Genomic DNA, 56,046 nt, shown 5'->3' with positions numbered 1-56,046 from the left:
GTCCTTGTCTCCGCTGCTGCTCTTCTCTGTTCAACCTCCACTTCTTCCTTCAGCGACCGCGTCTCCCGCAGGTCTTCCAACAAAGCAGGATCGATCGAGAGAGCTAGTGCTCACTGACCTTTCCGCGGCACTCAGTCGCCGCCGCGCTCACCAGGGAGTTGTCGGGGAGCCAGGCTGACTGCGCGGGATTCACTCCCTCGCTGGTTTGTTCGCTCGCTCGCTGGCAGGCAGGGCAGAGTGGACAGTCAGCAGGCGAGGCGCAGAGCACAGGCCCGGGGCACGAGGCCCTGTCTCCTTATCGTCCTCGCCGCCTACTACTCTCACATCGGCAGCGCCACGGCAGAGGTACCGGGCTGGAAAATGGGCGCCACCACAAAATAGGCCATCGGCAGGAAGCAGAGAATCGTGATGATCATCACTACCGCAAACATGATCCCCTGGTAGCGAGCACCCCGTGGCCAGAAATCGATTAAAATAATGCGCACGCCGTTGAAGGCATGGTAGAGCACGGAGGCAATCAGCCCGAGCGAGATGACGCGCACAATGCCAGTGCTAAAGAGGGCAATGCCTTCGTTGTAGACATCGGGGCCAAAGGAGAGCAATCCAATATCGACAATGTGCACAAGCAGGAAGAGAAGAACCGCCAGTCCTGTCACGCGATGCAGCAGCCAGGACCACATTCCAGATTGTCCTTTATACATGCCGCTCCTCGATTCTCATCAGGCGGAGGCGGGGGAAAAGCGCTGCACGGACGGGCCGGGAGATATTGAAGTCGTTGAAGCCGGGAGCTGTCTCTTCTTTTCCCTTCCTCTTTCCCCCCATCTCGCTTGCATGGCGTACCAGGCGCGGCCCCGCGCTTCACTATCCCCTAGCCTCGGGATGTCTAGCAACGTCGTACCTGCTTGCTGATCTTTGATAGGAAGGCCATCCAGGACAACCTCTTCGAGTGCACTCACCCACCGCTCCCGCCTCTGATGTAGTCGTAATGTTGTGCTGTTGCTTTGCTTGCTTTGCTTCTGTTGCTAGCGCTGAACGAGACGCACCGCTCAGCACTCAGTCAGACAGCCAGGGTGTGTCGTTTTCGCTCTCTGCCTGTCGATACCTCCCCGGTCAGCCCGGAGAGAGCGCACGGGAGGATCAGGCGCGCATCCCTGGCGCTTCGGTGGCCCAGCAAGCCAATCAGTTGGCGTTCTCTTGCTTGCTTTGCCTGGCCGCCTCTCCTCATGACGCGCTTTCCTTCGCGCCGCAGTGCTCCCCGCGGCGCTCCTCACTGGGTGGGGGCGCCGACGCTCCTGCTGCATTGCCTATTATACTGCAGTTGCCATCGCCACGCAAACCTGGCGCTCCTCAGCTTCCGCTACTCGCTCGCTCGCTTTGACCCAGGGGAACCCCGCCCCTCCTCTCTCTCCCTCCTTCCCTCTCTCTTTCTTTTCTTATCTTACTGTAACCCGCTGACGTAATAGGTAGGTGGCTATCTGAGATAGACTGTAACTGATCGACGTAGCTGTTGGGCCTCGGCCTGTGCGCAGGCAGGGCGAGGAGGGCCAATGTGAATATCGCACGCCAGAGCAAACAGGAGCGAAACCTTGCAACAGGACAGGATGCCGTGGATGTGCAAGCATTTCAACGCTTCTATGAGGATAATCTTCATCTCATCTATCGCTATGTCTACAGCAAAGTTGGCAATCGTGAAGAGGCCGAGGACCTGACCTCGCAGATCTTCATGAAAGCCGTGCGCCTGCTCAGCAGCGAGCGCGGCGCTGGCAGCGCGAGCTGGCAGCGCTGGCTCTTCCAGGTCGCCAGGACCACTCTGGCCGACTATTGGCGCAGTCATTATCGCTTTCCTCTTGATTCTCTTGAGGAGCTGCTCGATGCCGGCTGGCAGGGGCCAAGCGAGGAAGTGTCGCTCTCCTGCCCTGACGAGCGACCAGCCGAGCGCGTCCAGCGTATCCTGCAGGCCCTTCCCGCCCATTACCGCGAGGTGTTGATCTGCCGTTTTCTTTTGAACCTCTCGATCAAGGAGACCGCCCTCCGTCTAGGGTTGAGCGAGGCCAATGTGAAGGTCCTTCAATTCCGGGCGCTCAAGCGCGCCGCCGAATTGGAGAGCGTTGTGACAGGCTAACGAGAATGGAGGCATCCGGTGAAGGTAACGGACCGGAAGGGAGGCGAGGTTTATGCCCGAGGGAGACCAGGAACGCTTTGAGGACTATCTGGAGCTAGAGCGCTATCTTGCAGCGTTGCAGGAGGACCGCAAGCCGCCGCTGTCCGCGGAGCTGACGCCAGCGCAGGCGCGTCTCTATCGCCTGGCAGCTCTCTTGCGCGCAGCGGCTCCCGGCGCCGCGGAGCCTCGCCCGGAGTTTGTGGCCGAGCTGCGTGCGCGCCTGGAGCGTGAGCTGGCCACCCAGAAAGAAGACCTGAGCGAGTCGGCGGAGGCCGTCGGGTCAAGTACGGCGAGCGCATCCTCCACCGTGGAACCGCTGATCTCGCCCGCCGCTTCTCCTCCCGCCACCTCCCCACCGCCCTCCGCCGAGAGACGTTCTCGGCTCTCGCGCCGTCGTCTGCTGGCAGGTAGCGCGGTGGCCGCCGCCTCGCTGGTGGCCGGCGCCGGGCTTGATCGCGCCCTCCAAGAGGCCAGTGGCCGGCCTCACGGGGGGGCAGGCCCGGCCACTCCAGGTTCTACGCCGACGAGCACGGGGCCAGGTGCTCCTCCGGCCTACCCAGCCCTGATTGGGGCCAATGTGCCTTCGCGCTGGCACTTTGTCACTGAGGTCTCGGCCCTGGGTCAGCAGCCGGTGCGCTTTGTCACCGAGACAATCGCTGGCTATGTGATCCGTCAGGAGCACAGCCCTAGCACCAGTAGCGAGCATGGATCAGGGGCCTGGTCTGGTGGCAATGAGTCTGCGACTGCGACCTCTGGTGAGGAGATCATCGCTTTTTCAGCGGCCTGCACACATATGGGATGCCTGGTCGAGTGGCAGGAGAGCGATGGCAAGTTCCATTGCCCCTGCCACGGCGGCGTCTTCACCGCCAGCGGAGCGGCAGATCCGACCGCCGGACGCCTGCGCTACCTGGCTCCCCTGCCGCGGCTTGACATCCGCATCGAGGATGGTAAGATCTACGTGAGGATTCCCGCCACCACATCATCTTCTTAAGAGCAAAAACAGAATGAGACGCAATCTACTCGTTATTCTGCTCGGCCTGCTCTTTCTGGCACTGCTGACCTGGCTGGGGGGCCTGGTGGCCAACCTACCACCAGTCTCCTCGGAGTCAGGACAACGGCAGGTACGCGCCGGCCCCTATGAGGTCACCCTCCAGCTGAGTCCCGACCCGCCTCTCAGCACACAACCCGCCACCGTCATGTTACGCATTGCCGAGGCCGCCAGCGGTACGCTGATCAACGATGCACACGTTCAGGTAGAAAGCACAATGCCAGAGATGGATATGGACCTGCCCACGGTCTCCGCCCTCCCCAGCAGCGACGGTCTCTATCGCGCCCGGGTGCAATTCGTCATGGCCGGCCTCTGGCAACTGCATGTGACCATCCGGCGCGCCGCCCACCCCGATACGTCGCTTCTTTTTCAGGTCACTGCTCACTAATGCTCGGAGCCTCTCCGCCTGCTCTGCCCGTCAGCTCCTTGCTCTCTCTTTCCTACCTCCTTGCCCTTGGGACCCCACCAGCGTAGAATAGGAAAGCATCTTTACGATGCTTCTCTCTGTAGTCTAAAAATTTTGACTTGCATATCCTTATGTAAAGATGTGCCATTCTGCAACGGAGAGGCCCTCTATGTCTACCTTCACTAGAAGATGCTGCTGCTCTCTTGCTCTCTCACTTATGATGCTGCTCCTGCTGGTAGCCTGCAACAGTGGTCAGGCCCAGCAGCAGACACCAGCCAGCACCAGCGGTGCTAATGCTCAACATCTGTTACAGCAAAGCGAGCAGCAACTGACGGCAGCACGGACACTGCACGCGGTGGTAACCATTCAAATTGACGGCGAAACCTATCAGGGAGCATTAACAAGTGAGATCTGGAAAGCGGCCCCTGCCAGAAGCCGCAGTCTGATTCTGCGCTCGACCCTGAGTGACTTTCCCGTTGGCGAGCTGACGGTCAGCAACGGGGAGAAGCTCTGGATCTATAATCCCACGCGGCACATTGTCTACACCGGAAGCATCAACAGCCAGGACGGCTCGGCGCTTTTCGGCAGCAGCTCCAACCCGGTCAATCAGTTGACGCTCAACCTGATCGATCCCATCTTCAGCCAGAGCCAGGCCACGCTGACCTCGCAGACGACGACTGTCGACGGCCACAGTGCCACCGTCGTCCATGTCACCTCTCAGCAATCCGCCGCCTCCGGTCCCGACTATAGCGGCGATGTTTACCTGGATCGCAGCAACGATCTGCCCATCAAGCTGGTTCTCAATCTACAGGGTTTTGCCCAGGTGACCCTGCAGCTGCCCACGCTGGAGCTGAATCGCTCTCTGGCCGACAGTCTCTTTAGCTTCACTCCACCCGCCAATGCCCAGGTGGCCCCGCTGCTGCAAGCCAGCGCCACACCCACCAGCGGCACGCTGACCCTTGGCCAGGCGGAGCAGCTGGCCGGCTACCATCTGCTGAGCATCCCCTCCTCGCAGAGCGATTACCAGCTTGAGGGTGTCGATGTGCTCTCGACCGCCAGTGGACAGGTCTTTGTACTCCACTATCTGAAAGGCGACCAGAGCTTTTCGATCCTCGAAGGCAAGGCTCTGGCCAACGAGCCGCTGCCCAGCGGCACGACGCTCACCCTGCGCGGCACTGCCGCGACCTATTCAACAGGCAGCGATAACCCCACCCTGGCCTGGAAGGAGCACGGTCTGGGCATTCGCATCAGCGGCGATCTCGATGAGCAGGAGGCCATTGCCATCGCCAACCAGCTCAGTTGAATGGGCTGAGCACGATGATCCTGGCCCCTCCCTCCACTCAGGCTTTGACAGCGACGAGCAGGTCGCGCTTTTTGATGACACGATCCACCGTGTGCGCAAATTGCGTGTACGGTGGATCGTTGCGCGGCTGCAGACCGCTGTAGCGCTCAACAAGGGTGCAGATGTCCTGGCGTGGGAGACGCGTGGCGTTCCAGGCGAGGGCCAGCGTCCCCCCAGGCAGCAGCAGCTCGCTCCAGGCCGGGAGGGCCTGCTGCAGGAGTGCACCGATCTCGCCGAGATGCTGAATGCCATAGGGGAGATCGCCGACAATGGCATGAACACGCGGTCCTCCGGGAATGTTACGCAGATGTAGCGGGGCCTCGCTGCTATCGCCATGCACCAGAACCAGCAGGCGCCCCTCGCCGCTCTTGCCCGCCGGCCTGACCTCAAACTGGTAACGCTTGCCGCTGCGACGACGCTCGCAGATCTCTTTAAAGGCAATCCCCTCGCCAGTGAGGTACTGGCGCAGAAAGACCGCCGTCGTCTCGACATCCTGACGCTTCTGCTCGATGCCGAAGGCGTCGTGGCCAGCGGCCAGGGCCACAAAGAGGGTTGTCCCTCCGCCGGCCAGGGGATCAAGGATGCGCAGGCGCTCGCGGCTGCTAGCATAGGCTCCGGCGAAGAGGGCCACGTTCAGCAGGACGCGGGTGAAGATTTCGTTGGTCTTGCCCTTGTAACGCCGTACTTCAGCGATCTCCGGCGAGATGAACGGCTGCCAGGGCCAGGCAAGGGGACGAAGAAAGGGACCCTCGACGCCGCCGACCTCGGCAAAGTATTCGTACACCTCGCTAATGGTTCCCAGGTGAGCCAGCAGACGTAAACACTCCTCACGGTCGAGCCGCCCCTCCTCTATCCTCGCCAGCAGATAGCTTTGCCCACCCAGTACGATGCGCTGCAGCTCCTCGATGACCGGGCCGAGGGGACTGGCGCGTAGCTCTGGCTCGGCGAGGGTCTCGACCATGTTGCTGTATTGATTGCTTCGCTGCGGCCTGATCTTGAGTGCCAGTCTCATGGAGTGGAGTATAGCAGGTCAGGTGGCCTTTGTCGCGCCTCTTTGAGTCGTATTATTAGCTGTCTCTCTCTGCCTTGCCGGCCTATCCTCACAAGGAAGCCCCCTGAGTTGGCGTGACAGGGCCAGTGCCACCATGTAGAATAAAGAACAGAAAGCAGGGAGAGGAGAACTATGCATATCGTTGACGTTGCCCGCATGCGCGAACTGGAGATGCGGGCGGATCAAGAATACGGGCTGAACACCTCCATCTTAATGGAGAACGCCGGTCGCAGCGCCGCCGAGCTGCTGGCCCGCTATATTCGTGAGCGACAGCGGCGTGCGCTGAGCGAGTGCGAGTTACTCTTTCTGATTGGTCCTGGTAACAACGGCGGCGATGGCCAGGTCATGGCCCGGCACCTGGAGGCCGAGGGAGCGCGCATCAATCTCTACCGCTGGAAGGAGCGGCGGCTGATACGCGAGGGCCGTGAAGTGGCAGCAGAGCAGGTGGAGGAAGAGCTAAATGCCCTGCTCCAGCGTGTCGGCTATGTCGTCGATGCCTTGCTGGGCACCGGGCGCTCGCGTCCCCTGCCCGAGGACATGCGCGCTCTTCTGGCCCGCGTTGAGCAGGAGCGAGCCCGCCGTCCCGGCGAGCTGCTCGTTGTGGCAATCGATCTGCCGACCGGCGTCAACGCCGACACTGGCGAAGTCGATCCCGGCAGCATCCGCGCCGACCTCACCATCACCCTGGCCTGTCCCAAACAGGGCTTTTTCTTCTTTCCCGCTCGCGCCTACCTTGGCGAGCTGTTCGTTGGCAGTATTGGCCTGCCCGAGGAGCTGGAGCGCGACCTCAGCGATGAGATGCTGGATGCCACACTGGCACGGACGCTGCTGCCGCCACGTCCTCTAGAAAGCAACAAAGGCACCTTTGGACGGGTCATGCTCTTCTGCGGCTCGCCCCCCTATCCAGGCTCGGCCTATCTGGCCGGCAGCGCCGTCCTGCGGGTCGGAGCTGGCTTAGTCACGCTGGCCGTTACGCCCGATCTGCTGCCCATCTACGCCTCCTCGCTGCACGAGGCCACCTACGTTCTGCTGCCAGCTGGCGAGTCGAGCGAACAACGCGGCCAGGAGCAGGCTCGGACGCTCTTAGAGCACCTGAGCGGCTACCGGGTGCTGCTGATTGGTCCAGGCCTTGGTCGAGCACCAGCCACGCGCAGCGCCATCCTGGCCTTGCTCGACGCCCTGCGCAACCTGCCCGAGGACGAGCGCCCGGCGCTAGTCATCGATGCCGACGGCCTCAATAACCTGGCCGACGTTGAAAACTGGTGGCAACGGCTGCCGCCGGGCACCGTTATCACCCCTCACCCAGGCGAGATGAGCCGCTTGCTGGGAGAAGGCAGGGTCTCGGGCGGTGGTATCGATCGGCTGCAGGTGGCACGCCATTGCGCCCAGGCCTGGAACGTCATCCTTGTCCTCAAGGGGGCCTGTACGCTGATCAGCGAACCAGCGGGACGGCTGCGCATCAACTGGGAAAGCAACCCGGCCCTTGCCAGCGCCGGTACGGGCGATGTCCTGGCAGGTATGATCGCGGGCTACCTGGCGCAACGCCTCACCCCCTTTGACGCTGCCAGCCTGGCCGTCTACCTACATGTGGCCGCCTCCAAGCTGGTCAGTCAGCACTGCGGCGACGCTGGTCTGCTGGCCTCAGATCTGCTGCCACAGATCCCCGCCGCTCGCCTGCGACTGCTCCAGCCTACCTGAGCGCCCCACATAGCGCATCGTGGGTCGCCACGGCGGGCCAGCCCTCAGCTCTGCTCAGGGCTGGCTCTCACCTCGCTGCGCCGATTCGTAGGCTTCTTTGAGCAGGGGCACCGTCTGATAGCGCTCCAGCTCAGCCGGAGGAATCCAGCGCATGGTCACTGCCTCCCAATCGGTCCGAATAGCCTCGGGGGCCAAGACCTCAAAGAGGAAGGGGTGAATAATCCAATGGCGGCCCAGCTCCTGATCACGATGCTCAACAACCGCGCCACGTTTGAGCAGGCGCACCTGCTGCGGCCCTAAACCAGTCTCTTCGCGGATCTCCGTGTAGGCCTGCTCCTCGGGACTGACCCCCGGTTCGATAAAGCCGCTGATGCCGGCCCAACGTCCTTGATAGCTGCCAACCCGCTGGCTGCGCTGGACGATCAGCAGCTGGGGGCCCCCAGGCTGGTCGAAACGCAGGAGGAAGCTGGTGACAACGGGCGTGGGACGCAGGGGAGCAGTGGACTCCGCTGGTTGCTGTGTCATGATGTGACTCCCGTAGAGATTGATTGCAGCAAACTAGAAAAGGCTGCGAACCTGCTAGAGAAACAATCGATCTTCTCAATTGAGCGTTCTTGACAGCCCCTCAACGCTCTTATATAGTATGCTTGGCGTACTATACGCCTTCTATATAGTATACTTAGCATATACCGTCTCTCGATACGATGGAACACAGCACTCGGTCATCACAAGCTCGGCGGGCGGGTCTGTTTGCCCTTTTATCACTCTGGAGGTAGGCTAACGTGACGCCGACCATCATCGCCATCCTCGCAGCGGGCATTATCCTGGCGGCGCTCCTTGGAGCCGGGATCGCACTTGTCATCGGATACCGCTTAGGGGAGGCCCGAAATAAAAGCAAGTTTGAGGAGCGTCTCCGTCTTGAAAAAGAGGCCAGCGAGCGTCTTCTTCTGGAAATGCAGCAGCAACAGCGTGAGGCTCTGCATGAGGCGCGTGAAGAGACAGCGCGCTTCCGTGCCACTATTGAGAGAGAAAACGCTGAGCGGCGTGCTGAGCTGCAGCGTCAAGAGCGTCGACTGCAGCAGAAGGAAGAGAGCCTGGAGCGGAAGATCGAAGCCCTGGAGCAACGTGAGCGTCGGCTACAGGCACGCGAGCGGGCTGTTGAGGAGCTGCGTCAGGAAGTCGAAGAGCTGAAGCGCCAGCAGCAGACCGAGCTAGAACGCATCTCCCACCTGAGCGAAGAGGAGGCGCGCGAGCTGCTCTTGAGTCGCATGGAGGCCCTGGTCCGGACCGAAGCCTCGCGGCGGGCGCGCATCATCGAGGAGGAAGCGCGTGAGCAGGCTGAGGCGAGGGCGCGTGAGATCATCACGCTGGCTATCCAGCGCTGCGCCTCCGACCAGGTCTCTGAGGCTGTCGTCTCAGTCGTCCCCCTGCCCAATGAGGAGATGAAAGGTCGCATCATTGGGCGGGAAGGTCGCAATATTCGTGCATTGGAGGCCGCGACCGGTGTTGACCTCATCATCGACGACACACCGGAAGCGGTCATTCTTTCGGGTTTTGACCCAGTGCGTCGCGAAGTGGCGCGTCTGGCCCTCAACCGCTTGATTCTTGATGGGCGTATCCACCCCACGCGCATTGAAGACGTGGTAGCCAAGGCCCAGCAGGAGGTCGACAGCATCATCCGTGAGGCCGGAGAGCGGGCGGCGATGGAGGCCAATGTCCACGGCCTGCAGCCCGAGCTGCTCAAGATCCTGGGGCGGCTCCATTTCCGCACCAGTTACGGTCAGAATGTGCTGGCTCACTCTGTCGAAGTTGCTATTCTCGCGGGCACCATCGCCCATGAGCTGGGAGCCGATGTGAACGTCTGCAAGACCGCCGCCTTGCTGCATGACATCGGCAAGGCCATTGATCAGGAGGTCGAGGGGCCACATGCCGTCGTTGGCGGCGAGATTGCGCGTCGTTTTGGCAAGTCGCCCAAGATTATTCATGCGATGGTAGCCCATCACGCCAGCGAGATGGAACCGCAGAGCCTGGAGGCCGCCATCGTCCAGGCCGCCGATGCCATCTCTGCTGCCCGGCCTGGGGCGCGGCGCGAGACTATCGATCTCTATCTCAAGCGCCTCGAAGCCCTGGAGAGCATCGCCAACTCTTTCCCCGGCGTCGAGAAGTCCTTTGCCATTCAGGCTGGGCGCGAGGTGCGGATCATCGTCAAGCCCGATGAGATCGATGAGTACGGCGCCAATCGCCTGGCCAGCGAGATCGCCCACAAGATCGAGGAGAGCCTTGACTACCCCGGCCAGATCAAGGTCTGTGTGGTGCGCGAGACGCGCGCCGTTGACTATGCCAGGTAAGAGGCCTGGCTCGCGCAGAACCAGGAGACAGGAGAAAGGAACGCGCCTGATGTGGCCAGCAGTGGGCGAAATCACAGCCATAGCCCGCTCACTGCCTCAATCCATCCCATCGATCACGCCGGGTCAATCAGGCTGGAGGAGATATGACCGATTACGCCATTGATCTGCACACGCACTCGACCGCCTCGGACGGCCTCTATGCGCCGCAGATTCTGGTCCAGAAAGCCTACGAGGCGGGGGTGCGTGTGCTGGCCCTTACCGATCACGACAGCACCGAAGGAGTAGCGGAGGCCGCTGAGGCCGCCACTCGGCTAGGCATCGATTTTATCCCAGGCATCGAGATCAACACCGAGACCTCCGCTGGCGAAGTGCACATGCTTGGCTATTTTCTACACTACCAGCAGGAGGCTTTTCAGCAGGCTCTGCGTACACTGCGCGACGCACGTCAGCGCCGCGGCCAGCGGATGGTCGAGCTGCTCAACGAGCAGGGCATCGCCATCAGGTGGGAGCGCGTGCGCGAGCTGGCTCAGGGAGCAGTGGGACGGCCTCATGTGGCTCAGGCCCTGGTCGAGGCCGGCTATGCGCAGAGCATCGAGGAGGCCTTTGCGCGCTACCTGAACAAAGGGTGCCCAGCCTACGTACCGCGTTACAAGCTCTCGCCCCAGGACGCGGTGCGTCTCATTGTTAGCGCCAGGGGCCTGCCAGTGATCGCCCACCCTCTGGAATTACCAGGCCCTGAGATTCTGCGGCAGTGGCTCCCTGAGCTATGTGCCCTGGGACTGGTGGGCTTGGAGGTCTACTATGGTCCTTATACCGCTGAGCAGGAGACGCTGCTGCTCTCCCTGGCGCGCCAGTTCGACCTCATCCCCACGGGCGGCAGCGACTATCATGGTCCTGGTATCCATCCGACGCCCTTGGGGGGCCACCCTGTTCCGGCTGAGAGCGTGAGGCGTTTGCAAGAAGCAGCGGCGGCTCGCAGCCATCAGACACCGCCTCCATTCACGCTTCCAGAGCCGGCTGCCGAGTAAGTAAGCTCAGCTGTCGACATGCCAACACCGCCGCTAGAGATCGCTCTTTATGAGCGGGCTAAGGAAGAAGGGGCCTCCATCGGCAATGCTTCTTCCAAGAGACCGTCGAGCACTGACCCTAAGATAGAATAGGAGGCAAGGCAAGGGTTTTGAGCGCGAAACCAGAGAAAGAGGAGAGGGGCCACCGGCTCCTGCGTGACATCCTGGAAACGGTGGCATTGACGCTACTGTTGCTCCTCGTGGTACGCCTGACAGTCCAGCATTACTATATCGATGGGCCAAGCATGGAGCCGACGCTGCACAACCAGGAATATATCCTTGTCGATCGGCTCGCTTACCTTTTTCATCCGCCACAGCGCGGTGATATTATTGTCTTCCACTATCCACGCGACCCGAGTGTAGACTATGTGAAGCGCATTATTGCTGTTCCCGGTGACACCATCACCGTCATCGGCCAAACGGTCATTGTCGATGGGGTCACCCTGCATGAACCGTATACCAATCCCGACGACCCAGCCAGCCTGGCCGTCTACCCGCCGATCCGCAACCTGGTTATCGGCCCTGATCAATACTTTGTGATGGGCGATAATCGCGGCGACAGCTCTGATTCGCGTCAATGGGGGACTGTTCCCAAACAAGATATCGTCGGCAAGGCCACCCTGGTCTACTGGCCGCTGGGAGCCAATAACTTTGGCCTGCTACCCGACGAGAGCAGCGTTTTCGCCGGTATTAAATGATCGCTACCCAAGAGGCAGCAGGCCAGGATAGGCCCGCAGGCAGAGGAGTGAGCGAGTTCTGCCCCCACTGGCAGCAGGGCTTGCTCTCCTCTGCCGTTTGCTTCCCTGACGATCAACTGGCCCCCCTCCTCTGCTCCCTTCAGGACAGACCACAGCGAGCATGAGAAGAATCTAGCCAGCTGTTAGCTAGATAGAAACATGACATCATAGATCAGCAAAAGAGACACGGATGCCAGAGGCGCAAGAGCTTGCCAGAAGGAAGGAGAGACCGCCAGCAGCCGCCAGCTCAGAGAGCACCCTATGAGGGGAGGGCGCTTGCTGGAAGCGCCCTTTTCGGCTATCGTTAATACAGTGTAGCGCAGGCAGTGATTCGCCCACCTCTGCCGCCGGCGGAGTGGTGTGGAGCGGAGCAGTGCGGCAGAGCCTTATTGCTTCTTACCCCCAGCTGTCCGCGCCACGCATCTAGGAAAAAGAGGGTACTCTCTCACAAGAGAGTTTCAAAATCGCCCAGGGTGGAGTACACTACCTTGGGAGTCTTTTGTCAGGTTGTTCCAGGTCTCATTGACGTTTGCCCATACATCAACAACAGGCTGGCAACGGCAAGGTCCATTCCTTTAAGCAATACAGATCATTGCGTACCTTCTTAGAGGGGGCGAGAGCTGTCATGAGAGCAATTACGCGAATGCCTATTTTCCTCCGGCTCTTCCTGGCCTTCGCGCTGGCTGCGATTATTCCCGCCATCGTGATTATTGTGCTGGGAACCTTCTTTCTGAACACGCTGACCGTCCACGGCCAGGCAATGCAAGTAGCCAACCAGGCGACGACGACCTCCATGCAGGCCATGTCTGATCTCGAACGCATGAACGCACTGCTGGGCGAGTACCACTCGACGCTCTATGCCAACGATGGCCCCTACGGCCTCAACAGTAGTGCTATGACTCGCATGGCCACCTCTGCCGAGACGGAGATCCTCGACCTGGAGCACAGCTTCGGCAACGAGTTGAGCACCTACCAGCAAAATTTCCTGCTGGGATCGTCCCCAAATATGGACAGTGTGCGCCGGAGCCTCCCGGGAGATATCAATAGCCTGGCCACCAATCAGGCCCAGATCTTCCGCACGGCCAGTCAGCAGTGGTCGGATTATAAGCAGGCCCAGGACGCTGAGCTGACAGCGCTGAAGGCCAATCTCCCGCACAGCCAAACCCATAGCCTCCTCGAACAGGCCAACACCAAGTACGCCTCGCTCCTCACCAGCTGGCAGCAGCTTGTAACTACGACCCAAACGATCAGTAACGAGGTGACCACCATCGGCTCTAACCAGATCGGCATGATCACCCTCGGCACGGTCATCGCCATCCTGGCTACAGCAATGGTGGTGATCACCATTGGCTATATCATTAACCTGACCATCACCCGCCCCTTGCGCCAGCTCGCCAATCTGACCAAGCGCATCAGCAAGGGCGATACGACAGCCCGTGTCAAGATCAACAGCCGCGATGAGATCTACATCGTGGCGAACTCGATGAACAATATGCTCGATAATATCGTGCGCTTGATTCAGGAGACCCAGGCGCAGCGCGATAACCTGCAGGCCCAGGTAGAGAAGTTGGTGAGCGAGGTCAGCGGCGTCGGTGAGGGCGACCTGCGCGTGCAGGCTGAGGTGACAGCTGATGCCCTCGGTGTGCTCGCGGACTCCTTTAACTACATGGTCGAGGAGCTGGGGAATCTGGTGATCCGCGTGAAGACGGTGGCCCGCGAGGTGGAGCAGACCACAAGCCAGCTGATCGATGGCATGACCCAATTGGTGGAAGAGGACGACATGCAGATCCGCCAGATCAGCGAGGCCGCGGTCGAGGTCGAGCAGATGGCCGAGGCCAGCCGCCGCGTGGCTGAGCGTGCTCAGCTGCTGCACAACGTGGCCGTCGAGGCGCGCAAAGATGCGCAAGGGGGCCGCGAGGCTGTGGAGATGGCCGTCGCCGGGATGGGCCGCATCCATGAGAACGTGCAAGCGACTGCTAAGAAGGTCCAGGTGCTCGGCGACCGCTCGCGTGAGATCAATAATATCGTAGAGGCGATCTCCAGCATCGCTCATCAGACCAACCGCCTGGCTCTCGACGCCGCTATCCAGGCCGCGATGGCCGGTGAGCATGGCAAGGGCTTCGGCGCCGTCGCCGCCGATATTCGCCGCCTGGCCGAGCGTGCCAAGGAGCAGGCCAGCAACGTGACGCGCATTGTCCGCAGCGTACGCGAGGACATCGGTGCCGTGGCTGTGGCTATGCAGGATACGGAGCGCGAGACGGAGGCTGGAGCACGCTTGACCCAGGAGGCCGGTAGCGCTCTGGAGACGGTCTTTGCGGTGATCGAGCAACAGGCCCACGAGATCGAAACGATCAACCAAATGGCTAACCAACAGCTGGAGTCATCCAGCTCTGTGGTGCAGATTATGCACAGCGTCTCAGAGGCGACCCAGCGCAGCAGTACGACGACACGCGAGGCCGCCCAGGCTATGGGTCGCCTGGCTCGCCTGGTGGAGCGCTTGCGCGCTTCGGTAGAGGCGTTCAAGCTGAATGAGGATCAGAGCTACCTGTCGACGACGGGCTTCACCGATGCGCTGACGGTCCAAGACGGCGTGGAGGGTCAGCAGTCCCTGAGTGGCGCTTTCCGTACAGTCACGGCCACCGCTCAGGCCCAGCCGACACCAACCCACGCTGGCATGTATAATGCTCTCCCCCCGGCCCGCCAGCCAGGCGCTGGTCCAAGTCCCGAGGGCTTCTCGCCCTTCCAGCCGCTCTCGCCCTCTCCCTCCTCCACCGGTAACAGCGAGTGGAGTCAGCCGCTTCCTTCAATGCCAGCAGGAGGCAGTGGCCCGCAGCCGGGCTGGCCTTACTCACCACCACCGACTGGCTTCCCCGCTACGCCTACTCCCAAGGCGGCACCCTTCGAGCAGTCTCCGTATGACCCCTGGAATCCCGGGATGCCTGGCAATGGCAGCGGCTTCCCATAAAGGCCGCTCGCCAGGCCAACGACTCCCAATTTAATGGAGCAACCAGGCTGGGCAGGCTAGCAGACGGATGCATGGAAGGCCGGACGCATAGGTAAACCGACAGAGAGCGGGAGCCACTCCCCTCAGAGCTGCGCCTCGGGGGATTGGTCCCCGCTCTTTTCGCGAAGGCCAGCTGGCTCCTGCCAGCCAACGCAGTGGAGGGTTCTTCTTCGCTTGACCCGGCCACCTGGTGCCACCCTCCGGACTCCTTCCCCACCATAACCTTTTTGTTATAGATAGTATCTGCAACCTCTATCTTGTTTCATAGACAAGCGTCTAATTCCTCTGTTAGACTGATGGTGTAGGTTATAGTTAGCGAGAGCCGGCAGACTGCCGACCACCTCTTGCAGACTACTTCTTCTCTGGCTAACGACACTGCCCCCTCTTACCCGCAGAAGCGGCAGGGCCTACGACGAGCGTCGGCGCCGTAGGTCCTGCCGTCTCTGTTATCTCTCTGGTCGTCATTTCTTCTCAGTGGAACGACGCTGGCGCTGCTGGCGCACGGCCTCGTAGAGCAGGATGCCAGTAGCCATCGCCGCATTGAGCGACTCAACCCCGTTGGCGAGGGGAATGCTCAACTGGCTGGTGGCCAGGGCGCGAGCCGCCGCTGAGGGGCCGTGAGCCTCATTGCCAATAATGAGGGCGAACGGCTGACAGAGGTCCTGCTCGTAATAAAGCTGCGGCGCCCCTGCCTCAGCCAGAAAGACCCGCAGCTGCGGACCACAGTGCTCTCTCACCCGGCGCGCAATTTCGTCCCACTGCTGTTCTTCAGCGAGCGGCAAGGCTAGATGGGCCCCGGCAGCCGCCCGCACGACCTTGGGACTAAAGGCGTCCACACAGCCCGGCGTCAGCAGAACCGCGGCGACATCCGCCGCCAGGGCCGTGCGCAGGATTGTGCCAAGGTTGCCCGGATCAGCCAGCCGATCGAGGATCAGCAGAGTGGGGCGCAAAGCTGGAGGCCGGCGCGCCGCTACCTCCTCATAGCTGAAGGCCGCGAGCGGCAGTACGGCCACTACCCCCTGTGAAGCCTGCACGTCGCCTAAAGCCTCTATGACACGCACACTGACCTGAATCAGCGCCCGCTTTGCCACGGCCCCAGTGAGTAGCCGCTCTAAGAGCGCTTGTCCCTCAGCCGTGCGCGCCAACAAGTCGGGCTGATAGTAGACTTCGAGCGGCAAGACAGCCCGGTCGAGCAGCTCCTTGAGCAAATGCGGCCCTTCCATCAGAAAGAGACCGTGCTTCTTACGTCCGCGCGGCGTGTGCAACTCACGCAGGAGCGCGACTCGGGGATTGAGCGGACTGCTAATTACCGGCATGGGAGAGTCACCTCCCTTGAACAGGCAGAAGGGGCGACCGCCGGAGCAGTCGCCCCTTCCATTGCTTCTGCACTGCACTGTCCCGCCTGGCAAAATGAGAGGCAACCTCAGCTTTGCCAGATAGATAGGACAGCCCGAGCAGAATACCAGCCTTGTTGCTAGCCTTGAGGCTGATTCTGACTCTGCGCCGCGGCCAGGGCCGTTTTGACCAGCTCGGCAAAGGCAGGCCGATCGTTGACCGCCATCTCGGCCAGAATCTTGCGATCGACACTGATGTTGGCCACGCGAATCGCATGCATCAACTGGCTGTAGGTCACACCGAACATGCGAGCGGCAGCGTTGATGCGAGTGATCCAGAGCCGACGCATATCGCGCTTGCGGTTACGCCGATCACGATAGGCATAGGCCAGGGCGTGCATCATGGACTCACGCGCCCTCTTGATCAGACGGCGGCGTGTGCCACGGTGGCCCTCCACAAACTGCAATACCTTTTTATGCTTCTGACGCGCCGTAACGCCTCGCTTCACTCTTGGCATAGCGTCTTTGTCCTTCCCTCTTCTTCTTCTTCTTTCTGCTTACGAAGTTGACGAAAGCGTGCGATCAGGACGCCCACCTCGCTCAGAGCCGACCAGCCGGCAGCAAGGGGGCCAGGCCCTATCGACCAGCATAGGGGAGCAAGCGGCGAACGCGACGGGCATCTCCCCGCGCCAGGGCAAAGGCCTTATCAGCCGCACGAACCGAGCGAGAAGCCTTGTTACGGCGCAGGTGGCTGATGGCAACCTTACGGCGCAAAAGCTTACCGGTACCTGTGATCTTAATACGTTTGGAGATGGCTTTATGTGTCTTAAGTTTCTGCTTCATGAGATACACACTCTCTTTCTTTCTTCTCGTGCGGGGCGGTGGGCAACATAGCAGTTGACCTCTCCCTGACGGCCCTCCTGCCAGGAACAAAGGGAGGGAGACCGCGACCAGCGAAAGACGAGGCTGTCGGCTCATAAGTCACAAGAGAGAGGAGCTTGTATGCCCGGCGCAACCTGGACTGGCGGGCTGGGCTTGTCAGCCAGCTCTTAGTGCGCGTGACAGTGCCATAGAGAAGAACAGCTCCATCGAAGGCGCAGAGAAGCCTTTTTCAAGAGCAAAGAAGCCCCGCATGCCGTCTGCGAGTATAGCACAGATTGCCCCCGCTGTCCAGTAGGGGGCAGTCCTCTCTCAGGCCTGCTGCGATTAGGTTAGCGGGGCAGCGTCTATCAGCCTGTCCGACTGACTGTGCCCGCGGATCTGAAGGGAACGGAGCGTAACTCGCAGGCGTTACGGTGAGCAGCCAGAGGCAGTGAACAGAGTCGCAGCATTTCCACCTCAGCGAGCAGCGCCAAGAATAGAAGAGCAGGAGAGATCAGCAGGGGGCAAAGCGCCGGGCCAAACGAAGGTCCGCCCTGGCCGTGGCTCTCGCTCTGGTGAATGGGGAACGGCTTTCTCCCGGTCCATAGCTCCGTCCTGTTCCATCCCGTCAGCACGCCGGTTCACCGGAGGACGGGGCGGGGCGAGGCGGGCCAGCCGCTCAGCCAGATGGGCCTTCTCTTGTCAGACAGAGAGGACAATGCTATAATAGCGGGGCACTGTACCGACTCTCTCAACAGCCATAAATCACGCCTGCCCGCCAAACGTGCAGAGAGCAAGAGTGGTTGGCAAGAGTAAGAGCAAGAGAGGTCAAAAGACAGCGGCAGAGCGGATGGCGAAGATAGAGATCGCCATACTCCACCTGCTCCGGCAGCAAGACGAGTCCAGATCACCGCGACTGACCGCGAGCAAACCCAGAGGAAGGAGGTGGCTTCGTGAGGAGAGACTACGAGCTTGGCTTTATTCTCCATCCCGAAGTCAGTGAAGAGCGAACACGTACTATTCTTGAACGGATCGAGCAGATCGTAACCGCCCATGACGGCCAGGTTGTCAGGGTGAACTACTGGGGGCGGCGACGGTTGGCCTACCCCATTGAGCATCACCGCGATGGCATTTATGTCTTTGTCGATATGAGTGTCTCCCCTGAGACTCTCCCGGAACTGGACCGCACCCTCAAGGTATCTGAGGAAGTGCTGCGGCACCTGATCAAACGACGCGATCCGCGGGTGGTACAGAAGGAGCGCGAGGCCTATGCCGCCGCCAGCGCCGCCGGGGCTACCCCAGCCCCCGCCCCTGCCAGCGTCGCGAGCGAGGAGCTTGCTGGCGCCAGCGCAGAGGCCGGGGTCGCTGCAGTAGGCAGTGCCCCCGAAGCCGAAGCCGAAGCTGAGGCCCCTGCCGACGCCCCTGAAGCAGCTGCCCTGTCAGAATCATCAGAATCAGAGTCATTGGAATCAGCAGTAGGAGATCAAGAGGCGCCCGCCGTCTCGCATGAGGAGATGGAGAGTGCCCCCCCCGCGCTCGATGAGCAGCCAGCCCCAGCCTCCGAGGCTGAGCAAGCTTAGGCGCTCTAGCGATCGGTTCGGGAATGAGCACACAACAAACGAGACAATGGTTCGCTCAGACAGAACGCCAGTGAGTAGCAAGCCAGTCAGGAGTGGGCCAGCCAGCCAGCCAGCTAGCCCTGCTCCCATCTGACTTCAGCGAAGGATGGTGCGGCGTCTCCCAGTGCGACGAAAGGATCTAAGCGATGCTGAACAAAATCATGCTGATCGGCAACCTGGGCCGTAATCCGGAAATGTCCTATACCGATAATGGGACAGCTGTCACTCGCTTTTCGCTGGCAGTCAGCCGTACCTACAAGACCCCCAGCGGCGAGAAGCGCGAGGAAACTGAATGGTTCAACGTGGTCGCCTGGCGCTCGCTGGCCGAGCGCTGCTATCAGTACCTGCGCAAAGGCAGCAAGGTCTATGTGGAAGGGCGGGTCGCACAGCGCAAGTATACCGATAAGAACGGTGTCGAACGCACCGCCTTCGATGTGATCGCTACTGATCTGCGCTTCCTCTCGCCTAAGCCACAAGAGGCCGATGTCTCGGATGAGTTCCCGACCGATAGCGGCGATTTCCTGGAAGATCTGGACGATTCCCAGCCCTTCTAATTGCCACCAGGCAGCAGAGCTGGCGAATCGCCCTCTCAACGAGACGTATCCTGTCGTGTGTTCGAAGGAGGAGAGGACAGTCCGTGCAAAAACGTAACGAAGCGGCCAACTCGCCAACAGCATCAGCCACCCAGCAGGCTACTCAGAGCCAGGGCCAGTCAACGCCAGCTGGCAGCGCCAGCGCTCAAGCCCCAGGCCAGGGCCAGGCACCCGCTCAGACCCAGACCACTGCTCGCCAGGGCCGCCGCGAGGGCGTCCGTGGCCCCCGGCGCAAGGTCTGTCAGTTCTGCCACGACCGCGTGCGGGAGATCGATTATAAAGATGCCGCTCGCTTTCTGAAACGCTACATCTCCGATCGCGGCAAGATCGAGCCTCGCCGCAAGACCGGCACCTGCGCCAAGCACCAGCGCGCACTGAGCCGCGCGCTCAAGCAGGCCCGTTTTATGGCCCTGCTGCCCTATACCGCAGAGCATATGCGCAGCATGTAGCGGCAAGCCAGATCTTCAGCTTAGTACAAGAGGCACGCTTCGCTGCCGGCAATGGCAACGGCAGCGCCGCTCGCCCGGGCGGCAGGCAGGAAGACAGACCAGAAGAAGAGAGGTGGAGGCACACAGGCCCACATCAAGGCAGACAAGAGACGAGACGGGAATCACCCTTACAGGTGGGAAGCAGCCACTCCTGTGGTGTCCTGCTCTGCCGCCTTTCGTGCCGCCTGCGCCTCCATCTCTCACCCGCTCCTGCAACGGGCAGGAGTCCCAGCAGGTCATAGACCCCACGCCTAAAGGCGGGGGCTTGCGGGGATGACCCGACCAGCCCGTCTATGACCAGCCCAAGCGGTTGAGCCGAAGGACAAGGCGAGGAAGCCGCTACGTCGCCGGCAGGCCAAAGACCCACTCCGGGATGCTTCCCCAGTCCCGGACCCTGGAAGCTCCGGCTGCAGACAACCTTCGGGGTGTGGGCGAAACGGGCCGGAGCAGATGGCCAGCCGGCGACATGGGCGAGGGGAGCGGTCCGGGAGAGTCCACCCGGGCCCGTCACCGGCCCCGTAAAGGGGTCCCGAAAGGGAGGAAAGGATCATGGTTTTTGTGCTGGACAAGAGAAAGAAGCCGCTCATGCCTTGCTCGGAGAAGCGAGCACGATTGTTACTGGAACGCGGACGCGCCGTCGTCCACCGGCTCCATCCGTTCACGATTAGGCTCAAAGACCGGCTACTTGAGGAGAGTGTGCTGCAGCCCGTCGGGCTGAAGCTCGATCCAGGTAGCAAGGTCACTGGGGTGGCGGTTGTGCGCCGGGAAGAGAGGGCGGATGGTCCTTGGGATCATGCCTTGCACCTGGCGGTGATCGTTCACCGTGGAGATGCCATTCGGGAACGGATGCAGAAACGAGCGGCACACCGCCGCCGGAGGAGGAACGCCAATCTGCGCTACCGCGCCCCAAGGTTCAACAATCGCCGGAGGGCAAACGGCTGGTTCCCGCCTTCGTTGCGAAGCTGGGTTGGGAACGTACTCTCGTGGGCGAGCCGGTACCGGCGCTTGGCACCCATTGCTTTTATCGAGATCGAGACCGTCCGGTTTGACACGCAGGCGCTCCAAAACCCGGAGATCTCCGGCGTGGAGTACCAGCGTGGCGAGCTTTTCGGCTATGAAGTCCGAGAATATCTGCTGGAGAAATGGGGGCGCCGCTGTGTGTACTGTGGTGCGGAGAACGTGCCACTGGAGATCGAGCACATCGTTCCGAGATCGAGAGGCGGAACTGATCGGGTAAGCAATCTCACATTGGCTTGTCGAGCCTGCAACCAGGCCAAGGGGGACCGGACGGCGGAGGAGTTTGGTCACCCGGAAGTGCAAGCCAAGGCAAAGGTGCCGCTCAAGGAGCCCGCGGCCGTCAACACGACGCGCTACGCGATCCGGAACGGTCTGTGCGCCATGGGCAGAGAGGTTCGCTCATGGACGGGCGGGCGGACGAAGTGGAACCGGGAACGGTTTGGACTCCCGAAGACGCATGCGTTGGACGCACTGTGCGTGGGCGATCTTGCCGGTGTGTCCAGCTGGCATGCTCTGGTTCTTGAAATCAAGGCGCTGGGACGCGGGCAGCGGTGCCGGACGAACGTGGACGCCCACGGTTTCCCGCGCGGATACAGGATGCGTTCCAAGACGGTGCGCGGATTTCGCACGGGGGATCTGGTGCGTGCGGAAGTACTGAAGGGCAAGCGCACCGGAGTCCATATTGGCCCTGTGGCCGTGCGCGCCTCTGGATCGTTCCGGGTGGGAAAAGCGGATGGGATTTCGTGGAGGTGTTGTCGCCTGCTTCAGCGGGCAGATGGATACGGGTATATGAAAGGAGGGCGCGGCGCCTCCTCCCCAGGCGTAAACGCCGGGGCTTCCGGCGCCGCATGATTCGGTGATCTCTGTTCGGTCTTCGCTTGGCTCTGGCCACAGATGATCATGCTGGGGACAGTAGACCAGGCCAGCAGGGAAGAGAAGAGACTGACAGAGGCCAGCGTAATCAGGCCGGCCTCTGCTGGAGGAGAGCCTGTAACACAAGGAGGAACTGGCTCATCAGGCCGAGCAGGCCAGGTCAGAACAGGTAAGAGATGAGCTATGGCTCCACGCCTCCTTCTTTTCTAGTCTAGAGCCAGGAGAGCAGTACAGGGATTGTTCGCTCGTCTCCCTGGCTTGTTCTGACGTTGGTCGACGCTTGCCCTCTTGTCTCATAGGCCATTCCTGTGTATCATGGAGCCATGAGCAGCCATTGCTGAAGGCAGGAAAGGGTTCTTCCACTATGACGAGTCAAACAGCGCGTGAACCCCAAAACCAGCGGTCAACGCGAGCAAGCCGCCCGGAGAAGGCAAAGCCCCGGCGCTATGTCCGCCAGACTGCCCTTGTGGCAGCCCGACGAGATGGCAAACCCCTGATCTTCGGCTGGGGCAGCCACCTCTCTCAGAGCGAGAAAAACCGTATCCGCGTTCGGGCTACCTGGGCCCTCACCATCCTTATCTTGTTAACCATCGTCGGCGTTCTCATCGGTTTCTGGATCAACATCAACGTGATCGTGCCAAGTCTGCCGATCACGTCGGTCAATGGCCACGACATCCCCCAGTCCGAGTACCACAAGCTGGTGGTCCTGCAGACACAGCTGGAGATCAATAAGCTCTACGGGCCAAATGGCCTCTTCGCCCAGCGCACGAACCTCGAAAAGGCCGTCGCCCAGCAACAGCAGGCGATGAATAACGCCTCCCAGCAGATCGACAATCTCAATCAACAGCTCAGCAAGTTACCCGCTGGTCCCAGCCCCCAGCGCACCCAGCTCACCAAGGAGCTGAACGCCGCCAAGCAGACCTACGCCAACGCACAGTCGCAGCACGATAAGCTGCAGTCTCAGCTGAACAATCTGACCCAAAATACCATTCCTTTCGAGCAGGAAGGTCCTTTCACCCAATCCCAGATCGGCAACGATAGCGCGACCTGGCTCCAGGATGATGAACTGATTCGCGAATGGCTTCAGACCCAGCCCGCTTCGGTCCGCGCCCGTATCGAGCCGACTCCCGCGCAGGTCGAGCGCGCGCTCAATGATCTGAAGGCCAATATGCCAAAATCGGGCCAATATGCGCGCACCTATCAGCAGATGCTCGCGCAGGACGGCGTCACCGATGCTGATATGCACGAGATGATGGCTCTGAAGCTGCGCCGCGACAATATGCAGAATTACCTGGCCTCGCAGATTAAGTCGCCCACCTACCAGGTGCTGGCCCGTACCATGACGCTCAGTACCAAGGCCGATGCTCAGAAGATTCTGGATCAGCTGAAGAAGGGCGCCGATTTCGCCACCCTGGCTCGCCAGAAATCGGTCGATACGACGACGAATACGAAGGGCGGTTATCTCGGTTGGCTGGCTCGCGGCCAGTATGCCCACCAGGAGGGCCAGGCCTACGTGGATAACTGGCTCTTTGACCCCGCCCGGACGATCAACGAGATCAGCCCGATCATTATGGAGAATGGAGCTTATCACATCGTACAGATCCTTGGGATTGATCCGTCTCGTCCCCTGGACCAAAGTACACTTCAGACCCTGAAGGATAATGCTCTCTCCGACTGGTCTCTTGAGATCCGAGCTTTGCCAACGACGCATATCACACCCGCCGACCAGAATCGGCTCTTTGATCCAATCAATATGCCGACTGAGCTGCCAGTGAGCGGTCCTTCCCAGAACAGCGGCGGCTTGACGGCACCGAACCAGTAGTCGCCTCAGAGGCTGTGTCATCTAGTGAGGGAGCTGGCCGGCTCCGGCTCCTGCTCCTCGGCCTGGCTCAACTCAGGCCGCCAGGCAGAGAGGATAAGGCCGGCAGCTCCTTCCCATTCCTTCTCTCAACGGTGGGGCAGGCAGGAGCATGGCAGGGCGATGGCTATCCTTGTCTCGCTCTTTCTCTCTCAAGTAGGCAGGAAAGTATGTCAACTACTCTCAGCAGCGCTCCTTACACAGTGTTCTTCGACGAGCCGCTCTCTGCTTTGCTAGAAAGCGTTTCACTTTACTTGCATGTCCCTTTCTGCCATACGCGCTGCTACTATTGCGATTTCAACACGTATGCGGGCCTGCTGTCGCTGCGCGAGCCATATGTGCGCGCCTTGTTGACCGAGATCGAGCTGGCAGGAGAGATGGCCCGCACTGCCGCAGGTGCTCCGCGCCGCGCTCGCACAATCTACTTCGGTGGCGGCACCCCCAGCCTCCTGAGCGCTGAGCAGATTCGCCGCCTGCTAGATGCCTGTCGAGCAGCTTTTGCTGTTGATCCGGAAGTGGAAATCTCGCTGGAGGCCAATCCAGGCACACTTCCCAGCGCGCATTTGCAGGCCCTGCGCGCAGCGGGAGTGAATCGTCTGAGCCTGGGGGCGCAGAGCTTCGATCCTCACTTGCTGAAGCTACTTGGACGCACCCACTCTCCCGAGGATGTAGCGCAGGCCGTGCGAGCGGCACGCAGCGCCGGCTTCGATTCCCTCAATCTGGATTTGATGTTCGGCCTGCCAGAGCAGACGATGGCTCAATGGCGCGAGACCCTGCTGCGCGCGCTTGAGCTAGGTCCTGATCATCTTTCGCTCTATTCGTTGATTGTGGAGGAGGGAACGCCCTTCTTTACCTGGGTGCAAGAGGGGCGACTGGTTCCCGCCGATGAGGATCTCTGCGCTGAGATGTACGAGTATGCCGACGCGCTGCTACAGGAGGCAGGCTATGCGAATTACGAGATTTCGAACTGGGCGCGCCCCGGTCACGAGTGCCGTCACAATCTGACGTATTGGCTCAATCTCCCTTACCTGGGCCTGGGCGCCGGCGCCCATTCCTGCTTCGCTGGACGGCGCTTTTCCAATGTGCGCGAGCCACGACAGTATCTGCATCTCCTTGCCTCCCGTCAGCGCCCAGAGGCGGAGAGCGAGACACTCTCTTTTGAGACGCAGATGGCTGAGACGGCCATTCTGGCTCTGCGCACCGCCCGCGGCCTGCATTTGCCGTCTTTCCGCGAGCGCTTCGGCCTGGATTTCTGGCAGTTTGCCGGGCAGCGCTTACGACATGTCTCTGAGGCCGGTCTATTGGAGTACGATGGGACCTGGCTACGCCTGAGCAAACGCGGACGCTTGCTAGGCAACGAGGTCTTTCTATGCCTGCTTCCCGACGAAGATTAGGTGAGAGCGGAGAAGGATATACCCGTGGAGTCGGAGAGAGTATCGCGCCTGAGCTGGCGTGTCTGTGAGCTGCTAAGTGCCAGTCAGTTTCGGCGCTTCCGGGCGGCGGGCATCGAGCCCCTGCATGCCCAGCTGCTTTATAATCGGGGCCTGCGCACACCAGAGGAGATGAAAGCCTTTCTGGAGGCGCGCTACGAGCAGACACCTGATCCCCTGACTTTGATCGATCTGCCGCGCGCTCTGGAGCGCATTCGCCGCGCGCTGCTGGCTGGCGAGCATATCACAGTCTATGGCGATTTCGATGCCGATGGGGTGACTGCCACAGCTCTCCTGATGCGGGCCTTGCGCCGGTTGAAGCGTGCAGAGGCCCCCCTCGATTACTATATTCCGTCGCGCATCGATGAGGGGTGCGGTCTCAACGTCGGGGCCCTCGACTGGCTCAAGCGCCAGGGAACGTCGTTGATTATTACCACCGATTGCGCCAGCTCAGACGTGGCCCAGGTGCGTTATGCGCACGAAACGCTTGGCATCGAGGTGATTATTACCGATCACCATCGTCCCCCGGATGAGCTGCCACCAGCCTACGCTCTGGTAAATCCGTGGCGTCCCGACTCAACGTACCCCGAACGGGTGCTGTGTGGGGTCGGGGTGGCCTTTAAGCTGGTGCAGGCGCTCTACCGCTCCTTCGGTCTGCCACGCGAGGAGGAGTTAGCTCTGCTCGATCTGGTGGCTATCGGCACGATCGCCGATGTGGCAGAGCTGCTTGGCGAAAATCACACACTGGTACGGCTGGGCCTGGAGCGCCTGAATCAGACCACCAGCCCGGGCTTGCTGGCCTTGATGAAGAGCGCCGGACTGCAGCCTGGCCAGCTGCGCGAGCGCGATGTGGCCTTTGTGTTGGGGCCACGCCTCAACGCCGCCGGACGCATGGAAGATGCGCGTCTGGCCTGTGAGCTGCTGATGACGGATGACCCAGCTGAGGCTCAGAGCTATGCCGCCCACCTGGAGCGTCTTAATCACCTGCGCCAGGTCCAGACAGAGGAGCTGATGAATCTGGCGCGCGAGGAAGCCTCACGCCACCCGGACGACGCCGTGGTGCTGGTGAGTGGCGATAACTGGCCCGAAGGAATCATCGGTCTGGTGGCTAGCAAGCTGGCCGAGGAGATCCGCCGCCCTGTGCTGGTCTTGAGCCGTGGCAAAGAGTTCAGCCGCGGCTCAGCGCGGAGTCGCGAGGGCTTCAATATGATCGCCGCGCTGCGCGGCTGCGCCCATTTGTTCGAGCGCTACGGTGGTCATGCTCAGGCGGCTGGCTTTACCATTGCCAACCACTACGTTGCTGAACTGCATCAGCATTTGTTGAGCTGGCACGATAGCCAGGGCAATGGCGCGGAGCCAGCGCTGCTGCCGATCGAGGCCAGCGCCTCGCCTGGCGAGCAGGAAAGCGCGATTCAGCTCCCTGCCAATACCCTCATGGTCGATCTGGTGCTGCGCCGTCCTGAATATTTCCAATATCAAACCTACAGCCGCATCCGTCAGCTCAGCCCCTTCGGAGCCGCTAATCCTGAACCGGTCTTCAAAGCCGAGAAAATGCGCCTGCTCAACTACTGGAGCAGTGGGCCGGCAGGACGCAACTTGCGCGTGCGCCTCGGCATCGGCAATGTGCAGGTCATGGGGACTTTCGTGCGCGGAGCTGCCCACATGAGCGCGATCAACGGCGCTTCACACGTCGACGTGATTTTCCACATCGAACCAGCCTGGAGTCCCCAGGAGGGCGAGAGCACGCGCGAGATCACGCTCAAGATTCTTGCTATCGCACCCTCGCCCTCAGCCTGAGCTGCCAGGATCGAACGGAAGCGCTGGCCGGCCAGTTAGTTAGTTAGTTAGTTAGTTAGTCAGCCAGCCAATCAAGACAAGGGGTCCCTGCCCCTCCAGCTCAGGGATAGATACCACGTGCTTCGGTGGCCTCGGCGACGCGCGCCACAGCCAGCAAGTAAGCCCCCATGCGCAGGCTGGTGCGCTGGCGCTCAGCCCGGTCTTGCACTGCCTGGAACGAACGCACCATGATCCGCTCCAGGCGTTGATTGATCTCGTCCTCCGACCAGAAGAAGCGCTGCAAGTCCTGGACCCATTCGAAATAGCTGACCGTCACACCGCCAGCATTGGCCAGGATATCGGGGACCACCGTGATGCCGCGGTCCTGGAAGATGCGGTCGGCCTCGGGCGTCGTTGGTCCATTGGCGGCCTCAATGATCAGACGCGCCTTGACACGCGAGGCGTTCTGGGCCGTCAGCTGATTCTCCAGGGCAGCCGGGATCAGGACATCGCAGGGAAGTTCCAATAGCTCCTGATTGGTCACCTGCTCGCTGTCGGGCAGGCCGCGCAGACCGCCATGTTCCTGCGAGTAGCGCAGCGCGCGCATGACATCAATACCATTGGGATTATAGACGCCGCCGCTGATATCACTCAGGCCGACGATCTTGCAGCCGAGAGATTGCAGCAGCCGGGCCGAATTGCCTCCGACGTTGCCAAAGCCCTGGATGACCACCCTGGCCCCTTCCGGCTGCATGCCCCGACTCAGCAGGGCCTCACGCGTCACCACCTGCACACCGCGCGCTGTCGCTTCCAGACGCCCCTCGCTCCCGCCGATTGAAAGCGGCTTCCCTGTGACGACCTCGGGGACCGAATAGCCGCGATGCATGGAATAGGTATCCATGATCCAGGCCATAATCTGCGGATTCGTGTTCATGTCGGGGGCGGGAATATCGCTGTTGGGTCCAATCAGGATGGAGATCTCGGTTGCGTAGCGCCTCGTGAGCCGCTCCAGCTCGTTGCGCGAGAGCTTATGTGGATCACAGACTACTCCCCCCTTGGCGCCGCCAAAGGGGATGCCCACCACCGCACACTTCCACGTCATCCACATGGCCAAAGCTCGCACCTCATCCAGAGAGACATCAGGACTGAAGCGAATGCCGCCTTTCGCCGGGCCACGATTGATGTTGTGCTGCACGCGGTAGCCGGTGAACATCTGCACGTCGCCGTTATCCATCCGCACGGGGAAATTGACGATGAGTTCTCGTTTGGGCTTTCGCAGAATGGCGCGCATGGCCTGCGAGAGGCCAAGCATTTCGGCGGCTTCGTCAAACTGAGCGACCGCTACTTCATAGGGATTGAGGATATCAACAGCCATCGAGTTTAGAACCTCCTCTGAAATGCACCTGACCAGGAGAGAGACCGCGGCTCGTCAGTCAGACTAGCTCGCCTGCCTGCGCCGTGCATCTTCCGTCCCTCCATTCCATTCACAGCGACCTACCTCGTCCAGGCCAGGCCCGTATGCTTCGCTGCATACTAACAAGACATGCCTCACATGGAAGCGTCTTCGCTTCCCGCCCCCCGGCAGCGGGAGAACAAGAGGTTCTCCAAAGGGAGCCTTGACAACCCGACTCGGGCCGACTCAGATCGACCGCGATCGACAGATCCCTGCAGGTTGTAGGACAGGAGTCGAGACAGCCCCCGACTGCCACACAATAAAGCCCGCCGAGGGCGGCGGGCGACACGATTGGCGGGCGATGCGCCCTGCTTGCGTTCAAGCATATAAGCACGATGATGAACGTTGTAGCTTTATTATACCATCGCAGCGCGGCGGCCTTCAAGACGGTGACTGCCGCGCTGGCCCTTGCTCAGGTTCTACCCTAGCCTAGCCTGGTCGGCACCTTCTAATGCTGGAGTAGATAGACAGCCGACCAATCGCCAAAGTAGAGGCCCAGGCCGTTGAGCGTCACGCCATGCAGCCAGGGCGGAATGACCGCCGCCAGGGCCTGATGGTCCAGCGGCAACCACCCCACATCTTCGATGGCCACACGCTCCGCTTCATTGTAGGTACGCAAACGCGCCTCCCCGCTTTCCTGCTCGGCCTGCGCCACCAGTCGATCAAACTGCGGATTGCTCCACTCACCGTTGTTATTGGGGGAGCCACTGGTGAGGTTAAGAGTCAGCCAGTCGTAGGGATCAGGGAAATCCGCAGTCCACTGAATAAAACCCATCTGCACCAGATGCTTCGACAGCTCATCGTTGTAGGTCGTCAAGTCCATACCCTGTAGCCTGACCTGGAGGCCGAGGGCGCTCTGCCACATCTGCTGTAAGGCCGCTGCCTCGCTCTGCGAGACCTGAGATGAGGGGTAGGTGAAGACCACAGGCGGCATCGTACGGATATCGGGATAAACCGACTGCAGCAGACGACGCGCTTCGGCCCGATCATAGGGAATGCCAGCGTAATTGGCCTGGTAACCCGGCATGCCAGGAGGAATAATAGTATTGGCCGGCAGCACCGCATCTTTAAAGATAGCGTGCGCCAGCGTCTTCTTATCAATGGCATAGGCAAAAGCCTGCCGCACCGCGGTCTTATCGAAAGGCGGCTTGCGTGTATAGAAGAAGAGCAGATCGGTCTGCAGCAGCGCACGCTGGATGAAGCCCGGCATCTGGCGAGCACGCCCCAGCTCGTCGGGTGGAATATTCCAGATAAAGCTGTACTGATGCGCTTCATAGGCTTTAAAGGCTGTGGCCGGATCGCTCACAAAGAGCATATCGACCTCGCGCAGTCGTGGCCGCGGACCATAGTAGTGGGGATTGGGCACCAGGATCATCTTGACATTATGCTGCCAGCTCTTGACCATGAATGGCCCCGAGCCAATGGCATTGCCCGCCGCCTGGCTGGCCCAATTGGCCTGACCATATTTTTGAATCAGGGCCGCATTTAACGGATCAAAGAGCGGATTAGTCAGCACCTCCAGAAAGAAAGGAGTAGGCCGGGTCAGCGTGATCTGCAGCGTCTGATTATCCAGCGCCCGGACCCCGCTCAGCGTCCGGCTCTTGCCGGCGGCCACCTCCGCCGCGCCTTCGATAAAGCCCTCAAAGAAGGAGGCGATCGGCGACTTGACTTCCGGCAGGAGCTGCCGCGTCAGCGTAAAGACATAAGTCTGCGCGGTGATCGGCGTCCCATCGGAGAAGGTAATACCAGGCTTGAGGTGGAAAGTGTAAACCCGTTGATCGGGCGAGACCTGCCAGGTCGCCTGATCGGGCACCACGCTCAAATCGGCGGTCGTACGAACCAGGCCGCTGTAGAGCATGCTGACGGCCAGCGCCGAATTAGCGTCCGGCCCCTGCGCCGGGTCAAGGGTACTAATATCCTTTGTGCCCACGTTCGGGAAGATCAGCACCTGCTGCGCTGCGGCCAGCGGCTGCTGACTGTTGGAGGATGGCGAAGCACTGCCACCGCAGGCAGCCAACAGTACCACCAGCACCCAGAGCATAGCGCCGGGCCACAAGCGTTTCGGCCAGCAGGAGGAAGCCGACCTCCTTGTCGGCAGCCGGGTTGAAGCCGCCACCTCTCCCTGACGGCGGCCAGCGTAGAGACACTGCAACCAGCGAGACACGACAAGCGCCTCCTTCCTCGCAGAAAGAAACGTCGAATCTTCCTTTCTGCGGCTCTCGTTGGCAATGCCAGTCCACCACCGTGCGAACCTGGCGGACAGCAGAGGTGATAGCGCCAGGTCAGGTAGCCTCTATTGTATAGCGCCCCTCGCCCCAGCGGCAAGGAGCGAGGAACAAGCCGCTGGCCCGTCTGACCGTCACCTCCCTCCCCCTCCTCCATCGCCCCGCCTCAGCTCCGGGTCAAATTCAGCCTCACTGGTCTCGTTCGATCGGTGTGCAATGGCTTCCCTCGGCCCACGACTCTGGGAGCAATTGGCTGATGGACAAGGTCCTGGCCCAGGGCTATAATGGAAGGGAAAAGATCACACTGTTCAACGGCGAACAGGAGGGTAAGCGAACAGATGCAGATTCGTGTGATTGGCGTGCCGATGGATCTGGGGGCAGACCGACGCGGCGTGGATATTGGGGTGAGTGCTATCCGCTATGCCGGCCTTCACGAGAAACTCCGTGCACTTGGCCACAGCGTTAAAGACATCGGTAATCTGCACGTCCCCCTTCCTGAAAATCAGCCAGCCGGTGATCCACATGTCAAATACCTGGAGCCGATTATCCAGGTTGCCGAAGAGCTAGCAGCAGCCGTCAGCGAGGCACTGCTAGCGGGTGACCTGCCACTTGTCCTGGGTGGAGACCACAGTATCGCCCTTGGCTCTATTACGGGCGTTGCCAGCTTCTACAATGACATCGGCGTTATCTGGATCGACGCCCACGGCGACTTCAATACGCCGGAGACGACGCCCTCTGGCAATATCCACGGTATGGTGCTGGCAGCCCTGGCCGGCCTGGGTCACGAGCGCCTTGTCCGTCTGGCTGGCCGCGTTCCCAAGGTCAACCCGCAGAACATTGCAATCGTCGGCGTGCGCGACCTCGATCCCGGTGAGCGCGAACTGCTGCGCGCCAATCGCATCCATGTCTTTACGATGACCGACATCGACCGCCGCGGCATCTCAGCCATCATGGAAGAAGCCATCGCCGTGGCCGGGCACAATGGCAGACGTATCCACCTGAGCCTCGATCTGGACGCCCTTGATCCCAGCGAGGCGCCCGGTGTAGGAACCCCGGTGCGCGGCGGCCTCAGCTATCGCGAGGCCCATCTCTCAATGGAGCTGCTTGCCGCCTGCGGTCAGATCTGTTCCATAGATGTGGTCGAGGTCAACCCGATCCTGGACCGCGAGAACGCAACCGCCTCGCTCGCCGTCGGGCTAGTGCTCTCCGCTCTGGGAAAAACTATCCTCTAGCCAGCGCTAGCCAACTGGCTGGCAATCTGCCAGTTCGGCCAGTTCGTCACGCCGGCCTGGCTCACTTTTCTTCCCAGACGCGGACCGGCTCGCTTCAGCAGTCCAGCGAGCGAATCTGCGCTGCGCCAAGCCGGGCTGAGCAGGTCACAGAAAACCAAGCAAGAGCTTATTCTGAAGAAGGAGGGAAGGCAGAGGGCAACGGAGCTTTCTGCCACAACAGCGATGGAAGCCCAGGAACTCTTCATGAACGGTGAGTTCATCCCCGTCGAGCGTGGGGTGATCTCCGTACGTACACACGGCTTTGCCTATGGCACTGGCTGTTTCGAGGGTATCCGCGGCTACTGGAATGAACAGGATCAGCAGCTCTATCTCTTCCGGGCCCGCGAGCACTACGAGCGCCTGCTACGCTCTTGCAAAACGCTGCAAATCAGTCTGCCCTACACTGTTGAGCAACTGCTAGAGATCACGGTCGAGCTGGTACGGCGCAACAACCAGCGTCAGGACATCTACATCCGGCCCGTCGCCTACAAGAACGATCAAACGATCGGCGTGCGTCTGCATGGCATCAGCGACAGCTTCCTGATCACTACGGAACCGTTCGGGGACTACGTGGCCACTACTGGTCTGCGCTGCTGCGTCTCAAGCTGGAGGCGGATCGATGACAACGCCATTCCCGCGCGTGCCAAAGTTTGCGGCGCCTATGTCAACTCAGCGCTGGCCAAAAGCGAGGCCCTGCAGAATGGCTATGATGAGGCCATCATGCTCACCCACGAGGGCCACGTCTCCGAAGGCAGCGCCGAAAACATCTTTTTGGTGCTCAACGGCGAACTGGTCACACCGGCCCCCACCGAAAACATCCTGCTCGGGATCACCCGCGACACTGTAATGGAGCTGGCCCGTCGCGAGCTAGGACGCATTACCCGCGAGCGCAGCATCGATCGCACCGAGCTGTACAACGCCGAAGAGATCTTCCTCTGCGGCACAGGAGCCCAGATAGCCCCCGTGGTAGAGGTAGATCACCGCTCTGTCGGCAACGGCCAGATTGGCCCCATCAGCAAGGCGCTTCAGGACCTCTACTTCGAGGTCGTGCGCGGCAAGCGCCCAGAGTATCGGGCGCGCTGGTGCACACCTGTTTACAGCAGCGTCCCCGCCAGCGCCAGCTAGGGCCCTCTCTCTTCTACTGGGATCAGTGACCAACCCACCTGGCAGCAGACCTGGCTCAGGCGCATAAAAAAACAGGTGCGGGGCAGTCATCTTCCCCACGCCTGTTTTTTTATCTGTGTTGCCTCTGCACCCGTCGTCCGCCAGCAGGCGGGCCGGGTCAGCAACTGCGTGCTCGCTGGCCTCCTCCCGACCTCGCCTTGTGGTCATTCACTCGTCCATCCATCTGTCCTCCCAAGAAAAGCAGATGGAAGAAGCAGGCGAAGCCAATAGCAGGAATGGAGCCAGCAGAGCCAGGCTTAACGCTTGGTGTACTGTGGCGCCTTGCGTGCGCGCTTTAGACCTGGCTTCTTGCGCTCCTTCACGCGTGGATCGCGTGTCAAGAAACCAGCCTTACGCAAGGTATGCTTCCAGTCGGGATTGACGCGCAGCAAAGCCCGCGCCAGAGCATGGCGAACAGCGCCAGCCTGGCCACTCAGTCCACCACCAAGCACACGCACTGAGATATCATAAGCGCTGGTCAGGTCCAGCAGGCGGAGCGGCGCCAGGGCGGTTGCTACAACCGATTCGCGGTTGCCAAAGTAGTTCTGAAACTCACGCCCATTGACAATAATTCTGCCGCTCCCATTGGGATAGAGACGCACGCGTGCCACAGACGTCTTGCGTCGTCCCATCCCGTAGTAGTACTCCCCTTTAGGCAGCTCCAGTTTGGTACTTTCAGCCAAGGTCCGTACTCCTCTCCCTTCCTTGTCTCATCTCGACCGGTAAGGTCAGCAAGTAGCAACGAGAAGAAGCGATAGCTCCTCACTTACTTTTCGCCAGAGGCCGACGACTGCTCCGAGAGATACTCGTCCAGCAGCGCCTGTGGCCCACGCCAGGGAACAGGCTTTTGAGCCTGATGCGGATGGGTTGGGCCAGCATAGACCTTCAGCCGCCGCATCAACTGGTTGCCCAGGCTATTGTGCATTACCATACCGCGCACCGCATGAATCAAGGCGCGCTCAGGGTGAGGACCCTCCAGCACCTGGCGGAGCGTCTGCAGCTTCACGCCGCCCGGGTATTGGGTATGGCGGAAGTAGACCTTTTTATCGAGGCGCCCGCGCGTTACGGCGATCTTATCGGCATTGACCACGATCACATAATCGCCGCAGGGCATATGTGGAGTAAACGTCGGTTTATGCTTGCCGCGGAGAATGGTTGCGATCTGCGACGCCAGCCGGCCCAGCACCTGCCCCTCGGCATCAATCACATACCATTTCGGGCGCAGGTCAGCAGCCCTGGCGCTATAAGTCTTTCTCATAGGACACATCTCCCAAAACGCAATCTTGCTTGCTCACTTACTCACACAGCTTCACAGCGCGGAGCACCGGGGCAAGGTGCTTCCTCCTCAGCCATCCATCTTCGCGCTCCACGCTTGCCGCCCAGTCCAGTGAGGAACAGGTGAGCCGGGCCTGTTTATCAGGCTGGCGGGCCTTCATCAGAGACTGGCTCAGCTCCAACGCCAGCCAGTGCGGGCCAAACAGCAGAGGCCAGTGTGGTCGTAGTCACCGACGCTTCTGGCAGGCCGAGTTCCTTGGGGTAGGAGACCCCTACCAGGCACAGCCCACGCGCCGGCACCGCTACCCCTGGATGAGAACGGTCAGCACGCTGGACAATAGCCGCGAACTCCTCCACGCTGAGCCGCCGCTGACCGACCAGCAGAAGTGTACCCACAATACGGCGCACCATGCCCGTCAGAAAGGCATTGGCCGTAAAGTCACAAAAGATACAGGCGCCGTGGCGGACGCAGGAGGCCACCAGCATCGTACGGACACAGTGGTGCGGGCCAGCCTCATCAGGATGAGAGGTATCCTCGGGACTATGCCCAAAGGCCCCGAAATCCTTCGTTCCCAGCAGACACCTGCAAGCCTCAGCCATGAGATCGACCGCCAGTGGCTGAGAGCGATGGTACGTGAAGCGAGCCAGGAGCGCCGTTGGAATCGCATCATTCCAAATCGTATAACGATAAGAGCGACTGATAGCGCTGAAACGAGCATGGAAGCGCTCTGGCACCTCACGCGCCCAGCGCACAACTATCGTCGATGGCAAGGTAGCATTCAAGGCCCGCACCCAGGTCTCGGGAGCAAGTCGCGCCGTCGTGTGGAAGTTGATCACCTGACCCGAGGCGTGAACGCCCGCATCGGTGCGCCCGGCACCGTGCACCACAACCCGCTCACCAGCAATGCGCGCGATAGCGGTCTCCAGCACCCCCTGGATCGTAGGACCATGAGCCGCCGGCTGGCGCTGGAAGCCATGATAGTCCGTGCCATCGTACTCAATGCCACAGGCAATATTCATGCGATCTCGTCTATCCGCCTATCCCTATCCGTCTAGCGCCTCATCGCCTAACCGCAGGCAACCCCTTGCAGAGTGTGAGCTACCTCACGCGAGTTGAGCGAGATATATAGCCTGCCTCCGGCTCTCCTGGCTCGTTCATCCATCCAGTAGCCGAGGCTGGTGACCAGTCATGCCCCCGCTGAGGGGTCGAGGGAGCGCCAGAGCTGCCAAGCCCGAGGGAAAAGCAGAGGCGTCCGTCTCCTCTTCCTCTCCTCGCGCAGACCTCAGACCAGGGCGATCTGAGCGACCTCGGCGGCATCGCCCTTGCGCCGCCCCAGTTTCGTAATGCGCGTATAGCCACCGGGACGGCCCATATAACGGGGCACCAGCTCATCGAAGAGGCGGCGCACCACCAGCTCATCGGGCAGATGGCTCAGCACATAGCGGCGGGCACGCAGCTCAATCACCAGTGCCTCATAAGCGGCGCGCAAAGCCCGCTCCGCCTCATCTTCCTTGGGAATAATGCGCAGGAGCTCCGCACGGCGCTCCTTCAGCTTATTCTCCAAGAACTTACGGCCCTGCTCCGTCAGCGGGGGCATGCCCATAGCCGCGCGCTCCTCATTCGTCGCCACCTCATCATGGAGCGAGAAGCGGCCACGACGCGCAAAGGCCAGCAGCTTGGCCGCCTTCTCCTCATCGGGAACCACCTGCGCCAGATGGCGCTGAGCCGCGGCGCGGCCCTCGACGGCGGTCGCGATCAGCCGCTCCACCTCGCCGCGAATCGCGCGGGCGCGGGCCAGGGTGGTATTGATCCGATCGTAGCGGAGCAAACCAGCCATCAGGCTGCGGCGGACAGCACGACGGCGGTGCTCCGGCATTCCCAGCTTGTTACCGGCAACACGATGCCTCAACTTAACTAGCCCTCCCTTTCGTGATCGCCGTTCATCTCGGCCCCGACCGTGCTGGCGCGCAGATTCGTCGGGAGGAAGTTGCGCGCAATCAAGCGATCGCGCAACTCCTGCAAGCTCTTCTCGCCAAAGTTGCGCACGCCCAGCAGATCTTCCTCATTCATCGAGAGGATCTGGCCGACCTTCGTAATATTGCTGCGCTTCAAGCAGTTATAAGCGCGCACCGAGAGATCAAGCTCCTCGATGGGCGTATCGTAGATCTTCTGAGGAATCGGCAGACTGCTTAGCGGCGGTTTCTCCTGCTCGGTCGTCAGGGTCGTATGATAGTTGGCGAGCTGCGAGAAGAGACGCACCAGGATATCGGCCCCCTGCCGCAGAGCCTCCTCGGGCGTAATCGTGCCATCGGTCCAGATTTCCAGAACCACCTTTTCATAGTTGGTCATCTGGCCGACGCGCGTATGCTCCACGGTGAAGTTCACCTTCTCGACTGGGGAGTAGATGGCATCGACCGGGATGACCCCAATCGGCTGGTCCTCCTTCGAATCGGCGGGGACATAGCCGCGCCCGGTCTCGACAACCATCTCCATATCGAGGCGCGCATTCTCGTTATCCAGCGTCGCAATGTAGAGATCAGGGTTGACGATCTCCACCGTGCTTGGCGCCGTGATGTCCGCCGCCGTCACCACGCGCTCACCGGAGACGTTCAGGTGCATCGTCACCGGGTGGTCCGAGAAGCAGCGCAACCGCAGCTTCTTGATGTTGAGCACGATATCCGTCACGTCCTCCATGACGTTGGGGATATCCTGAAACTCGTGCTGCACCCCCTCGATGCGAATCGACGTCACCGCCGCGCCCGGCAACGACGACAGGAGCACGCGCCGCAGGGCGTTGCCTACCGTGACGCCGTACCCCGCCTCCAGCGGCTCGATGTCGAAGCACCCGTAATTGCCCTGGGTTTTCGTATTCCTGATGCGCGAAGGCAGAGTGATGTCTTGCAAGGTTCTAACCTGCCTTTCTTGTACTACCACCGCCTACAACAGCTTTGCTTTGCTTCTTCTGGCTAACGAACCTGATAATACTCAACCACCATTTGCTCTTCAAAAGGCAGTTCGAGATCGGTGCGCGACGGCAGCGAGAGCACGCGCCCGCTCATGTTCGCGATGTCCAGACTGAGCCAGCCTGGCACAGCCTTCTGCGAAAGCTGGAGCGCGCGCGTCTTAAAGTACTCCAGGCTCTTACTGCGCTCACGCACAGTGATCACATCCCCGGGCTTAGCCACAAACGAGGGGATATCCGTCTTGCGGCCATTGACTTCAAAGTGGCCATGCGAGACCAGCTGACGCGCCTGTGCCCGCGAATCGGCAAAGCCCAGGCGATAGACCAGATTGTCCAGACGCATCTCCAGAATCTGGAGCAGATTCTCACCCGTGCGGCCCGGACGGCGCAGCGCCTCATTATAGTGACGGCGGAACTGGCGCTCCAGCACGCCGTAGGTGCGGCGAATCTTCTGCTTCTCGCGCAGCTGCGCTCCATAGCCCGAAAGCTTGCGCTGGCGGCTGCCTCCATGTTGACCGGGCCGGGTGTTGCGCCGCTCCAGGGTACAATTCGTCAGGCACTTCTCGCCCTTTAGAAACAGTTTGACCCCCTCACGTCTGCACAGCTTGCAAACAGGGCCTGTATAGCGTGCCATCTTTAGCTCATCCTCCTCACACGTCCAATCGCACAGCGCCCCTACACACGACGCCTCTTCGGCGGGCGGCAGCCATTGTGCGGAATCGGCGTGACATCAGTGATCGAAACGACGTTGAGACCGGCAGCCTGCAGCGAGCGGATCGCCGCCTCGCGACCAGAGCCTGGCCCCTTAACATAGACCTCGACCTGGCGCATGCCATGCTCCATCGCTTTCCGAGCCGCAGCCTCTGCCGCGACCTGGGCCGCGTAGGGAGTGCTCTTGCGCGATCCCTTGAAGCCTTGTGAACCGGCACTGCTCCAAGCCACGACATTCCCATTCGGGTCGGTCACGGTGACAATCGTATTATTAAAGGTCGCTTGAATGTGCGCCTGGCCACGCGGCACCGATTTCCGTTCACGCTTGCGCGGCTTACCCGCCTGCTTCTTTTTCTCGGCCATGTTCTCTTTCTCTCTACCTCCGATGAGACGGTCTGCTTGTCAGGAATTACCTGCAGCTCTATCCTATTGTTCAAGCTTTTCAGGAATACTCACCGGCTTACCGGTTCAGCGTACGCAAAAGACCGCGAGCAGCTCACCCAGCCATTCTCCTCGCCCGCGCTCTGCCCGCCGGCTGGCCAGCGCCACCGTGAGGGCTGGAGCCGACGACCACCAGAGCAGAGCACTCGGCCAGGAAGAGAGGGAACCGCATCTGAGGCAGCCATGCTTACTTCTTGGCTGTAGCCTTCTTCTTACCGGCCACCGTCTTCCGCGGTCCGCGGCGAGTACGCGCATTCGTTCGTGTTCGCTGGCCACGCACCGGCAGATTGCGGCGATGGCGCAGGCCGCGATAGCAGCCGATCTCAATCAGGCGCTTGATATTCTGCTCGACCTCGCGCCGCAGATCGCCCTCGACCTTGTATTCGCGGTCAATGACCTCGCGAATACGGTTGACCTCGTCCTCGGTCAGATCCTTGACTCGCTTGGAGGGATTGACATGGGTCTTCTCCAGGATCTGCCGGCTGGTCGTAGGGCCAATCCCATAGATATAGCGCAGCGAGATCTCGACCGGTTTCTCGCGTGGGATATCGACTCCGGCAATTCTAGCCATCTTCTCCTCCAGATCAGACAGGCCGGGGCCTTGGGCCTGGCCTCTGCCCCGTCTTTCTTCTCCTCGCCTGAGCTTTTCTGCTCACACCGTCGCTTTTGACTGATAGGGAATCCGCGCGATCGCTTCCGGGATCTGGTGATCAAGACGCTTGACAAGCCCAGTTCTCCGTCCCGTGCGTGACCACTACTGACAGAGGATACTGGTAGTGCTTGTTCCATCCTCTCCCAGACCTCGCCGCGCGCGCTCGCTCGTTGATCAGCAGGTTCGCCGGGGAAGGAGCGGCTTCCCGTCTCGTCAGCGGGCCTGTCGCGAGAGGCGACACGGACAAATGAACAAAGATAAGACAACACAGGCCCAGAGCGGCGATCGCTGATGGGCAAGCGGGCAACAGCCAGCTGCTGTTCATCGCCTGCCCAGCCTGATCCGGCAGCCAGGCCGCCCAATGCCTGTCAGCTACCATTACCGCTACGGCGCAGCCCTTCCCCGAGTACGCTCTAGCCCTGACGCTGCTTATGCTTCGGGTTCTTGGTACAAATCACGATCACCACGCGATTGCGGCGAATGACCTTGCAGTGCTCGCAGCGTGGTTTCACCGAGGCGCGTACCTTCACGGCTCCCTCCTTCCTTCGTTTCTGCTCTTCACTTTGCCATTGTCAAAGGTTGTCGCGTTCGTGTTGCGCCGAAGCGCTTGTCTGCAACATCCGGTCATGTCGAGCCAAGCGAGAGAAACGAGGCCGCAGCAGCGCAGAGTCAGACCACCTGACTGGAGCAGGCAGTCGAAGACGAAAGGGCGAGTGCCGACGCGACGCAGGCGCTGGCTCTCTCCCGACCCGCTCCTGCCCTCGCCCACCCCGCTGGGCCTGGCGCTGAAGCCGCCCGCTTGCTCAGATTGAGCATAGACGGGCAGTCGCCAGTCTGGCTTCACCCTGCCCTCCGCTGCGTGTGGGGCAAGGGGCAGGGGAGCGCGGGAGCTATCCCTGACGATGCAGAAGCTGCACAGACGAATCCGAGCTGTGACATGGGAGCGAGGCGCCGGGGCCAACGTGCTGTAGGCCAGGCCGAGCCACGCTATAGCAGGCTCCGGCCCATTGCTATCTGCTCTCTGTCTGCTCTCTGCTGATGCTGAACAGCTCGCTCGCCTTGCCATAGTAGGAAGCGGCGCAACAACCAGGCCGGTTCTGTCTTAGCTGCCTCTGCGGCTGCGGCGATCCAGGGAGCCGCTTCGGTCAGGGCTTGACGCGCCAGGTGATGCGGCCCCGTGTCAGGTCATAGGGCGAGAGCACCACTTTCACCCGGTCGCCGGGGACGATGCGCACGAAATTCATGCGGATGCGTCCCGACAGCGTGGCCAGAACCTCATGGTTCTCATCGACCTTGACCCTGAACATCGCATTTGGGAGGGCTTCGGTCACCTCGCCCTCCACCTCGATCTCATCCTTTTTCGGCATAGCACCCTTTCGTCGTCACCTGTTGCAGTGGCTCATCGAAGCGTTCCAACAGCAGGTTGCGCGCAAACGATCCACTTCACTCACCCCACCCACCTCCGCCTCTCTCTTTGACCCACTCTACTCTGCCGCCGTCTTCCTCTCCTCTCCCTCGCTTCCTGCTGGCGGTGGCTAGCTCGTTGGCTGACCGGCGGATAAGGATTCCTCATACGAAGCTGCCGGGCCGGGCCGACCTGCCTTGCTGTGGACCTCTCCACGGACCTGCCCAGCCAGGCAGGGAGGCAGATAGACAGGTCACCCACTTCTGCACTACGCCACATATGAGGAAACAAGGCGAGTTCGCTCTCTATGAGAAGGTCGTTTGTCCCTACGACTTGTGTGCTTTTCCAGAGTGGCAAAAAGCAGCAGGGAAGACTGCTGCGACCAACTGCGAATTATAGCACAAACCTTCGGGAAAGTCGAGGGGCAGACCCTCTTTCTACCAGAACTGGATCTCTTGTCCCCCAGCTGGGTTAGCCAGTCGTCACCTCGCAGTAGCACCTGGCTGTTGGTCATCCGCCTGCTCGTCCGTTTGGTTGCCCGCCTGCTCATTGTGGTACAACGGAACGAACCAGCCCTGTTGGTCTCGTTGTATCTGTTTGCTCCTTGTCACTCTCTCAGAGAGTCAGGATCTCGGCATCGCCTTCCGTGATGGCAACGGTATGCTCGAAATGTGCAGAGTAGCTATGATCAGCCGTAACCACGGTCCAGCGATCGGGGAGGACACGTGTCTCCTTCCCGCCCATATTGACCATTGGCTCGATCGCCAGCACCATCCCGGGCCGCAGAGCCGGATTGGGCAGCCCAGGTTCGACGTAGTTCAGCACCTGGGGATCTTCATGCATACTGCGCCCAACGCCGTGGCCGCCCCACTGACGCACCAGCGAGAAGCCGGCGCTCTCCACGAACTGCTGAATAGCGCGGCTGATATCCAGCAGGCGATTGCCGGCCCGAGCCGCGGCAATCCCGCGATAGAGGGCATCCTCGGTCACTTTGAGCAGGCGTTTCAGTTCGGGGCTAATCTCGCCCACGCCGATGGTGATAGCGGCATCGGCATGCCAGCCCTGATAGTTAGCGGCAAGGTCGAGGCTGATAATATCGCCTTCCTGGAGCACGCGCTTACCCGGGATTCCATGCACCACCTCATCGTTGACCGACGTACACAGGTGACCTGGATAGCCGTGGTAGCCAAGCGAGCTTGACTTTGCCCCATAGCGCTGAAGCGCCTCCGCCGCCAGGCGGTCCAGGTCGCCAGTAGTGATACCGGGACGAACGGCGCTGCGTAGCTCGGCCAGAACCGCGGCGACAATCCGGCCCGTCTCCCGAATCCGCTCGCGCTCTTCCTTTGATTTTATGATAATCGCCACAATCAACTCTCCTCATGGGTGGCCGGGCTGGGGCGAGCCAGAGTCAAAGCCCGCACCGCCAGCCCTCCAGGCTCGCCCGCAATGGGCAGGCGACGAGGCGACGGATCAGGCCGACCCATGCTGACCTTGTTCATAGCCTTTGATAGTCGAGAGCAACTCTTGATGAACCTCGTCGATGCTCTGATTGCCATTGACCTTTACCAGCTTCCCCTGGGTCGCGTAGTAGTCGAGCAGGCGGATTGTCTCCTTAAAGAAGATATCCAGCCGCCGTTCGACCGCCTCGCCGACATCGTCGGAGCGCTGGTAGAGTTCGCTTCCATCGATATCGCAGACACCCGGAACCTTAGGTGGCTTGCTATAGATGTTGTAGACATGCTGGCAGGCGCGACAGATATAGCGACCCGACAGCCGCCGCACTAATTCCTCACGTGGTACCTCCAGATAAACGGCCAGATCGACCTGCCTCTGCACGGCTTGCAGCCCTTTATCCAGAGCCTCCGCCTGGGGAATGGTTCGCGGGAAGCCATCCAGCAAGGCCCCCCTGGCACAATCGGGACGGGCCAGTCGACCCAGGATCATCGCGATCGTCAGCTCGTCAGGGACCAGCTCACCACGATCCAGATAGTCTTTGGCTTTCAGGCCCAGCTCAGTGCCTTCAGCGACTTCCTTACGAAACAGATCTCCGCTGGCAACGTGCGGAATCCCAAGTTCCTGAGAGAGCGCTTCCGCCTGGGTCCCTTTGCCCGACCCTTGAGCGCCAATGAGAATGATCAGCACCGTTTCTCCTCCGATGGAAGCGGACGAGGCGCACCATCGCGCCTCGCCGACCTACGACAGGAAACCCGAGTAATTGCGCATGACAACTTGTGCTTCAAGCTGTCTGATAGTATCCAACGCCACCGCCACGACGACCAGCAGGGCGGTCGAGCTGAGCATCTGGGTTCTGGCCAGATAGGGCAGAACCGCCAGAACGCCCAGGAAGAGCGCGCCGCCGAGCGTCACCCGTCTCAGCAGCGTTTTCAAGTAGACACGTGTCTGCTCGCCCGGGCGATAGCCAGGAATGTGAGCCCCCTGCTTTTGCAGATTCTCGGCAATATTCTGCTGTTCCCAGACCAGATCGGCGTAGAAGTAGGTGAACCCGACTACCAGCACAAAGTAGAACAGCCAGTACCAGGGCAGCGTTGTATTGAGCACGGTACTGCTGAGCCAGCTCGCCGCCGTCGTGAGCCAGCTGGCATTGCTGCTGGCCAGGTACTGGGAGATCACGGTCGGGAAGAGCAAGACCGAGTTGGCGAAGATCAGCGGGATCATGCCGGCGCTATTGACCATCATGGGAATATAGGTGGTCTGCGCCGAGCCGACCAGCATCCCTCGTCCGACGATGCGCTTGGTAGGATACTGAATCGGAATACGTCGCTGTCCCAGGTAGATATAGACGATGCCGGCAATGGTGATCACGGTGATCAGCCCGAGTGCGACCAGGTTGAGAATGCTGCTGCTCGTGCCGCCCGTCGTCGTGCTGGAGAGGTAGCCCTGCTGCACCAGAGTGGGCAGGCGGGTCACAATGTTCCCCAGGATGATGATCGAGATGCCATTGCCGACGCCATACTCCGTGATCAGCTCGCCGAACCAGACCAGGATCATCGTCCCCGTGGTCAGCGAGAGGAGAATAGCCAGCGTCTGCAGCCAGTTGGGGCCAAAGAGGTTGAAGGTGCTGGCATCGAGGACCCCCACCCTCACAAAGATGGCCGCGCTACCCAGCGCCTGGAGAAAGGCCAGAGGGACCGTGATGATGCGCGTAATCTGGCTGAACTTGAGCCGTCCGGCCTCGCCCTCTTCCATGAGGCGATGGAGCGCCGGAATGATCGGCGAGAGCAGCTGCATCACGATGGTCGCCGTGACGTAGGGGTAGACGCTCATGGCGATGATCGAGTAGGTCTGGAGCGATCCCCCTGAAAAGATGTCCAGAAGGCCGAGTAACTGGCCCAGATTCTGATTTTGACCGCTCGTGAAGAGGCTGGCCAGCGTTTGTTCCTGCTGGTGGGTCAAGGGGACTGTGATGTGCGCCAGTACCCGCATGAGCAGCAGGATGATCAGCGTAAAGATAATTTTCTTGCGCAGGTCAGGAATAGACCAGACACTGAGCAGCCGTCCTAACATGGATGGCTCCTTTCACAATAAGCGTCACGCGGATAAGCAGCTTCCTGGCCCTGGCCCAGGACCTGGGGTCCTTCCCTTCCCGGCCACCAGTAGCCCTGGCCGCGCTGATCATTGGCTCTTTCTTGCCCTCATCATACTCATCAGCAGAGATACACCGCCTGGCCGGCTGCTGCTCACCGCGTTAGACCAGGCTGGCCGACCAGCGATCTGCGATCTGGTTGACCCGCCTGGGTGGAAGACAGGAAAGACCGGCTCAGGCAGGCACCAGGCTTAAGCCTGGGCCTGCGCCCCCTGAGCCAGCTTCCCTTGATCTTTACGGCGCTTCGTCTTCTCGTAGACTCTGACCGGGATCACTTCGATACTGCCACCGGCGGCCTCGATCTTGGCCCGCGCGCTTTCTGAAAACTTGTGGGCCCGGACTGTCAGCGGGCGATGCAGCTCGCCATCGCCCAGGATCTTGACCAGGCCGCGGCTCTCAGTAGACGAGAGCAGGTGCTTCTCGGCCAGGGTTTCTGGTGTAACCTGGGCCCCGGGTTCAAAGAAGCGCTCCAGGCTCTCGACATTCACAATGGCGTATTCCTTCCGGAAAGGAGCGTTGCTATTGCCTATGCCTCGCAGGAACGGCAGGCGCTGCGACAGCGGCGTCTGACCTCCTCCAAAGGCCTGGCTGACCTTTCCTCCGGTGCGTGCCTTCTGACCCTTGGTACCGCGACCGGCCGTCTTACCACGTCCCGAGCCATGTCCTCGCCCAACTCGTCTTGACCGCTTGTGCGAACCAGGAGCTGGTCGCAGATCAGACAGTTTCATTATGCTATCTCCTCCACCTTGACCAGGTGTCTCACCTTCTGAATCATACCGCGAGTCGTGGGCGTATCCTCGCGCACCACTTCCTGCTGGAGCTTGCGCAGTCCGAGCGAGCGGATAGTCTCCCGCTGATCCTGCGCGTAGCCAATCGTACTCTTCACCCACTTAATGCGCAGCTTTGCCATAACAGTCTCTCTCCTCAAACTCAGGCGCCCATCTTGCTCTGCTCAGCCTCGCTCTGCTGTCCCCCACCTCCGTCTCCCTCTAGGGCCACAAGCTGCAGCGTCGTCGAGTCAAGCTGAGTCGGACTGAGCCGCGCCACGCCGAACGACGAGGCTGAGCAGAAGCGAGCGAGCGAGAGCAAGCGAGTGGGGTCTGTCTAGCGACGGCGCTCCCCACGACGTTCCGCGCGCTCGGCGCGTTCGCGGGCGGCACGGCGCAGAGCGCGCTGCTCACGCGCCTCCTCCTCGCGGGCAGCGCGGAGGGCCGCCGCCTGCTCGGCAGCGCTTGCCGCCGCTGCCGCCAGGCGCTCAGCACGGCGCCGTCCCAGCAGCTCGACCACTGTCTTACCGCGCAGGGCCGCCACTTCCTCGGGCGAGCGCAGCTCCTTGAGGGCCTCAATGCAGGCGCCGACGGTATTGGCGCGGTTGGAGCTGCCAATGACCTTCGTCAGGATATCACGAATACCAGCCAGCTCCACCACGGCGCGCACCGCCGCCCCAGCGATGACCCCGGTACCGGGCGCGGCGGGTTTGAGCATCACCTGCGAGGCTCCAAAGGTCGTCTTGACCATGAAGGGGATGGTCGTGCCTGTCAATGGCACATGAATCAGATGCTTTTTGGCATCCTCAGCGGCCTTGCGAATCGCTTCGGTATACTCGGCGGCCTTCCCCATGCCATAGCCAACGTGGCCATTGCGGTCCCCAACTACCACGAGCGCCCGGATGCTGAAGCGGCGCCCGCCCTTAACGACCTTGGAGACGCGGGTGACTTCGACCACGATCTCTTCCAGGTTCAGCTTCGACGCATCTATTCTCGGCATGTTTCTCCTCGTGCTCGTGCCTACCAACCTGACCTAGAACTGTAGGCCGCCTTCACGCGCCCCTTCGGCAAGGGCGGCTACGCGTCCGTGATAGGCATAGCCCCCACGGTCAAAGACGACCTTCTCGATCCCCTTCTCTTTCGCGCGCTGCGCGAGCAACCTGCCAACCTCACGCGCAATAGCGACTTTGCGATTGTAGGCAATAGCAGCCAACGCCTCGACGGGCGTTTTCTTCTCGCCTTTTTGAGCGCTGGGTAGAACAGTCTTGACCTGCGTCGGCGGACGGCCCCGTTGCTGCTGACTACCTTTACCGCCCCGGGCCTGCTGGCTCTGGGCCTGGGTCCGCGCTGCAGCTCGGGCCGCCCGGCGTGAAGGGACGGCCTCCGCCGCGCTTTCGACGACTACCTCCTCCTCTGGAGCGGCTTCCGCTTGGGGGGCCGCCGACTCAGGGGGCGGCGCCGGCTGGAAATTGCGCAGAGCTGCCTCCAACGAGGAGGCCGAGACAAGTGTCTGACCCAGGGTATCGTCGATAATCTGAGCATAGATATGACGAGCGCTGCGGAACACATTCAAACGTGGTCGTTCCGCTGTGCCCTTGACTCGGCGACGTATCCGCTGGTGCCGACGCAGCCGCGCCTTGTTCGCATTGAACGTCTTGATCATAAGAACGTGCCCCTGTTCTTCTATATAAGAGTAATAAAGAAAGATGAACCGACGCTGCAAGGGACGTGATCGGCACTACGTCCCTCCTCATCGCAGATGTGCTTACTTGCTCGCTTGTGCCAGTGATCGATCGATCGATCGATCGGCCCCAGTGAGCTGGCCCGTCTACAGGCCAGCCAGGGGTAAGACCAACTCAACTGGTTTGCCAGCAGATGGCCGTTACTTCTTCTTACCGCCGCCGGCCTTGCCTGTCTTGCCGGCCTTACCGGCCTTGCGCCGGATCTCCTCACCAGCGTAGCGGATGCCTTTGCCCTTGTAAGGCTCCGGCTCGCGAATGCGGCGAATGATGGCCGCCATTTCGCCCACCTTCTGCTTATCGATCCCGACCACACTGACCTTGGTGGCCTTGGTCACAGGGTCAACCCCGTCGACCGTGAAGGAGATGCCTGGCGGCGGAGGCACCTCAACCGGGTGGGAATAGCCCACCATGATCACCAGGTTATCGCCCACCTTGGTGGCACGGTAGCCAGTACCGTGAATCTCTAGCTGCTTGCTGTAGCCCTGAGTCACGCCGACCACCATGTTATTGATCAGCGTGCGGTAAAGGCCATGCTGAGAGCGATGCAGCTTATTATCGGACTGGCGCGCCACCTTGAGCGTGCCATTCTCCAGGGTCAGCGAGAGAGACGAGGGGATCTTGAGGGACAGCTCGCCCTTTGGGCCCTTGACAGTCACCAGATTGTCCTCGTTCCAGCTGACCTCGACCTTCGGCGGGATCGGGATCGGCATACGCCCTATACGCGACACGTGTCTACCTCCCGTCTACCAGACGTGACAGATAACCTCGCCCCCAAGACCGAGCTGATAGGCTTTGCGTCCCGTCATCACGCCCTTGGGAGTGGACAGAATGGCAACCCCCAGCCCACCCCGCACCAGGGGAATATCCTTGCGCTTGGTATAGACACGCCGCCCGGGCTTACTCACACGCTCCAGCTGGGTCAGCACCGGCTTCTTATCGACATAGCGCAAGGTGATGCGAATCGTCCCCTGGGGATTATCCTTGATCACTTCGATATCTTTGATGTAGCCCTCTTCCTTGAGCACACGCGCAATGGCCAACTTCATCTTGGAGGCCGGAATCGAGACCCGCGTGTGCCGCGCGATGATCGCATTGCGGATGCGGGTGAGCATATCCGCGATGGGATCGGTCATGTTCATAGTACAACACCTCCACGATCATGAAAGAACGAGCGTTCGTCGGTCACTGACACTCTCACCCAGTTCATTCATTCGTTCGTTCGACCGTCTAGCCCAGCAGTCTCGGGCAGGCATCTTGCTTGCTGGAGCCAGGAAGCCCAGCGGCCCGCCCCGTCGCAGCCAGCCCGTACGCACATGCGCGCTCGCTCTTTCACGCTGCCGACCTGGGCGATTGCTGAACCTACCAGCTTGATTTCGTCACACCGGGCAGCTCACCACGCAAGGCCCGCTCGCGGAAACAGATGCGGCACAGGCCAAACTTGCGCATGTAGGCACGCGGGCGACCGCAGACCCGACAGCGGTTGTGCTGGCGCACCTTAAAACGGGGCTTGCGCTGAGCCTTGACGATCATCGAGATCTTGGCCATCGATCCTACCTCCTGAAGGGCATCCCGAGCAGGCTGAGCAGACGCCGCCCTTCTTCATCGCTGCGCGCCGTGGTCACAATACTGACCTCCATACCCCGGACCTTATCGATCTTGTCATAGTCAATCTCGGGGAAGACGAGCTGCTCACGCAAGCCTAGCGTATAGTTGCCACGCCCGTCGAAGGAATCCGGAGAGACCCCCTGGAAATCGCGCAGACGCGGCAGAGCGACATTCATGAGCTTATCAAGAAAGTAATACATGCGCTCGCCCCGCAGCGTCACCATGCAGCCGATCTGCATGCCCTTGCGCACCTTGAACGAGGCCACCGAGCGCCGCGCATGGGTAATGACCGGGCGCTGACCGGTAATGAGCGAGAGATCGTTCACCGCCGCCTCCATGGCCTTGGCGTTCTGAATGGCCTCGCCCATCCCAATATTAATGACCACCTTGTGGATGCGCGGCACCTGCATCGGATTCCTGTAATTGAACTCCTTCTGCAGGGCCGGTACCACCTCCTTGAGATACTTCTCCTTCAAGCGTGCTGCCATAATCTCTACGCACTCCTCGTCCGATCAGCAATGACCTTGCCACATTTCTTGCAGATACGCACCGGGCGGAGCTTTTGATCAGCTCCCATCGGACGACGCTCGTGGGCCACGCGCGTTGGCTGACCGCACTCTGTGCAGATCAGCATGGTGTTAGAGACATGGATGGGCAGGGCTTTCTCAATAATGCCTCCCTGACGCAGCTGCCCCTGCGGCTTCTGGTGCCGCTTCACAAGGTTGACTCCCTCGACGATGACCTTGTTGAGCTGCGGCAGCGCCTTGACCACTGTCCCCTGCTTGCCTCGATCCTTGCCCGCGATGACCAGCACTGTGTCGCCCTTCTTGATGTTCATTTTGGCCCGGTGCAGAGGCCGCTTCTCTTCCTTCGCTTTTGTCTTGACAGCCATCGTCTCTACCTTCTTTCCTCACCTTCCCTCAGAGCACTTCTGGCGCGAGCGAGAGGATACGAACATAGTTTTTCTCGCGCAGCTCGCGGGCCACCGGACCAAAGATACGTGTTCCTCGGGGGTTGTTGCCAGCGCCAATCAGAACGGCGGCATTATCGTCAAAACGAATGTGGGAGCCGTCCGGACGCGCGTACTCCTTGGCGACGCGCACCACTACCGCGGTGACCACCTCGCCTTTTTTGACCTGACCGTTGGGAGCGGCACTTTTGACGCTGGCCTTGATGACGTCACCTACCGTGGCATACTTCTTGTTTGAGGTGCCAAGGACACGAATACACATGATCTCCTTGGCGCCCGTGTTGTCGGCAACCTTGAGACGAGTCTGGGGCTGGATCATTCGGCTCCCTCCTCTGCTTGCTGCTCACGCTGCCCGCCCAGCACCACCTGGCCAGCACCCTGCTGGACCCGCTCCAACTCACTGGTGATCTCCTGGCCCAGCACCTGCTCAACCGGGACAACACCACTGCCGCGCTTGATCACCTCGATCAGGCGCCAACGCTTGAGCTTGCTCAGCGGGCGGCATTCCTCGATGCGCACGATATCCCCAATCTGACAGATGTTGTTCTCATCATGCGCATAGAAATGTTTTGTCTGACGATAGGTTTTCTTGTAGAGCGGATGCATCTTGAGCCGCTCTACAGCAACGACGATGGTCTTATCCATCTTGTTGCTGATCACCAGCCCCACCTTCTGCGGGCGCCGGCGTAGCGGGCGCCCTCCGGTTGAGCTGAGCGTGGCCGCATTCTGCTCGGTCGTTCTCTGGGTCATTGCTCAGCCTCCAGCTCTGAGATATGGTGAAGCAGGCGAGCGATATCTTTACGAGTCTGAGCGAAGATGCGCGTGTTTTTAACCTCCCCGCGCTGCTTCTGCAGGCGCAGATTGAAGAGCTTGGTACGCAGTTCTTTCAGCTCGCGCTGGGCTTCTGGCAGCGACATCTCGCGAATCTGCTGGCGACGCTCCTTAAGCTTCGGCACGCTCCGCCTCCCCCTTGACTACAAAGCGTGTGGCGATTGGCAATTTATGGCTTGCCAGGCGTGCGGCTTCCCTGGCGACCTCCTCGCTCACACCACTGATCTCGAAGATCATATGTCCGGGCTTGACCACCGCTACCCAGTGGTCGAGGGCGCCTTTCCCCTTGCCCATGCGCGTCTCCGCTGGCTTCGCGGTCACGGGCTTATCGGGAAAGACACGAATCCAGACCTTGCCGCCACGCTTCATGAAGCGCGTAATGGCAATACGAGCGGCCTCGATCTGGCGCGCTTCCAGCCAGCAGGGTTCCAGGGCCTGCAAGCCATAATCGCCGAAGGCGATCGTATTGCCGCGATGAGCGGTCCCCTTAAGGCGACCGCGATGCTGTTTGCGATACTTTGGACGTCTCGGTGCCAGTAACATGGCTGCCTTTTCTCCTCTTTGCCACAGGTAGCCCCGCCTCTTGGTCTGCCTGCTGCTACGGTCCGGGCCGGTCGGGGCTGATGGTCTGCTCTCCTCGTCTGTCGCTAGCTATGCCAGCTTACTCTCCGCTGGACCTGGCTCGTTCGCTCGCTGGCGAGAGCGCTCGGAGACGCTGGCCTACCTGTCCACCGCGTGCCCTGATCCAGCCTGCTTACTCCTCAGCACCGCCCGCAGAAGACTGCTCGCCACCCCGTGGCTGCTCAGCCGCAGTCGGTGGGGCTGCCTGCTCAGAAGGGGCCGTTGGTGTCGGTGCCGGGCCCTGGACAGACTGCTGCTGTTGTTGCTGGTGCTGCTGATGTTGCTGATGCTGCTGCTGTCTTTGCTGGTGCTGCTGGTGCTGAGCCGACGGCTGCGACTCGGACTGCTGGGCCTGGCGTCCCTGCTCGCCACCGCGCTGACTCTGATCAGCCCGAGGAGGACGAGGCGGACGCTGCGGACGACCCTGGCGCCCCTGCCCCTGCTGGCCCTCGCGCTCGCCACGTGGCGGACGCTGACCTCGCTCACGCTCACCCTGAGCCTGGCCTTGCTGACCACCCTGAGCCTGGCCGCGCTCACGTCCAGGACGTCCCTGAGCGTGCTCAGGCCGCGGACGCGGGCCACGCTGCTCGGGTCGCTCCCGGCGCTCAGGCCGCTCCCGGCGCTCGGGCATGCGCCGCTCGCCCACGCCGACCTCACGCGGCAAGAGCGCTGGCTGCGGGGCAGCCTCCTGTCCCTCGGGACCCGGGCCTTTGCCGGGGAGCACGTCCCCCTTGTAGATCCAGACCTTGACCCCAATCACACCATAGGTCGTGTGGGCCTCTGTCTGTCCATAGTCGATATCGGCGCGCAAGGTATGCAGGGGAACCTTCCCCTCAACCTCTTTCTCGCTCCGTGCGATCTCCGCACCTCCGAGGCGCCCGCTCACAATGACCTTGATCCCTTTGGCATTGGCGCGCATGGCCTTCTGCACAGCCTGCTTCATGGCGCGCCGGAACGAGACACGCTTCTCAAGCTGCTCAGCGATCGTGCGACCAACCAGGTAGGCATCCAGCTCCGGCTGACGAATCTCCACAATGTTGAGGCGCACTCGCTTATGGATCTTCGACTCCAGCAGATTGCGCAGCCGGTCCACTTTCTCGCCATTCTTACCGATCACGATGCCCGGCCTGGCGGTATGAATAGTCACCGATACCTGCGTCGCCGCCGCACGCTCGATCTCAATGCGCGAGACCGCCGCGTTGGCCAGCTCGCGATTGATCGTCTCGCGGATCAGCATATCCTCCGCGAGCAGGTCTTTGTAGTCACGCTCAGCATACCAGCGAGAAAGCCAGGTTTTGATAATGCCGAGCCTGAACCCTGTGGGATGAACCTTCTGTCCCACTGACGTGCTCCTCCTTCACTGCACTTCGCTCGCTCAATTCGTTAGCGTCCCAGGTCGGCTCGATCATCCGAAACGATGACTGTGACATGACTGGAGCGGCGGATGATGCGCGACAATCGTCCGTGCGAGCGGGCCTTGAAGCGCCTCTGACGCGGCCCTTCGTCTGTCACAATGTTAAGAATGTAGAGCTGGTCGGGATCGAGATTGTAGTTGTTCTCTGCGTTCGCTACCGCCGACTGGATCACCTTCTTGACCGGCCTGGCCCCGGCGTTGGGCAGGAAATCAAGAACCGGCAGCGCCTCGCTGACGCGCAGTCCCTTGACCGCATCGGTGACCAGGCGCAACTTACGCGGCGAAATGCCTATGTTTCTCGCAATAGCCCTGACTTGCATCTCCTACTCCATCAAAGACGGCTCCGCTGGCCTTCCGCCAGGGGAGGGAGGAGAGAGCAGGCTAGCGAACCGAGGTGGTCCGCTCGCTCTTTCCTCCCGAGTGACCGCGGAAGTGCCGCGTGGGAGCGAATTCTCCCAGCTTATGGCCTACCATGTTTTCGGTGATATAGATCGGCACATGGGTTTTGCCATTGTGCACGCCGATGGTCAAGCCAACCATCTCGGGGAAGATGGTTGAGGCGCGCGACCAGGTCTTGATCAGGCGGCGCTCACCGCTGCGCCGCATCGCCAGGACCTTCTTCCTCAGTGATTCGTGAATGTATGGTCCCTTCTTACGCGAGCGCGACATGCTTTCTTTCTCCTCCTCCTACCTGTGCCTGTCTGGCCGGCTCACTCGCTAGCGTCGACCAGCGTTGCGCCGACGGACAATGAAGCGATCGGTCCGCTTGTTGCGCCGCGTTTTGACACCGAGGGCGGGCTTGCCCCAGGGTGTCTGCGGCTGGCCGCCGCGCGGTGCGCGTCCTTCGCCACCGCCGTGCGGATGGTCACAGGGGTTCATGGCCGCGCCGCGCACCGCAGGCCGTCGGCCCATGTGGCGGGAACGGCCCGCCTTGCCGATGGTGATGTTCTCATGGTCGGGATTGCCGACCTGACCAACGGTGGCCATGCAGCGGCTGTGCACGTAGCGCAGCTCGCCCGAAGGCAGGCGAATGAGAGCGTACTCACCCTCCTTAGCCATCAGCTGCGCCCCCACACCAGCACTGCGCACCAGTTGGCCCCCGCGCCCGGGCACCAGCTCAATGTTATGAATGGTGGTGCCAACCGGAATGTTCTTGAGCGGCAGGGCATTGCCGGGCTTGATGTCGGCATCCGGCCCCGCCATCACGTGGTCGCCGACCTTCAGCCCAAGCGGCGCAATAATGTAGCGCTTCTCACCATCGACGTAGTGCAGGAGAGCTATGCGAGCTGAGCGATTAGGATCGTACTCGATAGCGGCCACTTTAGCCGGCACGCCCAGCTTGTTGCGCTTGAAGTCGATGATCCGATAGGCGCGCTTCGCACCTCCGCCTCGATGGCGAGTGGTGATCCGGCCCTGGTTGTTGCGACCGGCATGCTTCTTGAGCGGCTTGATCAGCGACTTCTCTGGCTCCGTCTTCGTGATCTCTTCGAAGGTCGAAACCGTCATGCCGCGCCGCCCAGGTGTCGTTGGCTTATACTGCTTTACTGGCATTGTTTTTCCCCTTATGCCTTCAACGCCTCAATGGTCTGACCCGGCTGGATGGTCACGATGGCCTTCTTCCAGCGCTGCCCGTGGATGATGCGCGGCGGGGCTCCCTGCCGGCGCAGGACGCGCTTCTTGCCGGGCACGTTGATGATGTTGACCTTGAGCACCTTCACATTGAAGAGCTGCTCGACGGCGCGGCGCACGTCGATCTTCGTGGCCTCTGGCGCCACCTTAAAGGTATACTGGTTGTGCTGTTCCTGGAGCTTGACCGATTTTTCCGTGATGATTCCGTGTCGCAGAACCTCGGTGATCTCCACGGCCTACCCCTCCTCGCTGTCGCCGGCGGCCTCAGCGTCGGCACTGGCCTCGCTCTGAAGCTCCTCCTGCGCCGCAGCCTCCGCCTGGGCCTCGACCTCGCCCTCGGCTTCGGTGATTCGTTGGCTGGCCTCCTCGGCGCTCAGTCCTTCACCGAAGACGTATTCCAGCCAGCGCACAGCCGGCACCGGCATGATGACACTGTCGTGCTTCAGCAGCTCTACGACATTGATGGCACAGACATGCTCAACCTTGGTGCCTGGAATATTGCGCGCCGAGAGCAAGACGTTCTCATCGCGCTGCGGCAGCATCAGCAGCACGCGCTTGCTGTCGCCGACAGGCAGCTTGCTGAGCACCTCTAGCATATCCTTGGTGCGGGGCCGCTCCAGCTGGAGCCGGTCCACGACAATCAGGCGATTGTTAGCCACTTTATCCGAGAGCACCGAGCGAATCGCCAGGCGCCGCATCTTGCGTGGCACGTCGTGATGATAGATGCGAGGCCGCGGCCCAAAGACCACGCCACCGTGGCGGAAGTGGGGCGCGCGAATGCTTCCCTGGCGCGCCCGACCGGTTCTTTTCTGCTGGTACGGCTTCTTGTTTCCTCCCGAGACCTCGCCACGGCGCTTGGTGGAGACGGTGCCCTGGCGGCGGTTGACCAGCTGGGCAGTGACCACCTGGTGGAGCACCGGGATATGGGGCGTGATTCCGAAGACCTGCTCGTTTAGCTCAAGCTCTCCCACGGCCTCGCCGGCCATGTTATAAACTGTTGTCGAGGGCATCGCCGTTACCTACCTCTTATGCTTCCTAATCATGAGCAGGCCGCCATTCGCACCGGGCACCGAACCTTTGACTACCAGCAGATTGCGCTCCGGGTCGGCCTGAATGACTCGTAGCCGTTTGACTGTGACGCGCGCATTGCCCATGTGGCCGGCCATGCGCAGGCCCTTGAGCACGCGCCCGGGGGTGGTACCGGAGCCAATGGAGCCGGGTGCACGATGACGATCCGACTGTCCATGCGTCTTGGGGCCGCCAGCAAAGCCGTGGCGCTTGACGCCGCCCTGGAACCCCTTTCCTTTGGAGGTGCCGATCACATCCACGAATTCACCGACCTTAAAGAGGCTGACGTCAAAACGAGCGCCCAGCTCTACTTTGTCGGGCGAAGCCCCTTCCTCAAGTTTGACCTCGCGCAGGACGCGAAAAGGTCCCAGCTCCGGTCCCGGACGGCGCTGGCGGTTCTCCTGCAAGGTCAGGAGCTTCTGAATCTGCTTGTCTGGCTTCTTTTCTTCGGACGTCTGCGCCGCGCTCCCGCTCTTGGCCCCTTCTTCCTGGTCGCGGGCTTTGGCGCGCTGCTCCTGCTGATACTGCTGCAGACGGCGGCGCTGGGCCCTTAAGAGCGGCAGCCGGTGACCAAGGTGCCCCAGTAGCGGGCGCGTCGTACGCTTGACGGGGATCGGCTCAAAGCCAATCTGGACTGCTTCGTAGCCATCACGGGCAGTGGTCTTGATCTGGGTAACGATGCACGGGCCTGCTTCAATGACGGTTACGGGGATGGCATTGCCATCCGGCCCGAACACCTGCGTCATGCCCACTTTCCTGCCCAACAATCCATTGAGCATACTCTCTACCTACTCTCCTCTGTAGGGAGGGATGGAACCAGACGAAGGCTCCTCGCTCTGACCCACATCAGCCAGCCTAACCTGCTGCAAGATCCTCTCTCCTCTTATTAAGGAGAGTGAACGGGACTGAGCGACCCGCGCGACCGCTGGCGGTGCTGCCGTTCTGTCCCGTTCGCTTGCGCTCTCCTGGCAGGCTGACGGCCAGAAGCGAAGATGCTGTCCGGCCTATCCGCCTACAGCTTGATCTCGATGTCGACACCTGCGGGCAGATTCAACCGCGTGAGCGCTTCGACCGTCTTGTTGGTCGGGTCGACGATGTCGATCAGGCGTTTGTGAGTGCGAATCTCAAACTGCTCACGCGAGTCTTTATCAATAAAGGGCGAACGGATCACGGTGAATTTCTGGATCTCTGTGGGCAGCGGTACAGGTCCAGAGACGCGCGCTCCGGTCTGCTGCGCTGTGTCGACGATCTGCATCGCCGACTGATCCAGAATGCGATGGTCGTAGGCCTTCAAGCGAATGCGAATGCGCTGTTTCGCTCCGGTAGCCATTGTCTCTTGCCTCCTTTTTGGCCTGGCCTTTGCCTCTGATCGAGTGAGCCTCTGGCTCTGCCGCTTATTCGAGCACCTCGGTGCAGACGCCCGCGCCGACGGTGCGGCCACCCTCGCGAATGGCAAAGCGCACACCCGCCTCCATCGCCACCGGATAGATCAGCTCCACCGTCATGTTCACATGGTCCCCCGGC

The 56,046-nt window shown here is 60.9% G+C and carries 57 protein-coding genes and 5 pseudogenes; 18 read left to right on the top strand and 44 right to left on the bottom strand.

Annotated elements, in window-relative coordinates; translation table 11 throughout:
* Nucleotides 1-320 precede the first annotated feature (320 nt).
* Nucleotides 321-701 (bottom strand): succinate dehydrogenase, cytochrome b556 subunit, encoded by a 381-nt coding sequence (gene sdhC / locus KTAU_RS20210; protein WP_151730054.1) that lies wholly within the window; start codon nt 699-701, stop codon nt 321-323.
* A gap of 848 nt (nt 702-1,549) precedes the next feature.
* Between sdhC and KTAU_RS20205 the strand changes: the two genes are divergently transcribed.
* The 4 genes from KTAU_RS20205 (at nt 1,550) to KTAU_RS20190 (ending at nt 4,918) form a co-directional block, all read left to right on the top strand.
* On the top strand, nt 1,550-2,122 hold the full coding sequence (locus KTAU_RS20205; protein ID WP_170293457.1) for an RNA polymerase sigma factor: 573 nt from the start codon (nt 1,550-1,552) through the stop codon (nt 2,120-2,122).
* Between the two features lie 52 nt (nt 2,123-2,174).
* Nucleotides 2,175-3,152 (top strand): QcrA and Rieske domain-containing protein, encoded by a 978-nt coding sequence (locus KTAU_RS20200; protein ID WP_151730052.1) that lies wholly within the window; start codon nt 2,175-2,177, stop codon nt 3,150-3,152.
* 13 nt (nt 3,153-3,165) lie between these two features.
* Complete coding sequence (locus KTAU_RS20195; protein WP_151730051.1) at nt 3,166-3,597, top strand: FixH family protein; 432 nt, start codon at nt 3,166-3,168, stop codon at nt 3,595-3,597.
* 187 nt (nt 3,598-3,784) lie between these two features.
* Nucleotides 3,785-4,918: a LolA family protein gene (locus KTAU_RS20190; RefSeq protein ID WP_151730050.1), complete on the top strand. Its 1,134-nt coding sequence runs from the start codon at nt 3,785-3,787 to the stop codon at nt 4,916-4,918.
* A 37-nt stretch (nt 4,919-4,955) separates the two neighbouring features.
* Here the strand turns inward: KTAU_RS20190 and KTAU_RS20185 are convergent, their stop codons facing one another.
* On the bottom strand, nt 4,956-5,918 hold the full coding sequence (locus tag KTAU_RS20185; RefSeq protein ID WP_151730049.1) for a TRM11 family methyltransferase: 963 nt from the start codon (nt 5,916-5,918) through the stop codon (nt 4,956-4,958).
* A gap of 222 nt (nt 5,919-6,140) precedes the next feature.
* Between KTAU_RS20185 and KTAU_RS20180 the strand changes: the two genes are divergently transcribed.
* Nucleotides 6,141-7,706: an NAD(P)H-hydrate dehydratase gene (locus tag KTAU_RS20180; protein WP_151730048.1), complete on the top strand. Its 1,566-nt coding sequence runs from the start codon at nt 6,141-6,143 to the stop codon at nt 7,704-7,706.
* 54 nt (nt 7,707-7,760) lie between these two features.
* On the opposite strand, the gene KTAU_RS20175 is transcribed toward KTAU_RS20180, so the two are convergent.
* Nucleotides 7,761-8,231, bottom strand: coding sequence for an NUDIX domain-containing protein (locus KTAU_RS20175; RefSeq protein ID WP_151730047.1), 471 nt, complete (start codon nt 8,229-8,231; stop codon nt 7,761-7,763).
* Nucleotides 8,232-8,488: 257 nt separating this feature from the next.
* Between KTAU_RS20175 and rny the strand changes: the two genes are divergently transcribed.
* The 4 genes from rny (at nt 8,489) to KTAU_RS20155 (ending at nt 14,823) form a co-directional block, all read left to right on the top strand.
* Complete coding sequence (gene rny, locus KTAU_RS20170) at nt 8,489-10,054, top strand: ribonuclease Y (RefSeq protein ID WP_174844082.1); 1,566 nt, start codon at nt 8,489-8,491, stop codon at nt 10,052-10,054.
* A 143-nt stretch (nt 10,055-10,197) separates the two neighbouring features.
* A complete protein-coding gene (locus KTAU_RS20165; RefSeq protein WP_151730046.1) occupies nt 10,198-11,082 on the top strand; it encodes a PHP domain-containing protein in 885 nt (294 codons plus the stop codon).
* Between the two features lie 149 nt (nt 11,083-11,231).
* A complete protein-coding gene (gene lepB / locus KTAU_RS20160; RefSeq protein ID WP_151730045.1) occupies nt 11,232-11,819 on the top strand; it encodes a signal peptidase I in 588 nt (195 codons plus the stop codon).
* A gap of 682 nt (nt 11,820-12,501) precedes the next feature.
* The gene (locus tag KTAU_RS20155) at nt 12,502-14,823 is read left to right on the top strand and encodes a methyl-accepting chemotaxis protein (RefSeq protein WP_170293456.1); all 2,322 of its coding nucleotides are present in this window, start codon (nt 12,502-12,504) and stop codon (nt 14,821-14,823) included.
* Nucleotides 14,824-15,323: 500 nt separating this feature from the next.
* On the opposite strand, the gene KTAU_RS20150 is transcribed toward KTAU_RS20155, so the two are convergent.
* The 3 genes from KTAU_RS20150 to rpmI all read right to left on the bottom strand — a co-directional run bounded on the left by KTAU_RS20150 (nt 15,324) and on the right by rpmI (nt 17,039).
* Nucleotides 15,324-16,178, bottom strand: a complete 855-nt coding sequence (locus KTAU_RS20150) for a TrmH family RNA methyltransferase (protein WP_151730043.1) — start codon at nt 16,176-16,178, stop codon at nt 15,324-15,326.
* 158 nt (nt 16,179-16,336) lie between these two features.
* The gene (gene rplT / locus KTAU_RS20145) at nt 16,337-16,714 is read right to left on the bottom strand and encodes a 50S ribosomal protein L20 (RefSeq protein WP_112431616.1); all 378 of its coding nucleotides are present in this window, start codon (nt 16,712-16,714) and stop codon (nt 16,337-16,339) included.
* A gap of 118 nt (nt 16,715-16,832) precedes the next feature.
* On the bottom strand, nt 16,833-17,039 hold the full coding sequence (gene rpmI / locus KTAU_RS20140; RefSeq protein ID WP_112431614.1) for a 50S ribosomal protein L35: 207 nt from the start codon (nt 17,037-17,039) through the stop codon (nt 16,833-16,835).
* Between the two features lie 971 nt (nt 17,040-18,010).
* Here rpmI and rpsF point away from each other — a divergent pair.
* The 7 genes and pseudogenes from rpsF (at nt 18,011) to recJ (ending at nt 26,732) form a co-directional block, all read left to right on the top strand.
* Nucleotides 18,011-18,637 (top strand): 30S ribosomal protein S6, encoded by a 627-nt coding sequence (gene rpsF / locus KTAU_RS20135; RefSeq protein WP_151730042.1) that lies wholly within the window; start codon nt 18,011-18,013, stop codon nt 18,635-18,637.
* Nucleotides 18,638-18,822: 185 nt separating this feature from the next.
* Complete coding sequence (locus tag KTAU_RS20125; protein ID WP_223258383.1) at nt 18,823-19,230, top strand: single-stranded DNA-binding protein; 408 nt, start codon at nt 18,823-18,825, stop codon at nt 19,228-19,230.
* Between the two features lie 230 nt (nt 19,231-19,460).
* A pseudogene (gene rpsR, locus KTAU_RS22100) lies at nt 19,461-19,709 on the top strand (30S ribosomal protein S18); the annotation flags it as partial.
* Nucleotides 19,710-20,303: 594 nt separating this feature from the next.
* Nucleotides 20,304-21,626, top strand: a complete 1,323-nt coding sequence (iscB, locus tag KTAU_RS20115; RefSeq protein ID WP_170293467.1) for an RNA-guided endonuclease IscB — start codon at nt 20,304-20,306, stop codon at nt 21,624-21,626.
* Nucleotides 21,627-22,011: 385 nt separating this feature from the next.
* On the top strand, nt 22,012-23,469 hold the full coding sequence (locus KTAU_RS20110; protein ID WP_151730039.1) for a peptidylprolyl isomerase: 1,458 nt from the start codon (nt 22,012-22,014) through the stop codon (nt 23,467-23,469).
* A gap of 206 nt (nt 23,470-23,675) precedes the next feature.
* The gene (hemW, locus tag KTAU_RS20105) at nt 23,676-24,899 is read left to right on the top strand and encodes a radical SAM family heme chaperone HemW (RefSeq protein WP_151730038.1); all 1,224 of its coding nucleotides are present in this window, start codon (nt 23,676-23,678) and stop codon (nt 24,897-24,899) included.
* A 24-nt stretch (nt 24,900-24,923) separates the two neighbouring features.
* Nucleotides 24,924-26,732: a single-stranded-DNA-specific exonuclease RecJ gene (recJ, locus tag KTAU_RS20100; RefSeq protein ID WP_170293455.1), complete on the top strand. Its 1,809-nt coding sequence runs from the start codon at nt 24,924-24,926 to the stop codon at nt 26,730-26,732.
* Between the two features lie 100 nt (nt 26,733-26,832).
* Here the strand turns inward: recJ and KTAU_RS20095 are convergent, their stop codons facing one another.
* Together KTAU_RS20095 and KTAU_RS20090 are read right to left on the bottom strand one after the other, a co-directional pair.
* Nucleotides 26,833-28,086, bottom strand: a complete 1,254-nt coding sequence (locus tag KTAU_RS20095) for a Glu/Leu/Phe/Val family dehydrogenase (protein ID WP_151730036.1) — start codon at nt 28,084-28,086, stop codon at nt 26,833-26,835.
* Nucleotides 28,087-28,612: 526 nt separating this feature from the next.
* Nucleotides 28,613-30,328: a peptide ABC transporter substrate-binding protein gene (locus KTAU_RS20090; RefSeq protein ID WP_228026560.1), complete on the bottom strand. Its 1,716-nt coding sequence runs from the start codon at nt 30,326-30,328 to the stop codon at nt 28,613-28,615.
* Nucleotides 30,329-30,727: 399 nt separating this feature from the next.
* Between KTAU_RS20090 and rocF the strand changes: the two genes are divergently transcribed.
* The gene (rocF, locus tag KTAU_RS20085) at nt 30,728-31,621 is read left to right on the top strand and encodes an arginase (protein ID WP_151730035.1); all 894 of its coding nucleotides are present in this window, start codon (nt 30,728-30,730) and stop codon (nt 31,619-31,621) included.
* Nucleotides 31,622-31,843: 222 nt separating this feature from the next.
* Complete coding sequence (locus KTAU_RS20080; RefSeq protein WP_151730034.1) at nt 31,844-32,785, top strand: branched-chain amino acid transaminase; 942 nt, start codon at nt 31,844-31,846, stop codon at nt 32,783-32,785.
* Nucleotides 32,786-33,081: 296 nt separating this feature from the next.
* Here KTAU_RS20080 and rpsI read toward each other — a convergent pair whose 3' ends face one another.
* From rpsI to KTAU_RS19895, 36 genes and pseudogenes are all read right to left on the bottom strand, one after another.
* The gene (rpsI, locus tag KTAU_RS20075; RefSeq protein WP_151730129.1) at nt 33,082-33,456 is read right to left on the bottom strand and encodes a 30S ribosomal protein S9; all 375 of its coding nucleotides are present in this window, start codon (nt 33,454-33,456) and stop codon (nt 33,082-33,084) included.
* Nucleotides 33,457-33,590: 134 nt separating this feature from the next.
* Complete coding sequence (gene rplM / locus KTAU_RS20070) at nt 33,591-34,082, bottom strand: 50S ribosomal protein L13 (RefSeq protein ID WP_151730033.1); 492 nt, start codon at nt 34,080-34,082, stop codon at nt 33,591-33,593.
* A gap of 158 nt (nt 34,083-34,240) precedes the next feature.
* Entirely contained in the window at nt 34,241-35,119 is an 879-nt protein-coding gene (truA, locus tag KTAU_RS20065) for a tRNA pseudouridine(38-40) synthase TruA (protein WP_151730032.1), read from the bottom strand.
* A 263-nt stretch (nt 35,120-35,382) separates the two neighbouring features.
* A complete protein-coding gene (locus KTAU_RS20060; RefSeq protein ID WP_174844081.1) occupies nt 35,383-36,009 on the bottom strand; it encodes a bL17 family ribosomal protein in 627 nt (208 codons plus the stop codon).
* Nucleotides 36,010-36,014: 5 nt separating this feature from the next.
* Nucleotides 36,015-37,004 (bottom strand): DNA-directed RNA polymerase subunit alpha, encoded by a 990-nt coding sequence (locus tag KTAU_RS20055; RefSeq protein WP_112431592.1) that lies wholly within the window; start codon nt 37,002-37,004, stop codon nt 36,015-36,017.
* Between the two features lie 62 nt (nt 37,005-37,066).
* Entirely contained in the window at nt 37,067-37,696 is a 630-nt protein-coding gene (rpsD, locus tag KTAU_RS20050; protein WP_112431590.1) for a 30S ribosomal protein S4, read from the bottom strand.
* Nucleotides 37,697-37,737: 41 nt separating this feature from the next.
* Complete coding sequence (rpsK, locus tag KTAU_RS20045) at nt 37,738-38,136, bottom strand: 30S ribosomal protein S11 (protein ID WP_151730031.1); 399 nt, start codon at nt 38,134-38,136, stop codon at nt 37,738-37,740.
* Between the two features lie 265 nt (nt 38,137-38,401).
* Nucleotides 38,402-38,785 carry a 30S ribosomal protein S13 gene (gene rpsM, locus KTAU_RS20040; RefSeq protein ID WP_112431586.1) on the bottom strand — a complete coding sequence of 128 codons (384 nt, stop codon included), beginning with the start codon at nt 38,783-38,785 and terminating at the stop codon, nt 38,402-38,404.
* Between the two features lie 494 nt (nt 38,786-39,279).
* Complete coding sequence (gene rpmJ, locus KTAU_RS20035) at nt 39,280-39,396, bottom strand: 50S ribosomal protein L36 (RefSeq protein WP_112431582.1); 117 nt, start codon at nt 39,394-39,396, stop codon at nt 39,280-39,282.
* 615 nt (nt 39,397-40,011) lie between these two features.
* Entirely contained in the window at nt 40,012-40,233 is a 222-nt protein-coding gene (infA, locus tag KTAU_RS20030) for a translation initiation factor IF-1 (RefSeq protein WP_112431578.1), read from the bottom strand.
* A gap of 653 nt (nt 40,234-40,886) precedes the next feature.
* Nucleotides 40,887-41,636 (bottom strand): type I methionyl aminopeptidase, encoded by a 750-nt coding sequence (gene map / locus KTAU_RS20025; protein ID WP_112434281.1) that lies wholly within the window; start codon nt 41,634-41,636, stop codon nt 40,887-40,889.
* A 105-nt stretch (nt 41,637-41,741) separates the two neighbouring features.
* Nucleotides 41,742-42,413 (bottom strand): adenylate kinase, encoded by a 672-nt coding sequence (locus KTAU_RS20020; protein WP_151730030.1) that lies wholly within the window; start codon nt 42,411-42,413, stop codon nt 41,742-41,744.
* A gap of 51 nt (nt 42,414-42,464) precedes the next feature.
* The gene (secY, locus tag KTAU_RS20015) at nt 42,465-43,796 is read right to left on the bottom strand and encodes a preprotein translocase subunit SecY (protein ID WP_151730029.1); all 1,332 of its coding nucleotides are present in this window, start codon (nt 43,794-43,796) and stop codon (nt 42,465-42,467) included.
* 270 nt (nt 43,797-44,066) lie between these two features.
* Nucleotides 44,067-44,603 carry a 50S ribosomal protein L15 gene (gene rplO / locus KTAU_RS20010; protein WP_151730028.1) on the bottom strand — a complete coding sequence of 179 codons (537 nt, stop codon included), beginning with the start codon at nt 44,601-44,603 and terminating at the stop codon, nt 44,067-44,069.
* The gene (rpmD, locus tag KTAU_RS20005; RefSeq protein ID WP_112431570.1) at nt 44,603-44,785 is read right to left on the bottom strand and encodes a 50S ribosomal protein L30; all 183 of its coding nucleotides are present in this window, start codon (nt 44,783-44,785) and stop codon (nt 44,603-44,605) included. Before rpmD ends, rplO begins: the two co-directional genes overlap by 1 nt.
* Before the next feature lie 359 nt (nt 44,786-45,144).
* A pseudogene (rpsE, locus tag KTAU_RS20000) lies at nt 45,145-45,642 on the bottom strand (30S ribosomal protein S5); the annotation flags it as partial.
* 33 nt (nt 45,643-45,675) lie between these two features.
* Nucleotides 45,676-45,831 (bottom strand): annotated as a pseudogene (locus tag KTAU_RS19995) (50S ribosomal protein L18); the annotation flags it as partial.
* Nucleotides 45,832-46,113: 282 nt separating this feature from the next.
* Nucleotides 46,114-46,305 (bottom strand): annotated as a pseudogene (locus KTAU_RS19990) (50S ribosomal protein L18); the annotation flags it as partial.
* A gap of 219 nt (nt 46,306-46,524) precedes the next feature.
* Nucleotides 46,525-47,112: a 50S ribosomal protein L6 gene (rplF, locus tag KTAU_RS19985; RefSeq protein ID WP_112431567.1), complete on the bottom strand. Its 588-nt coding sequence runs from the start codon at nt 47,110-47,112 to the stop codon at nt 46,525-46,527.
* A gap of 15 nt (nt 47,113-47,127) precedes the next feature.
* A complete protein-coding gene (gene rpsH, locus KTAU_RS19980) occupies nt 47,128-47,523 on the bottom strand; it encodes a 30S ribosomal protein S8 (protein ID WP_151730027.1) in 396 nt (131 codons plus the stop codon).
* Nucleotides 47,524-47,743: 220 nt separating this feature from the next.
* Nucleotides 47,744-47,929: a type Z 30S ribosomal protein S14 gene (locus KTAU_RS19975; protein WP_112431563.1), complete on the bottom strand. Its 186-nt coding sequence runs from the start codon at nt 47,927-47,929 to the stop codon at nt 47,744-47,746.
* A gap of 5 nt (nt 47,930-47,934) precedes the next feature.
* Nucleotides 47,935-48,477 (bottom strand): 50S ribosomal protein L5, encoded by a 543-nt coding sequence (gene rplE, locus KTAU_RS19970; RefSeq protein WP_112431561.1) that lies wholly within the window; start codon nt 48,475-48,477, stop codon nt 47,935-47,937.
* 5 nt (nt 48,478-48,482) lie between these two features.
* Entirely contained in the window at nt 48,483-48,881 is a 399-nt protein-coding gene (gene rplX / locus KTAU_RS19965) for a 50S ribosomal protein L24 (protein WP_228026559.1), read from the bottom strand.
* Between the two features lie 28 nt (nt 48,882-48,909).
* A complete protein-coding gene (rplN, locus tag KTAU_RS19960) occupies nt 48,910-49,278 on the bottom strand; it encodes a 50S ribosomal protein L14 (RefSeq protein ID WP_052890664.1) in 369 nt (122 codons plus the stop codon).
* Entirely contained in the window at nt 49,275-49,604 is a 330-nt protein-coding gene (gene rpsQ / locus KTAU_RS22480; protein ID WP_371875128.1) for a 30S ribosomal protein S17, read from the bottom strand. Before rpsQ ends, rplN begins: the two co-directional genes overlap by 4 nt.
* A gap of 101 nt (nt 49,605-49,705) precedes the next feature.
* A complete protein-coding gene (gene rpmC / locus KTAU_RS19950; RefSeq protein WP_146747251.1) occupies nt 49,706-49,915 on the bottom strand; it encodes a 50S ribosomal protein L29 in 210 nt (69 codons plus the stop codon).
* Entirely contained in the window at nt 49,902-50,333 is a 432-nt protein-coding gene (rplP, locus tag KTAU_RS19945) for a 50S ribosomal protein L16 (RefSeq protein ID WP_069805725.1), read from the bottom strand. Before rplP ends, rpmC begins: the two co-directional genes overlap by 14 nt.
* Before the next feature lie 724 nt (nt 50,334-51,057).
* Nucleotides 51,058-51,753 (bottom strand): annotated as a pseudogene (gene rpsC, locus KTAU_RS22095) (30S ribosomal protein S3); the annotation flags it as partial.
* A gap of 41 nt (nt 51,754-51,794) precedes the next feature.
* Nucleotides 51,795-52,145 carry a 50S ribosomal protein L22 gene (gene rplV, locus KTAU_RS19935; RefSeq protein ID WP_151730024.1) on the bottom strand — a complete coding sequence of 117 codons (351 nt, stop codon included), beginning with the start codon at nt 52,143-52,145 and terminating at the stop codon, nt 51,795-51,797.
* A gap of 61 nt (nt 52,146-52,206) precedes the next feature.
* The gene (rpsS, locus tag KTAU_RS19930) at nt 52,207-52,494 is read right to left on the bottom strand and encodes a 30S ribosomal protein S19 (RefSeq protein WP_052890667.1); all 288 of its coding nucleotides are present in this window, start codon (nt 52,492-52,494) and stop codon (nt 52,207-52,209) included.
* 48 nt (nt 52,495-52,542) lie between these two features.
* Nucleotides 52,543-53,376: a 50S ribosomal protein L2 gene (gene rplB / locus KTAU_RS19925; protein WP_151730023.1), complete on the bottom strand. Its 834-nt coding sequence runs from the start codon at nt 53,374-53,376 to the stop codon at nt 52,543-52,545.
* Nucleotides 53,377-53,387: 11 nt separating this feature from the next.
* Complete coding sequence (rplW, locus tag KTAU_RS19920) at nt 53,388-53,687, bottom strand: 50S ribosomal protein L23 (RefSeq protein ID WP_151730022.1); 300 nt, start codon at nt 53,685-53,687, stop codon at nt 53,388-53,390.
* Between the two features lie 3 nt (nt 53,688-53,690).
* Nucleotides 53,691-54,464: a 50S ribosomal protein L4 gene (gene rplD / locus KTAU_RS19915; RefSeq protein ID WP_151730021.1), complete on the bottom strand. Its 774-nt coding sequence runs from the start codon at nt 54,462-54,464 to the stop codon at nt 53,691-53,693.
* A 9-nt stretch (nt 54,465-54,473) separates the two neighbouring features.
* Entirely contained in the window at nt 54,474-55,268 is a 795-nt protein-coding gene (gene rplC / locus KTAU_RS19910; protein WP_265576362.1) for a 50S ribosomal protein L3, read from the bottom strand.
* Nucleotides 55,269-55,534: 266 nt separating this feature from the next.
* A complete protein-coding gene (gene rpsJ / locus KTAU_RS19900; RefSeq protein ID WP_052890671.1) occupies nt 55,535-55,852 on the bottom strand; it encodes a 30S ribosomal protein S10 in 318 nt (105 codons plus the stop codon).
* A 64-nt stretch (nt 55,853-55,916) separates the two neighbouring features.
* Nucleotides 55,917-56,046 (bottom strand): EF-Tu C-terminal domain-related protein (locus KTAU_RS19895; RefSeq protein ID WP_503827349.1); only part of this gene is annotated, 130 nt, incomplete at its 5' end.

The organism is Thermogemmatispora aurantia, assembly GCF_008974285.1.
GTDB lineage: Bacteria > Chloroflexota > Ktedonobacteria > Ktedonobacterales > Ktedonobacteraceae > Thermogemmatispora > Thermogemmatispora aurantia.
The sequence above is the reverse complement of the archived record's forward strand: the minus strand, read 5'-3'. Positions and strand labels throughout refer to the sequence as shown.

Excerpts from the sequence above, each read along its gene's own strand:
- KTAU_RS20110 (WP_151730039.1), top strand. The coding sequence starts at position 22,012 with ATGACGAGTCAAACAGCGCGTGAACCCCAAAACCAGCGGTCAACGCGA.
- rpsJ (WP_052890671.1), bottom strand. The coding sequence starts at position 55,852 with ATGGCTACCGGAGCGAAACAGCGCATTCGCATTCGCTTGAAGGCCTAC.
- rpmI (WP_112431614.1), bottom strand. The coding sequence starts at position 17,039 with ATGAAGCAGAAACTTAAGACACATAAAGCCATCTCCAAACGTATTAAG.
- rpsQ (WP_371875128.1), bottom strand. The coding sequence starts at position 49,604 with ATGGATAAGACCATCGTCGTTGCTGTAGAGCGGCTCAAGATGCATCCG.
- sdhC (WP_151730054.1), bottom strand. The coding sequence starts at position 701 with ATGTATAAAGGACAATCTGGAATGTGGTCCTGGCTGCTGCATCGCGTG.
- rplO (WP_151730028.1), bottom strand. The coding sequence starts at position 44,603 with ATGAAACTGTCTGATCTGCGACCAGCTCCTGGTTCGCACAAGCGGTCA.
- secY (WP_151730029.1), bottom strand. The coding sequence starts at position 43,796 with ATGTTAGGACGGCTGCTCAGTGTCTGGTCTATTCCTGACCTGCGCAAG.
- KTAU_RS20175 (WP_151730047.1), bottom strand. The coding sequence starts at position 8,231 with ATGACACAGCAACCAGCGGAGTCCACTGCTCCCCTGCGTCCCACGCCC.
- rplX (WP_228026559.1), bottom strand. The coding sequence starts at position 48,881 with ATGGCTGTCAAGACAAAAGCGAAGGAAGAGAAGCGGCCTCTGCACCGG.
- KTAU_RS20185 (WP_151730049.1), bottom strand. The coding sequence starts at position 5,918 with ATGGTCGAGACCCTCGCCGAGCCAGAGCTACGCGCCAGTCCCCTCGGC.
- KTAU_RS20195 (WP_151730051.1), top strand. The coding sequence starts at position 3,166 with ATGAGACGCAATCTACTCGTTATTCTGCTCGGCCTGCTCTTTCTGGCA.
- rplM (WP_151730033.1), bottom strand. The coding sequence starts at position 34,082 with ATGAGAAAGACTTATAGCGCCAGGGCTGCTGACCTGCGCCCGAAATGG.
- KTAU_RS20150 (WP_151730043.1), bottom strand. The coding sequence starts at position 16,178 with ATGCCGGTAATTAGCAGTCCGCTCAATCCCCGAGTCGCGCTCCTGCGT.
- truA (WP_151730032.1), bottom strand. The coding sequence starts at position 35,119 with ATGAATATTGCCTGTGGCATTGAGTACGATGGCACGGACTATCATGGC.
- rplT (WP_112431616.1), bottom strand. The coding sequence starts at position 16,714 with ATGCCAAGAGTGAAGCGAGGCGTTACGGCGCGTCAGAAGCATAAAAAG.
- KTAU_RS20165 (WP_151730046.1), top strand. The coding sequence starts at position 10,198 with ATGACCGATTACGCCATTGATCTGCACACGCACTCGACCGCCTCGGAC.
- rpsK (WP_151730031.1), bottom strand. The coding sequence starts at position 38,136 with ATGGCCGAGAAAAAGAAGCAGGCGGGTAAGCCGCGCAAGCGTGAACGG.
- KTAU_RS20125 (WP_223258383.1), top strand. The coding sequence starts at position 18,823 with ATGCTGAACAAAATCATGCTGATCGGCAACCTGGGCCGTAATCCGGAA.
- KTAU_RS19975 (WP_112431563.1), bottom strand. The coding sequence starts at position 47,929 with ATGGCCAAGATCTCGATGATCGTCAAGGCTCAGCGCAAGCCCCGTTTT.
- KTAU_RS20155 (WP_170293456.1), top strand. The coding sequence starts at position 12,502 with ATGCCTATTTTCCTCCGGCTCTTCCTGGCCTTCGCGCTGGCTGCGATT.
- rplE (WP_112431561.1), bottom strand. The coding sequence starts at position 48,477 with ATGGCAGCACGCTTGAAGGAGAAGTATCTCAAGGAGGTGGTACCGGCC.
- rpsM (WP_112431586.1), bottom strand. The coding sequence starts at position 38,785 with ATGGCTAGAATTGCCGGAGTCGATATCCCACGCGAGAAACCGGTCGAG.
- rplP (WP_069805725.1), bottom strand. The coding sequence starts at position 50,333 with ATGTTACTGGCACCGAGACGTCCAAAGTATCGCAAACAGCATCGCGGT.
- rplN (WP_052890664.1), bottom strand. The coding sequence starts at position 49,278 with ATGATCCAGCCCCAGACTCGTCTCAAGGTTGCCGACAACACGGGCGCC.
- KTAU_RS20200 (WP_151730052.1), top strand. The coding sequence starts at position 2,175 with ATGCCCGAGGGAGACCAGGAACGCTTTGAGGACTATCTGGAGCTAGAG.
- rplD (WP_151730021.1), bottom strand. The coding sequence starts at position 54,464 with ATGCCCTCGACAACAGTTTATAACATGGCCGGCGAGGCCGTGGGAGAG.
- rocF (WP_151730035.1), top strand. The coding sequence starts at position 30,728 with ATGCAGATTCGTGTGATTGGCGTGCCGATGGATCTGGGGGCAGACCGA.
- rpmD (WP_112431570.1), bottom strand. The coding sequence starts at position 44,785 with ATGGCAAAGCTGCGCATTAAGTGGGTGAAGAGTACGATTGGCTACGCG.
- hemW (WP_151730038.1), top strand. The coding sequence starts at position 23,676 with ATGTCAACTACTCTCAGCAGCGCTCCTTACACAGTGTTCTTCGACGAG.
- rpsD (WP_112431590.1), bottom strand. The coding sequence starts at position 37,696 with ATGGCACGCTATACAGGCCCTGTTTGCAAGCTGTGCAGACGTGAGGGG.
- KTAU_RS20180 (WP_151730048.1), top strand. The coding sequence starts at position 6,141 with ATGCATATCGTTGACGTTGCCCGCATGCGCGAACTGGAGATGCGGGCG.
- rplC (WP_265576362.1), bottom strand. The coding sequence starts at position 55,268 with ATGACGCAGGTGTTCGGGCCGGATGGCAATGCCATCCCCGTAACCGTC.
- rpsH (WP_151730027.1), bottom strand. The coding sequence starts at position 47,523 with ATGAACATGACCGATCCCATCGCGGATATGCTCACCCGCATCCGCAAT.
- infA (WP_112431578.1), bottom strand. The coding sequence starts at position 40,233 with ATGCCGAAAAAGGATGAGATCGAGGTGGAGGGCGAGGTGACCGAAGCC.
- rpsS (WP_052890667.1), bottom strand. The coding sequence starts at position 52,494 with ATGTCGCGCTCGCGTAAGAAGGGACCATACATTCACGAATCACTGAGG.
- KTAU_RS20080 (WP_151730034.1), top strand. The coding sequence starts at position 31,844 with ATGGAAGCCCAGGAACTCTTCATGAACGGTGAGTTCATCCCCGTCGAG.
- KTAU_RS20190 (WP_151730050.1), top strand. The coding sequence starts at position 3,785 with ATGTCTACCTTCACTAGAAGATGCTGCTGCTCTCTTGCTCTCTCACTT.
- KTAU_RS20095 (WP_151730036.1), bottom strand. The coding sequence starts at position 28,086 with ATGGCTGTTGATATCCTCAATCCCTATGAAGTAGCGGTCGCTCAGTTT.
- rplV (WP_151730024.1), bottom strand. The coding sequence starts at position 52,145 with ATGCAAGTCAGGGCTATTGCGAGAAACATAGGCATTTCGCCGCGTAAG.
- rpsI (WP_151730129.1), bottom strand. The coding sequence starts at position 33,456 with ATGGGACGACGCAAGACGTCTGTGGCACGCGTGCGTCTCTATCCCAAT.
- rplB (WP_151730023.1), bottom strand. The coding sequence starts at position 53,376 with ATGCCAGTAAAGCAGTATAAGCCAACGACACCTGGGCGGCGCGGCATG.